The organism is uncultured Tateyamaria sp. (genome assembly GCF_947503705.1).
GTDB lineage: Bacteria > Pseudomonadota > Alphaproteobacteria > Rhodobacterales > Rhodobacteraceae > Tateyamaria.
In genome coordinates this window covers 925,238-982,908 of record NZ_CANNES010000001.1, presented here as the reverse complement: position 1 = coordinate 982,908, position 57,671 = coordinate 925,238, and the positions used below count along the sequence as shown (strand labels likewise).

At 59.3% G+C, this 57,671-nt stretch carries 47 protein-coding genes (1 of these 47 cut by a window edge); 20 read left to right on the top strand and 27 right to left on the bottom strand.

Annotation, left to right across the window (positions count from 1 at the left end; genetic code table 11):
* The 6 genes in view from Q1A44_RS04805 to Q1A44_RS04780 are tightly spaced (at most 36 nt apart) and all read right to left on the bottom strand, a layout consistent with a single transcriptional unit that may run on beyond the window.
* On the bottom strand, positions 1–36 hold the 5' end (the start) of the coding sequence (locus tag Q1A44_RS04805) for a hypothetical protein (RefSeq protein WP_299620474.1). It extends 1,995 nt beyond the left edge of the window; 36 of the gene's 2,031 nt are visible here — the first part of the coding sequence; its start codon is at positions 34–36; its stop codon lies off the left edge, out of view.
* 23 nt (positions 37–59) lie between these two features.
* Positions 60–1,757, bottom strand: coding sequence for a kelch repeat-containing protein (locus Q1A44_RS04800; protein WP_299620471.1), 1,698 nt, complete (start codon positions 1,755–1,757; stop codon positions 60–62).
* A gap of 3 nt (positions 1,758–1,760) precedes the next feature.
* On the bottom strand, positions 1,761–5,780 hold the full coding sequence (locus Q1A44_RS04795) for a hypothetical protein (RefSeq protein WP_299620468.1): 4,020 nt from the start codon (positions 5,778–5,780) through the stop codon (positions 1,761–1,763).
* Positions 5,777–6,985 carry a hypothetical protein gene (locus Q1A44_RS04790; RefSeq protein WP_299620465.1) on the bottom strand — a complete coding sequence of 403 codons (1,209 nt, stop codon included), beginning with the start codon at positions 6,983–6,985 and terminating at the stop codon, positions 5,777–5,779. Before Q1A44_RS04790 ends, Q1A44_RS04795 begins: the two co-directional genes overlap by 4 nt.
* Positions 6,986–7,021: 36 nt before the next feature.
* Positions 7,022–8,422 (bottom strand): hypothetical protein, encoded by a 1,401-nt coding sequence (locus tag Q1A44_RS04785; protein WP_299620462.1) that lies wholly within the window; start codon positions 8,420–8,422, stop codon positions 7,022–7,024.
* Positions 8,423–8,425: 3 nt separating this feature from the next.
* Positions 8,426–13,708, bottom strand: a complete 5,283-nt coding sequence (locus Q1A44_RS04780) for a DUF6603 domain-containing protein (RefSeq protein WP_299620459.1) — start codon at positions 13,706–13,708, stop codon at positions 8,426–8,428.
* A gap of 634 nt (positions 13,709–14,342) precedes the next feature.
* On the opposite strand from Q1A44_RS04780, the gene Q1A44_RS04775 reads away from it, so the two are divergent.
* Together Q1A44_RS04775 and Q1A44_RS04770 are read left to right on the top strand one after the other, a co-directional pair.
* Positions 14,343–14,882 carry a hypothetical protein gene (locus Q1A44_RS04775; RefSeq protein ID WP_299620456.1) on the top strand — a complete coding sequence of 180 codons (540 nt, stop codon included), beginning with the start codon at positions 14,343–14,345 and terminating at the stop codon, positions 14,880–14,882.
* A gap of 39 nt (positions 14,883–14,921) precedes the next feature.
* Positions 14,922–15,590 (top strand): hypothetical protein, encoded by a 669-nt coding sequence (locus Q1A44_RS04770; protein ID WP_299620453.1) that lies wholly within the window; start codon positions 14,922–14,924, stop codon positions 15,588–15,590.
* A 109-nt stretch (positions 15,591–15,699) separates the two neighbouring features.
* Here the strand turns inward: Q1A44_RS04770 and Q1A44_RS04765 are convergent, their stop codons facing one another.
* The 4 genes from Q1A44_RS04765 to Q1A44_RS04750 all read right to left on the bottom strand — a co-directional run bounded on the left by Q1A44_RS04765 (position 15,700) and on the right by Q1A44_RS04750 (position 20,026).
* Entirely contained in the window at positions 15,700–16,659 is a 960-nt protein-coding gene (locus tag Q1A44_RS04765) for a hypothetical protein (RefSeq protein WP_299620450.1), read from the bottom strand.
* Positions 16,660–16,804: 145 nt separating this feature from the next.
* Positions 16,805–18,070 carry an ABC transporter permease gene (locus Q1A44_RS04760; RefSeq protein WP_299620447.1) on the bottom strand — a complete coding sequence of 422 codons (1,266 nt, stop codon included), beginning with the start codon at positions 18,068–18,070 and terminating at the stop codon, positions 16,805–16,807.
* Positions 18,067–18,873 (bottom strand): taurine ABC transporter ATP-binding protein, encoded by an 807-nt coding sequence (locus tag Q1A44_RS04755; protein WP_299620444.1) that lies wholly within the window; start codon positions 18,871–18,873, stop codon positions 18,067–18,069. Before Q1A44_RS04755 ends, Q1A44_RS04760 begins: the two co-directional genes overlap by 4 nt.
* 148 nt (positions 18,874–19,021) lie before the next feature.
* The gene (locus tag Q1A44_RS04750) at positions 19,022–20,026 is read right to left on the bottom strand and encodes an ABC transporter substrate-binding protein (RefSeq protein ID WP_299620441.1); all 1,005 of its coding nucleotides are present in this window, start codon (positions 20,024–20,026) and stop codon (positions 19,022–19,024) included.
* 397 nt (positions 20,027–20,423) lie between these two features.
* Between Q1A44_RS04750 and Q1A44_RS04745 the strand changes: the two genes are divergently transcribed.
* The gene (locus Q1A44_RS04745) at positions 20,424–21,818 is read left to right on the top strand and encodes an aminotransferase class III-fold pyridoxal phosphate-dependent enzyme (RefSeq protein ID WP_299620438.1); all 1,395 of its coding nucleotides are present in this window, start codon (positions 20,424–20,426) and stop codon (positions 21,816–21,818) included.
* A 101-nt stretch (positions 21,819–21,919) separates the two neighbouring features.
* On the opposite strand, the gene Q1A44_RS04740 is transcribed toward Q1A44_RS04745, so the two are convergent.
* Both Q1A44_RS04740 and Q1A44_RS04735 read right to left on the bottom strand, forming a co-directional pair.
* A complete protein-coding gene (locus tag Q1A44_RS04740; protein WP_299620434.1) occupies positions 21,920–22,345 on the bottom strand; it encodes a hypothetical protein in 426 nt (141 codons plus the stop codon).
* 3 nt (positions 22,346–22,348) lie between these two features.
* Positions 22,349–24,757 (bottom strand): hypothetical protein, encoded by a 2,409-nt coding sequence (locus tag Q1A44_RS04735; RefSeq protein WP_299620431.1) that lies wholly within the window; start codon positions 24,755–24,757, stop codon positions 22,349–22,351.
* Positions 24,758–24,868: 111 nt separating this feature from the next.
* Between Q1A44_RS04735 and Q1A44_RS04730 the strand changes: the two genes are divergently transcribed.
* The 6 genes from Q1A44_RS04730 to Q1A44_RS04705 all read left to right on the top strand — a co-directional run bounded on the left by Q1A44_RS04730 (position 24,869) and on the right by Q1A44_RS04705 (position 33,938).
* A complete protein-coding gene (locus Q1A44_RS04730; RefSeq protein ID WP_299620428.1) occupies positions 24,869–26,326 on the top strand; it encodes a PLP-dependent aminotransferase family protein in 1,458 nt (485 codons plus the stop codon).
* Positions 26,327–26,441: 115 nt separating this feature from the next.
* Positions 26,442–28,220: a sulfoacetaldehyde acetyltransferase gene (gene xsc, locus Q1A44_RS04725; protein ID WP_299620425.1), complete on the top strand. Its 1,779-nt coding sequence runs from the start codon at positions 26,442–26,444 to the stop codon at positions 28,218–28,220.
* 43 nt (positions 28,221–28,263) lie between these two features.
* Positions 28,264–29,277 (top strand): phosphate acetyltransferase, encoded by a 1,014-nt coding sequence (gene pta, locus Q1A44_RS04720; protein WP_299620422.1) that lies wholly within the window; start codon positions 28,264–28,266, stop codon positions 29,275–29,277.
* Positions 29,274–32,084: a molybdopterin oxidoreductase family protein gene (locus Q1A44_RS04715; protein WP_299620419.1), complete on the top strand. Its 2,811-nt coding sequence runs from the start codon at positions 29,274–29,276 to the stop codon at positions 32,082–32,084. Before pta ends, Q1A44_RS04715 begins: the two co-directional genes overlap by 4 nt.
* 202 nt (positions 32,085–32,286) lie before the next feature.
* Positions 32,287–33,063, top strand: a complete 777-nt coding sequence (locus tag Q1A44_RS04710; RefSeq protein ID WP_299620416.1) for a 4Fe-4S dicluster domain-containing protein — start codon at positions 32,287–32,289, stop codon at positions 33,061–33,063.
* Positions 33,063–33,938, top strand: coding sequence for a DmsC/YnfH family molybdoenzyme membrane anchor subunit (locus tag Q1A44_RS04705; protein WP_299620413.1), 876 nt, complete (start codon positions 33,063–33,065; stop codon positions 33,936–33,938). The genes Q1A44_RS04710 and Q1A44_RS04705 overlap by 1 nt, the downstream gene beginning before the upstream one ends.
* 60 nt (positions 33,939–33,998) lie before the next feature.
* On the opposite strand, the gene dapA is transcribed toward Q1A44_RS04705, so the two are convergent.
* Positions 33,999–34,871: a 4-hydroxy-tetrahydrodipicolinate synthase gene (gene dapA / locus Q1A44_RS04700; protein ID WP_299620410.1), complete on the bottom strand. Its 873-nt coding sequence runs from the start codon at positions 34,869–34,871 to the stop codon at positions 33,999–34,001.
* Between the two features lie 137 nt (positions 34,872–35,008).
* Between dapA and Q1A44_RS04695 the strand changes: the two genes are divergently transcribed.
* Positions 35,009–36,979 (top strand): lytic transglycosylase domain-containing protein, encoded by a 1,971-nt coding sequence (locus Q1A44_RS04695; RefSeq protein ID WP_299620407.1) that lies wholly within the window; start codon positions 35,009–35,011, stop codon positions 36,977–36,979.
* Here Q1A44_RS04695 and Q1A44_RS04690 read toward each other — a convergent pair.
* Together Q1A44_RS04690 and mnmD are read right to left on the bottom strand one after the other, a co-directional pair.
* Complete coding sequence (locus Q1A44_RS04690) at positions 36,944–37,813, bottom strand: DMT family transporter (protein WP_299620404.1); 870 nt, start codon at positions 37,811–37,813, stop codon at positions 36,944–36,946. The genes Q1A44_RS04695 and Q1A44_RS04690 overlap by 36 nt on opposite strands.
* Entirely contained in the window at positions 37,810–38,478 is a 669-nt protein-coding gene (gene mnmD / locus Q1A44_RS04685; RefSeq protein WP_299620401.1) for a tRNA (5-methylaminomethyl-2-thiouridine)(34)-methyltransferase MnmD, read from the bottom strand. Before mnmD ends, Q1A44_RS04690 begins: the two co-directional genes overlap by 4 nt.
* 56 nt (positions 38,479–38,534) lie before the next feature.
* Here mnmD and Q1A44_RS04680 point away from each other — a divergent pair, with 56 nt between their 5' ends.
* Positions 38,535–39,569, top strand: coding sequence for an FAD-binding oxidoreductase (locus tag Q1A44_RS04680; protein ID WP_299620398.1), 1,035 nt, complete (start codon positions 38,535–38,537; stop codon positions 39,567–39,569).
* Here Q1A44_RS04680 and Q1A44_RS04675 read toward each other — a convergent pair.
* Positions 39,566–40,351, bottom strand: a complete 786-nt coding sequence (locus Q1A44_RS04675; protein WP_299620396.1) for an acyl dehydratase — start codon at positions 40,349–40,351, stop codon at positions 39,566–39,568. The two genes, Q1A44_RS04680 and Q1A44_RS04675, sit on opposite strands and share 4 nt — an antisense overlap.
* Positions 40,352–40,392: 41 nt before the next feature.
* Here Q1A44_RS04675 and Q1A44_RS04670 point away from each other — a divergent pair, with 41 nt between their 5' ends.
* Positions 40,393–40,794 carry a VOC family protein gene (locus tag Q1A44_RS04670; protein WP_299620393.1) on the top strand — a complete coding sequence of 134 codons (402 nt, stop codon included), beginning with the start codon at positions 40,393–40,395 and terminating at the stop codon, positions 40,792–40,794.
* Here Q1A44_RS04670 and Q1A44_RS04665 read toward each other — a convergent pair.
* The 4 genes from Q1A44_RS04665 to Q1A44_RS04650 all read right to left on the bottom strand — a co-directional run bounded on the left by Q1A44_RS04665 (position 40,791) and on the right by Q1A44_RS04650 (position 44,533).
* Complete coding sequence (locus Q1A44_RS04665) at positions 40,791–41,333, bottom strand: NAD(P)H-dependent oxidoreductase (RefSeq protein ID WP_299620390.1); 543 nt, start codon at positions 41,331–41,333, stop codon at positions 40,791–40,793. The genes Q1A44_RS04670 and Q1A44_RS04665 overlap by 4 nt on opposite strands.
* 109 nt (positions 41,334–41,442) lie before the next feature.
* The gene (locus Q1A44_RS04660) at positions 41,443–42,102 is read right to left on the bottom strand and encodes an OmpA family protein (protein WP_299620387.1); all 660 of its coding nucleotides are present in this window, start codon (positions 42,100–42,102) and stop codon (positions 41,443–41,445) included.
* Between the two features lie 157 nt (positions 42,103–42,259).
* On the bottom strand, positions 42,260–43,120 hold the full coding sequence (locus Q1A44_RS04655; RefSeq protein WP_299620382.1) for a bifunctional helix-turn-helix domain-containing protein/methylated-DNA--[protein]-cysteine S-methyltransferase: 861 nt from the start codon (positions 43,118–43,120) through the stop codon (positions 42,260–42,262).
* 255 nt (positions 43,121–43,375) lie between these two features.
* On the bottom strand, positions 43,376–44,533 hold the full coding sequence (locus tag Q1A44_RS04650) for a hypothetical protein (RefSeq protein ID WP_299620379.1): 1,158 nt from the start codon (positions 44,531–44,533) through the stop codon (positions 43,376–43,378).
* Positions 44,534–44,654: 121 nt separating this feature from the next.
* On the opposite strand from Q1A44_RS04650, the gene Q1A44_RS04645 reads away from it, so the two are divergent.
* The gene (locus Q1A44_RS04645; RefSeq protein ID WP_299620375.1) at positions 44,655–47,624 is read left to right on the top strand and encodes a glycosyltransferase; all 2,970 of its coding nucleotides are present in this window, start codon (positions 44,655–44,657) and stop codon (positions 47,622–47,624) included.
* A complete protein-coding gene (locus tag Q1A44_RS04640) occupies positions 47,614–47,994 on the top strand; it encodes a hypothetical protein (RefSeq protein ID WP_299620372.1) in 381 nt (126 codons plus the stop codon). Before Q1A44_RS04645 ends, Q1A44_RS04640 begins: the two co-directional genes overlap by 11 nt.
* A 6-nt stretch (positions 47,995–48,000) precedes the next feature.
* On the opposite strand, the gene Q1A44_RS04635 is transcribed toward Q1A44_RS04640, so the two are convergent.
* Entirely contained in the window at positions 48,001–48,798 is a 798-nt protein-coding gene (locus Q1A44_RS04635) for an LnmK family bifunctional acyltransferase/decarboxylase (protein ID WP_299620369.1), read from the bottom strand.
* On the bottom strand, positions 48,791–50,017 hold the full coding sequence (locus Q1A44_RS04630) for a hypothetical protein (RefSeq protein ID WP_299620366.1): 1,227 nt from the start codon (positions 50,015–50,017) through the stop codon (positions 48,791–48,793). Before Q1A44_RS04630 ends, Q1A44_RS04635 begins: the two co-directional genes overlap by 8 nt.
* A gap of 164 nt (positions 50,018–50,181) precedes the next feature.
* Between Q1A44_RS04630 and Q1A44_RS04625 the strand changes: the two genes are divergently transcribed.
* Entirely contained in the window at positions 50,182–50,424 is a 243-nt protein-coding gene (locus Q1A44_RS04625; RefSeq protein ID WP_299620363.1) for an acyl carrier protein, read from the top strand.
* A gap of 18 nt (positions 50,425–50,442) precedes the next feature.
* Here the strand turns inward: Q1A44_RS04625 and Q1A44_RS04620 are convergent, their stop codons facing one another.
* Positions 50,443–51,408, bottom strand: coding sequence for a hypothetical protein (locus tag Q1A44_RS04620; protein ID WP_299620360.1), 966 nt, complete (start codon positions 51,406–51,408; stop codon positions 50,443–50,445).
* A 362-nt stretch (positions 51,409–51,770) separates the two neighbouring features.
* Positions 51,771–52,328: a pyridoxamine 5'-phosphate oxidase family protein gene (locus Q1A44_RS04615; RefSeq protein WP_299620357.1), complete on the bottom strand. Its 558-nt coding sequence runs from the start codon at positions 52,326–52,328 to the stop codon at positions 51,771–51,773.
* A gap of 128 nt (positions 52,329–52,456) precedes the next feature.
* Between Q1A44_RS04615 and nth the strand changes: the two genes are divergently transcribed.
* From nth to Q1A44_RS04600, 3 genes are read left to right on the top strand one after another with little or no spacing between them, the layout of a single operon-like run.
* Complete coding sequence (nth, locus tag Q1A44_RS04610) at positions 52,457–53,101, top strand: endonuclease III (protein ID WP_299620354.1); 645 nt, start codon at positions 52,457–52,459, stop codon at positions 53,099–53,101.
* Entirely contained in the window at positions 53,098–54,087 is a 990-nt protein-coding gene (locus Q1A44_RS04605; protein ID WP_299620351.1) for an adenosine kinase, read from the top strand. The genes nth and Q1A44_RS04605 overlap by 4 nt, the downstream gene beginning before the upstream one ends.
* A gap of 39 nt (positions 54,088–54,126) precedes the next feature.
* On the top strand, positions 54,127–54,717 hold the full coding sequence (locus Q1A44_RS04600) for an N-acetyltransferase (RefSeq protein ID WP_299620348.1): 591 nt from the start codon (positions 54,127–54,129) through the stop codon (positions 54,715–54,717).
* On the opposite strand, the gene Q1A44_RS04595 is transcribed toward Q1A44_RS04600, so the two are convergent.
* Genes Q1A44_RS04595 through Q1A44_RS04585 form a run of 3 tightly spaced genes read right to left on the bottom strand, consistent with a single transcriptional unit; the run spans position 54,714 to position 56,130 of the window.
* Complete coding sequence (locus Q1A44_RS04595; RefSeq protein ID WP_299620345.1) at positions 54,714–55,211, bottom strand: hypothetical protein; 498 nt, start codon at positions 55,209–55,211, stop codon at positions 54,714–54,716. The two genes, Q1A44_RS04600 and Q1A44_RS04595, sit on opposite strands and share 4 nt — an antisense overlap.
* A complete protein-coding gene (locus Q1A44_RS04590) occupies positions 55,211–55,693 on the bottom strand; it encodes an RNA pyrophosphohydrolase (protein WP_299620341.1) in 483 nt (160 codons plus the stop codon). The genes Q1A44_RS04595 and Q1A44_RS04590 overlap by 1 nt, the downstream gene beginning before the upstream one ends.
* Positions 55,690–56,130 carry a GNAT family N-acetyltransferase gene (locus Q1A44_RS04585; protein WP_299620338.1) on the bottom strand — a complete coding sequence of 147 codons (441 nt, stop codon included), beginning with the start codon at positions 56,128–56,130 and terminating at the stop codon, positions 55,690–55,692. Before Q1A44_RS04585 ends, Q1A44_RS04590 begins: the two co-directional genes overlap by 4 nt.
* Before the next feature lie 344 nt (positions 56,131–56,474).
* On the opposite strand from Q1A44_RS04585, the gene Q1A44_RS04580 reads away from it, so the two are divergent.
* On the top strand, positions 56,475–57,185 hold the full coding sequence (locus tag Q1A44_RS04580; protein ID WP_299620335.1) for a hypothetical protein: 711 nt from the start codon (positions 56,475–56,477) through the stop codon (positions 57,183–57,185).
* Positions 57,186–57,415: 230 nt separating this feature from the next.
* Positions 57,416–57,592 carry a hypothetical protein gene (locus tag Q1A44_RS04575; protein WP_299620332.1) on the top strand — a complete coding sequence of 59 codons (177 nt, stop codon included), beginning with the start codon at positions 57,416–57,418 and terminating at the stop codon, positions 57,590–57,592.
* Positions 57,593–57,671: the final 79 nt, after the last annotated feature.

Here is a 57,671-nt window from a genome sequence, read left to right as displayed (position 1 = left end):
GAGACACAGGCAAAGGAAGCGCAGAAAAGAGGGCATGGAAAAGGTCTCCGGCTGAAAGGTCATGTCACGTGAAAGGTTAGAGTCTCGGTGGCGAGATCGCTTAGGATGGATTGCACGAAAATATAGTTGAATGTGTCGCTGTTGAACGTCGCGGCGCACAGTTGAAAGGGCAACGCCAAGCTGCTTGTACTCTTTTGGACCTTCCACATGCTGGACGAATTCAAGGCATCGCCGTTTTTGACCAGATTGGCCGGGCCGGTGCCTTGCAATGAATACATGCCCGAGGACAGATCGGCATTGCCCAGCTGATAGGTGGCTATGACGTGCAGCGATGTGCCGCCACTGTCATCCAACGTGGTCGCCAGCGCCGCGCCGAACGGCGCGCCAAAGCCGGGATCAGGCGAGGTCTTGTTGGTCGAGATGTAAAACTCCATCTCTGTCCACGTCTGGCCCGGCAGGGCGGACCACATGCTGGTATAGGGCTGGCCCAGAGGCGAGTTCAGCCCACCATAAAGCCACAACTTGGCTGTCGATTGACCGGACGCGGGGTCATTCACCGCGCAGCCCTGAAGGCTGTGAAAACACATCGGCTGCGGCAGGTCCGTCGCCTTTTGCCAGGTTTTGCCGTCTTGGGTGGAATAGACATCGCTCAGGGTGTTGCCATTTGCATCGACACCGCCCGACACCCAAAGCCGGCCATCATAAGCCGTGATCGCGTGGCCCATCCGCGCGCTCCACGGCACGTTCTCCGACAGGTCTTCCCACCGTTCCTCTTTGGGATCGTAGGCGTGGACCTGGTTCGAAAACACCGACGCATCAACCTGACTGCCCCCAATCAGTACAACCCTGCCCTTGAAAAAGGCCGCAGGGCTTTTGGCCATCACCTCTGGCACGTTTCCGTCCTTGCACATTTCGTTCTGCGTGCCCATCGAACCCGCAGCCGGTTCCAGCGGATAGATCGCAGAGCCCCAGAAGGAATTAAAAACGCCATAAAGCCGATTGCCCCCATCCGACAGGATATTCATCGGTGCGCCCTGATCACAGTCGATGCGGTTCCATCCCGCCTCTTGGATCCGGACAAAAATCGTACGGCTGATTGTTTTGCCCTTGGCCGTGACCTCCAGCCGGTATGGATAAAGACCTGGCACGTAATAGGTCTTGTCCTGATAATCCCGCTCGTGGGTTGGGGCCGACCGCTTTCCGTCGATGGGCAGCAACTGCTTGTCAAACCGAAAGAGGGACACAACCGAATCCGCGCTGGTCTCCCAGGACAGTTCAACAGGCGGCTTGCCGGAATAGTTGACGACGGAGTTCTTGGCCTCGAAGCTGACGATCCGGGGCACATCATCGGCCCCCAGAACGGTGACGGTGATGTCAGTGCTCTTTAGCTCTTGGCCACGTGTACCCCAGAGCAATTGCAAGGTCTGGGGCCCTTCGGTGCGGGCCGTGATATTCAATAAATCCAGGGTGATCGTCTGATCATGGTCAAACACCACACCCCGTGTCGCGCCCAATTGATACTTTGTCATGCCGTCGGGCGCATCCGCGACCGGCACGGGCGTAAGGGTCGCCGGGCCAAATTTGATGGCAGACACATGGTCGGCATCCACAAAGCTCTCAGGGATCAACAGATACAAAACCTGGGTCACCGCGCCGGCGGCGGTGTTTGTGATATCAATGGTCACCGCCGAAGTCGCGGCACTGCCCAATCGAACCTCTTCCGAGGCCAATTTGATTTTCAACGCATCTTCGGCCATGGCTCAATTCTCCTTGCGGGTGTAGAGGGCGAGGGATTTGACACTGCGGTTGCCCTGCTTGTCCGTCGCCGTCGCTGTAATCGTGACCGTCCGCTCAACCGTATAGCGATATTGGTCCGGCAGGTGATGATTTTCGTCTGCCGTGAAGGTGGCGATGGGCGCATCACTGCCTTGCGCTTGCAAGACCAGCGTGTCCGCTCCTTCCACCATCCAGCCCAACGTTATCGTGGTGCCGGGGGCGACCGTGACGGCCCCCTCCTTGACCCAGAAGGCCTGCATGCTGACCGGGTTCATCTTCAGCTTGAGCCACCCTTCCTGCAATTGCTGCGGCCGGGTGCCAAAGCCGCCCCTGTCGCCCGGATCGCGGATTTCGGGGAATTCCAGCCAGTTTGTGACCTGCGGCCGCGCGGCCCAGGACCAGGTGCCATAGTCATCCGACGGATTGGGCAAGCAAGGCGCGCCGGGCGGGCCCAGAATGGGGGCGCTCTGGAAAAACACATCCTGAATGGCGGTCAGGCCCGCTGCTACATCCTCGGGCAGTGTGATCGAATGGCGGGGCAGAATGCCGGAACGGGCATGGACCGCCGCATGCGGGTCCATCAACAAGGTCACATCTACAGGTGCGCGGGCATCCACGTCGATATCCTTGCCGTATTGAACCCCCGCATAATCCGTGCCGGTCAGGCCAAAGCGCGGATAGTAGGTATCGCTGTCTTGCAACATGAAACCGGCCAGCCCGCCCGCAGCGCCAGAGGTGCCGCCCAGACGCATCGGGAACCGCACCGCGGCAATCTCGCGAGTAGGGTCCTGCCCAGCCACTGTGCTCGGCTCCACAGGAGCCGCAGCATCGCGGTAGGGCGCGCCATCCAGTTCGATACCAAGACGGGCACGGACCAGCGCGAGCGGCCTGCCCACCAGGATCGACAGGCGCGGATCATGCTCGACCGTCTGGTCCAAGTCCGCTTGCGCCGCCTCGATCGAGGCTAGGAAATGGCGCGCGCCATCCCCATTAAAGGTCAGGACATTCGCGACAAAACGGGACAGTTCGGGATCATCAATGTCTACCTCTGTGGTGTTCTGCCCTGGCACCGGCACCCAGAAAAAGCCCCGGTTGCTGTCATGGCCACCGCCGCTGCCGCCTGCGCCGGGTGCGCGAATGACTCGCTGCAAGGCGCCCAACAGGTGACCCTTGGCGTTGCAGACCATCAGGCTCTGATCCAGATGGTTGGAAAAAATCCAGCCGCAAAGCGGCGTGCCGACTGTGGCGTCCTCGGCTGCAGGGCGCCATTTGAAATCGACGCGGGCGGCCTGCAAATAGCGGGGGGGCAGCACCACGGCAGGGTCATCCGCCTTCGGCGTGGGCAGCCCGAACGAGGGCACAATCGGCGCATCGGTACCGGTGGTATTGATCAACACGCGGGTCTGGCCAAAGGAATCCACAATCGACAAGCGGCGGATCGACAATTTGCCCGCGCGCATCGGCTGAAACGGGTGCAGCGGCACGCCATCGCGGCTCAGGGCCGGGGCATACATATGCTGCGGGTCCAGCGCCGGATATCCCGCAACGGGATCGGTGACAGGGTCCAACTTGGGCTGGGAGCTCGGGGGCGTGGCATTCAGGTATTTCGGGTTGATTGGTGGCAGTTGCAACCCTTCCACCAACTGGCCCAGCGCCTGCTGAAACCCGCCCAGCGATTGGGCCACCACTGGCATACTGTCGAGGTCGGAAATGATCTGGCTCAGCTTGTCGCTGCCCTTGGCGAGGTTCAGCTTTTGCAACCGGCGGCGCAAAACCCATGCCGCGTTCGGGGCCAGCATCGAATAGGATTTATAGGTGCACGGGGTCGATGCGACGGCCATATCCTGCGGCACGACAAAGTCATTGCCCTCCGCGTTCAAGGGCCAGCCTGACCAGTTGCCCGGGATCGCGGCGGTGCCGCCAAGGCCGTCCTGCGGTGACCAATCGACCTCCCAAACCAGATAGACGGGGCGCCACGGGTTACCCACCCACCGCTGAAATCCCAGCGCATTGGGGCGCACAGCAGGGGCCACATCGGTCAGCGCACCAAAAGCCAAATGCAGATCGGGATCAGGCAACGGATCGCCCCCGATCAACAACCGTTTGACCCCGGTGCTGAGGGCTGCAATCGCCGCATCAGACGGGTGCTGCATATCGCTCAACACAAACATCTCGCGCGCGATGGCTGTCACCAGTTCCGGTATCTCGTCCTTGCCTTGCGGATTCACCGCATCCAGCAACAGGGCCTCTCGAAAAAGGCCATCCAGCAGATCGGCGTAAGGGGCATGCGGCATCGCAGGTACCGGGACAAGGCCCTCAAGCGGAAAGGGAAAGCGGGCGCTGACCTCAACCGCATTGGATTTACCCGGCGGCACACCCGCCACACCCTGGATCACTTCGCCTGCATGACGGCAGGGCAAGACGTCCATCTCGACATACTGGTTATGGACGTTGCGCGCCTCAAAATTCTTGCCCGTGATCAACAAGGCGGGGTCCGCCGCATGGTAAAACGGGGCCCCGGTGCTGCGCGACAGTTCAAGATCAGGCAGGCTGTCGGCCAGGGCTCTGCGCAACCTGTCGGCACGCGCCTCCACGTCCTGCCCTGCGGCCTCCTCCGCGCCAGCGGCGATGCCAACAGCGGTGCGGGCGCGAGCCACATCGTCTGCCAGCGCAGGGTCAGAGGTGACGGCAGCATTGTACTTCGTGGCCCAACGGCTCCAGGCGGTGAACAGGGTCTGGCGGCTGCGCGCCAGTTCCCGCTGCAATCGGGCATGACCGGCGGCGGCATCATTCAGGGCCTGCAATTCCTCTGCCGTTTTTTGCGGCAACACCTGCACGGGGCGGGGCGGTTCGGCATTCATGGGGGCGGCCATGGTCGCCGCCTGATCCGAGATCGCACTGCGCTTGGCATCAATCGAAAACCTGTCTTCGCCCGCATGGCTGGTAAAGCGGCGGCGATGCAACTCGGCATCCACGTCCTGCAAGTTCTGGTCACTGCCCAGCATGTCATAGTGAAAGGCGGTCAAAATACGCTCAAGATCGGCAGCGGTCGCCCCTTCGACCTCCATCTTCTGGGCCAGCATCGTGGCCAGTGCCTCGGCCGAACTGTTGCCGACAAAAACGGTCGCCTCGGATGTGGGCACAGGCGACACAAACACGTCGCCCGCATTCCAATGCACGCGGGCCGCCACGCCGTGACATAAGACGCGGTTCATGAGGCCCAGAGCCTTGCCAGTATCACTGACCGCAAAAGCCAGTTCATCCAACCGGGCGGCCATGGTCTCTTCAGTCACACCGTGGAGCAAATCTTTGGTCGGTTCCGAACACCAGCCCATGACCTGATAGGTGACCTGCCAGTCGCCCGCGTCGCCCCCCGTGGGATCGGGATCGTGAAAGCCCAGAACGCTTTTGGAAAGCGGATAGCTCGACGGGAAATCGGCCGTGCCAGATCCAAGGGCTGTCAGTTTCAGGTTGTACGTTGCAGGCGTTGGCGTCCAATCCTGCAAGGGCGTCGCTTGGCCCACACTGGCAAACAGCGTCGTGCTGTCTTCGTTCAGGAAAGGGACAGCACCCGGGGCAACCTTGTCCTGGTTCACTTCATGCAGAAAATCGCTTTCGATGATCCAACTGGCGGTATCGACAACTTCGCTGTTTTCGGGGTGATCTGGCGTGCCTTGTTTATAGCGGACCCGGCGCACCAGCCAGCGGTTGGGCACATACGGATAATCCAGTCCGCCATCCGGCCCTGCCACACCGTGGCCAAAGGCCTGCGGCAGCAGCCAGTGCAGATGCACGCCGCCCTCGGGCGGGGGGGCGGTGTCGCCCTGGGGAAACATATCGACCAGATCGGGGCCAGAAGTGACAAGGTTCGACCACACATTCTGAAAGGCGGGCATCAGATCGGTCCAGACATGGCCCGCCGCACCGCCTGCATCCTTGCCTACGACCAGCGCAGAAAGCTCCATCGGGGCCAAGAGCCACGCCGATCCGGTTGTGTCGCTCATGTCAATTTCTCTGATTTGAAGGTCACGAAACCAGGACTTTCGACCATTTCCACCCCGAACTCGGCCGAGGTAAAGATGCTGACATCCTGATCATGGGCCTTGAGTTTTGCGCGAATATCCTCGGCCATCCTCGCCGCGCGCAGCACCCGGGTGGGCCGGGTGGCCCCGGCGGCAGGAGCGCGCATCGGGGCCTTGATGCCAGTGTTGAAACAGGTGGGAAAAAACTCGCCAGGCGGAATGCTGCGTTCCACACTGTGGTTGTCGGGATGGCCTGCCAACACGATCTTTGGCGCACCACCGGGCAAGGTTAGGGTGAATTTCAGAACCGATTGCGTGACGCTGGGCGGTTTCTTGGGGTTCATATCCGGCACCCTAACCGTCACTGCAAAGCTGAGGGTGACCGTACCACCAGCAACAAACGCCACTTGATCCTTGGCCACCGCATAGTCCCACGTCATGGTCGTGGCCGAGAACCCGCTGGTCAGTGCTGTGATCTGATCTGCGTTCAGGCTGCCGCCCGACCAGGTCGCATCTCCAGTATACCGCGTCTCGACGCCGGCATGGGCATTGGCGCTGTGGTTGTCCAGAACACCGTGGCTTTGGGTTACGGTCACGGTCCCATTCAGATTGCGCAGCTTGAGGCGGAAATACTCTCCCGGCACGCTGCCCGGCGACAGGCCGAAATGCATACCCTCGGGCGGTTGTTTCAGGGTCAGACTGTGCACTTTACCGTTGAAAATGCACAGCATGATGTCAGGGGCCAGACGGTCGATGCGCAGCGGCGCAATCTCGGCGCCCGTGTCGTCATAGGTGCGCATCTCAAGGCCCTGCCACCCCGCCACCACTTCGGAGCGCATCAGGAAACCGGTCAGGGGCCATTTGGCATCTGTCGCCTGTGGCTCATCCTCGCCACTTTCGCGGACCGACATCGCCTCCGAAAGGGCATCGCGCAGGGCCTGATCGCGCAAGAACGTATCCAGCGGCGTGTCACGCGGCGTGGGACGGCCCACACTTGTGGCCCCCTGCACCAGCGTCGAAATCCAACCCGGATCGACATAAAAAAAGCGGATGGATTCCGAGGGCAGCATCCGCGCGTCCGGCACCAGATAGCTGAACGGGATACCATACATCAGGACAGACCGGCCCAGAAAACGGGTCACGACCTCGGGCAAGGCGGGATACGCGGGGGCCGGATCAGTCGTCATGATGGACCTCTTGGTCAAGGATCAAGCAGCACATTGTCAGTCCCACTCCTTTGACGTCTCAAAGAGCTTGGCGACCGCGTCTTCCAACGTGTCATCCGCACTCATCAACGGCGCGACATAAAACCCGGCGGCCAGATCGGCGGCGGTCTTTTCGGCCTCCTGAGCGATCTTGACGGTATTGCGATAGCGGTACATCGCGCTGGCAAAACCACGGTTCTGCAAGGCCAGCATCCGCCCCAATTCGTAGGCCGAGGCATATTCGGCGGCAAACATCCCCGTCGCGTCATAGCGCAGGGCACGGTCAGCGGTGGGGATGAAGGCAAAAGGGCTCTGCATCGCCATCTCTTGGGTGATCATCGGGCCGCGATACCACGACACGGTTTTCTCGCCCAAACGGGTGGTGTGGTTCAGGGGCGCATAACCAAGGGCAAAGGCATCCTGAACCGCCTTGGTCGCCTCATCCGTGCCTTCGGGGCGGACCGCATCCAGAGACAACAGGGATTTGTCGTCCATCTCGGTCATGCGGACCTTAAAGTCATTGGTGCCGTAACAAGTGAAATCCCAACTGGCCAAGACCGCCATACGCGCCGTGTGAGCGCCCCCCGCACCGGGCAGGGAGGGCACGCCATTCGCGTCGACGACTGGCAGATGATCCTTGAAGCCCTCAAGTGACACCAGACAGACCCGGTTCTTGATCCCGGTCTTTTCCATCGTGGTTTCAGGCAGGCGATTGCCCAGCACAACGGTGAACCAGCCGTCCTGTTGCAGCGACAGGGTCTCTTTGCCCCCGGTTTTCACCTCGCGGACATGGGCCAGAAAGGGCAGGTCTTCGGCGCTTGGGACGACCTCTGTGAACACGGACACAGGCACATCAATGGTGTTGCACAGATCGCTTTCGGTCTGGCCATAGTCCAGATGAATGCCCTGCGGGTGTACGAACCCGTCTCCGGGGTTTAGCAGCGCACCCACCGTTCGGCTGGTCACATTTGGCATCTCGCCCGGCTTTCGGTCAGTGCCTTCGGGCACGGTGGTCTCATGCTCAAAATCACCGGGGCCAAGCAGGATGAGGGCCATCCATGGCACGGGGAAATCGGCATCCTGATTGGGGTCGGTGGGGTCAATCGTCCGCTCCCACGGCAAGGTGCGACGGGTAAAGACCACATGGGGCAGCGCATTGTCGAACGGGCCGAAATGGCCCTTGGGTGGATAAACCGAATAGACTTCGTTGGGCTTGAGGGTAAAGCGGGGGCCGACAATGGCAAAGGGGCTGTCCTTGGCAAAGCTGTCTGAGGCGGCGGGGTTCCCATCCTCCCCGCCACCTGACAGATCCTGGGCGACCTTGATGGTGTAATCACCAGGCGGCAGCGCAGGCGGGGACGCCTGATAAAACCGGATCTGGCCCGCGACCAAAGGCGGCAGAGGATGATCATCGGCCATGGTCTAACGCTCCTCTGGCAGTTGCTGGCCCAGCGCGGCATAGGTCGGCTCGGACTGGTAAATCGTATCGGCCTCGGCTGCCGTTCTGGTCAGGTCGGTGGGGTTCAGCGGATGAGGGGTGCAGGCGCGCAGCACATCCATGATGGGCGCGCGCTTGTCGCTGGTGATGATCTCGGCAAAGGTCTTGTCCCCCTTGGGGGTGATCGGCTTGGGCAGGGGCACATCGCCCCAGAAAATAGACTTGTCGATGGGCTCATATGCAAAGGCGGCCAATTCCATCGCGGGCAGGCCATGACGGACCTGACTTTGCTTGCCCTTCTCGCTCAGGGTCACGGCCACGCCGGCGGGCACCTGTTTCAAAAGGGTACTGGTTGGCGTGCCAAGTTCAGGCGCGCCCTGCCCCCACATCGCATCGGGAAAGCCTTTGCGCAAAACGGTGACGTCAAACAGGTCGGCATCCACATCGCCCCGGACATCGCTGCGCATGGTGACAGTCATGTCAGATGACAGGGTCTTGGAATACAGCGGCTTGATACCCAGCTTGCCCTTCCACTCATCGCCACCCTCGGGCGCGCGGCCCAGATAACTGAGGCTGGTGCAGGGCGCCATGGACTGGACATTCACCGCCAGGTCCTGCGCGTTGACCAGGGGGATTTTGACCTTGGTGTCTGCGTTCTCCCATTCCTGCAAAAGGCCACCGGCATAGACGACAGAGGCCACCGCGTCGCGATGGGGCAGGAAGGATTTGGTGAAATCCGGCCAGTCAATCGGCTTGGCGCCCGGCGCACCATCCGCGCCAAAGCGCACGGTAAAGGATACCACATAAAACTTGATGCGGGCCTCACCGGCAAAGTCAGGTCCCCAAAGGTGCAGGTCTGCGCCCAGTTCAAAGGTAAAGGTCTTGGACACCGTGAACAGGCCCAGATCAACGCTGACCGTGGCGCTGGCGCCTATGCTTACGCCGATACGGATGTCATAATGGAACGGCTTCCAACTGATAATGAAATCGGCATAAGCGACAAACCACGCCTTGGCCCAGCCAATGTCATAAACTGCCGACAGCTTGCCCCCTGCCATCAGGCACGACGGCGTCAGGGCAAAGTACAGATCACCCGTGATCCGAACATCGCCCTTTTTCCAATCCAGTTGCAGCCGTGGGACGACGGGGTAGTGCGAAGGCGGTTTGAAATCCGGGTGATACCCGCCCAGCGTAACAACGAAATCGCCCTCATGTTCGCCACTGAACCATGTGAAAAAGGCAAAGCCACCAGTCAGCTTGCAATCCTTGTCAAAGACATAGGAATTCGAGGTCAGCCGCGCCTCAACTGACAACACGCCCACCGCCGGATTGAACTCGGCCCGCAAGGCCAGTTCGGCATAGCAAATCGGGTTTTCCGACGGTTTGAGGTTCGCAGGCACCGACAGTTTCGACAGGCCCAGCACCGCCACGGTCAGATCGGTGCCAAAGGTCACAGCCAGCAAGGCCACTGTCTCTATCTGCTCAAACGAGCGGAAGCGCACACCAGCAGCCAGCCAATAAGAGGACGGATCAGGCGGGATCGCCTCGCTGATTTTCGTCAGAGCCTCTTCGGGATCATCGCCATTGGCAATATAGGTCGGGTCCGAGATGATCTTGACCAGCGGGAATTCCTGCACCTGGTCAATCGCGGGCAACAAGAGCTTGCGCTTGAACCCAAAACCCGCCGCAAGCGCCGTCACGTTAAAGAACACCGGCCCGCCCAGGTTCTTGTCCAGTACGGCAAAGACGAACATCGACGGCGCCCCGTCAATTGACGCATATGATCCGATGCCCGACAGCGAAAACGCCTCGGTCTTGATCAGAGCGGCACCGGTATACTGCACCACGTCTATCTCTTTGGGTGGCGGCCCGGGCAAGTCGACCTTGGTTTCCATCTCCAGGAAACTGCCACTGATCTCGACAGGCCCGCCTTTGAAAGTGAGGTCCAGACCGCCAAGATCGAGGGTATAATCCTTGATGTCCTGCGGATGAGTCAGCGGGATGCCCACCGAGAAATCCATCAGGTCAATGCCCAGCGGGCCCAGTTCGACCGACCCGTCAAAGCCCACCAGCAGATGCTTGTCACTGTCAAAACCAAGCCCCACCTTGCGGCAGAACATCGGGCCAAAGGACTTGTTGACGGGGATCCAGATTTTGCCACCCGCTTCCGGGTCATCGTTCAGAATTTCGGCATCAAAATCATAGGTATAGGCGATCTGTACCGCGAACTCGGGGTTCACCGGATCGCCCTTGGCGACCTCTTTGCTGTCTTTGCCGTCTTTGGATTTGGCGTCCTTGTCACCGGATGACAACAACCCGCTGGCCACAGGGTTCTTGGTGTCTTTGGCCGGTTCGCTGGGTGGCCCCAACGGCAAAGAGGCGCGTTCAACACGCACGCCGCCACCGACTTTGACAGGGCCATCCACGTTGCTGAAATAGGCACGGGCCTGCATGCCTTCGGCCTTGTAACCCTTAATGTCAAAAAGCGGGTTCTTTTCGTTGCCCTCGACATCCAGGCCCACGCTCACCAGCTTCAGCTTGAGGTCAAATTCGGGCTTGGTTTCATTGGGCGCAATCTTGACTAGGTCAAGATGGATGCCGCGTTTGGGCGGGCCGGGTTTGTGATCGCCCCAGGAGTTGGTCAGCCAGTTTTTAGTGTCGGTTTCGCCGTCCTCGTCACTTGCCTCCTCAACCTCGCCGTCCTCGGGCTTTTCCTCCGCCTTGGCCGTATCCGACATCCACTTGCCAAGTTGCAGGATGACTTCGGTCTTTTCCTTCTTCGGCGCATCCGGCTCTTCTGCGTCGCCCTTCTTCTTGCCCCCGGCCACAACGATGTCCTGCATCGCCAGACGCAAGCCATAGCGCTGCGGGCCCGCCTCTGCCTCATCATCGTCCTCGGCCTTGCCCTTGTCATGGGTCAGATACAGGCCGTCATCCTTGCCAATCCTATAGAGCAACTGTTCATCAATATCGGCCAGATATTGCGACAGGGCCGCCTTGAAAAATTCGACGGGGCGCAGGTCTTTGAGGGTATCGAAATTGATCGGTTGTTGCGCCAAAATGGGCAGGCGCAGGGCCTTGGCGGCATCCTCGGCGGCACTCTTGGCCTCCTCCGGTACTTCGACCAAAAATCCCCATTCCACCAGGATCGAAGCCCAGCTGCAATCCTTTGCCGCCTCTGTCACAGGGGCCAGGAACCACTCCTTGACCGGCGCATAATCCAGCACAACAGCCTGCATCACCGGCAACAACCGCTCGGCAGTGAAATTCTCAAACCCGGTCAGGGGGATCATCCCGAACCGGACGGGATCGTCCTCGAACCCCTTGATGGGAAGCGCACCCACCAAGGTAAATGCGCCCGCCTGATCCAGATCGGCCACCAGCTCCGGCAGCGGCACGTCGTCCACCGCGCCACCGCCCGCCGTCGCGGTAAAGGCAAAGACCGGCGGCGTCGGGTGCAGTACATCTGCCACCACGGCCCCGACCTTGAGGCCAAGGGAAAGGGGGGCCACGACCATACCCACATCCGCCGTCACAAAGACGTCGGCCTCCCCCTGTTTGCCGCCCTTCAGGGCAACCGTCACGGGGCGGCCTGCCAATTCGGTGTCAAAGGCATAATCGAAAACGCCTTTGTCATAACTCAGCCCACAGCCCTCGGGGATCAGCGCATCAAAGACCTCTTTCCACACCGCATCATCATGCAATTTCTCTACGAGGATCTTCAGCGGATCAAGCTGCGCCACACCGCGGGTCAGCATGTCGACAAAGGATAGGGTTTTATCGTCGCCCTCATGAAAATCGCCAAAGGGCACCGGATCAGACGCGCCCTGCTCCAGCTTGAGGCCGATTTTGAAGGCAGTGGGGCTGATGCTGTAGTCCGGATCGGCGTCCTTGTACTCAAACAACGCGGACCCGTCGGGCCGCTTTGCCGTGGCAAAGACTTCAAAGCCGGGTTCAACCTTGACCGGGTTCGCCCCGCCCAAGGCAATCTCGGCCAGGGTCGCGCTGCCCGAGATGTCAAAATCCAGGTTTTCGACATGCTTGGTCGGGGCCGTCATCCGCGCACCCAGGGTCAGCATGGTCGGGTCGGCGCCATCCACGGCAAGGGTGAAATCGAGGCTCGGGGCATCGTCGCCACCGTCAAAGAACGTCACCGAAAACGGGTCCTCAATCGTACCCGCCCCGTGCATATCCTTGTCGATATCGTCCTTGCGGGCATAGATATCGAGGCCATTGGCCATGCAGAAAATGCCATGCAACCACTGGCGCAGCAGCGGCGCATCATTGACGATGGACAAGAACCAATCGCGCCAGACCGTTCCAAAATCGTCACCAACCAGCTTCAGCCATTCAACCTGCGGAATGGGCGAGGGCTGACCCGACGGTGACGGCAGACCCAAAAGCCACAGAACGCCCTGTTCCATCGCCTTGATCATCGCCTTGTCGGCCTCGGACAGCGTGACATTCACATTGACATGACCCGCGGTATCCTTGGCCGCCTTCAGCGCCGCATCCGTGGCCGCCTTCAGGGCGTATTCCAGCAAGGCTTTGAACACATCGCCCAGCAGTCGCGTGGGATCCTTGAACAGGCCAACGGCGTCCTGATCCGCCACCTTGGCATCGCCCAGCACAAAATCCTTCAGCAGGAATTGCACGTCCGGGTCCTTGTTGGTAAAGAGGTCGCCCTTGATATCCAACCCCAACAGCGACACCGCCCCGTCGGCGGCCGAAAACGGCTTGCCATCCTTGGCACGCAGTTGGGTCAGCAGTTGCACAGGCTCATCATCGCGGCCCAACAGAAATTGGCGGGTCTCAAGATCCAGGATCGGCAGTTGCGCCAGAAGGTTGATGGCAAAAAGATCATCGTCATGTTTGGCATCCCCCGCAAAAGGGTCATAGGCCACACCAAGGGACATTCGGCTCGCATCCGGGTCGCTGCTGGCGACCAGGCTCATGCCGGTCGGGACTTGTTTGCCATCTTTCGGATATTCGATCGGATACCAGAATTCGTCGGCATCGCTGTCCATCGGACTTGGCTGCTGTTCGCCCAGAAAGGACAGGATCGTGGTCAGCAACAGGTGCGGGTTGTCTTCGACCATCGCAGTGATGGGCTGAACCGGGTCTTTGAACCAGTCGGGGTTGAGGGCGTAAAGATCGGTGTCGACTTCGCGCAGCAAACCCAAAAGCGTACCAAAGATCCCAAGTTGCGGATCAAGGCCGTGCAGCACCGGACCATCCAACCCCGTCTCGGGCGCGTCTAACGACATGTCACAAACCAATCTTTCATGCTGCGGGGTGCAAACAATGCGACCCGAAGCGTCAAAATCTGATCCTCTACATACGGCACCGAAGGGCCAGCATGCGTGACATCCACAGAATTCACCTGTGGTAGCCCGGGATCACAATCCCAGCGCAGGGCACTTCTCGAAACAATAGCGTTTCGACCCGTTTGGCATCAGCCATTTAGAGGCGGCAAAGAACAAATAAAACATCACAGTACGCAGGCCCATAACAACCCGCTCAGAGAGAACCGTACCCACGCGCAGCAATAATGCAAGTTAATTTACTTATTGATTTAAAAGCGCTTTTGGCGCAGCGTCGCGGCGTCCATACCGATTTTCCGCACCAACAGCGCCGTTGACGCCAACCGTGCAGCCATCTGATTTGATTTACGAAAGGCGAGGCGAGGCTTTTGACTGCGGCAAGAGGATCACAAGATGGGTGCTAGAATGCCAGCACGGTCGCGGCTCTTGCAATCGCACGCGGTCCTGTTCGCGCATGGGTATAGCGATCCTGTGGCGCAGCTGCGCAAGATCATACCGACCGCCTCACCGCTTTCATCACTTTTTACCTCAGAACATACGAAAGCGTATGCAAAAGTCTTAGATTAAGGAAACCCACGTGAAATTTTCCCTCAAAGCCATTGCAATGACCGCTGTGTTGTCGCTTTCCTCGCCTGCTGCAGCGCAGACAGCTCTTGATATTGACGCGGACGGCAACGTGACAATCCCCGGCACTTTGACGGCCGGCGCAATCACCTCGGATAGTTTGTCGTGGTATGTGTTCGCTGACAATCTGCCCGATGCCATGGCTACGGTTTTGAAGGATCCGATCACGTTCACGACGCAAAATGAGTTCATGATGCAACGCAACAGCGGCATGCGGGTGCTTTACTTTTCGGGTTGGAACAGTGGCCTGCGCGTCATGACCGAGCCCTACATGACCGGTGACAGTTTGACAGACGGGGCCATCTATCAGCTAGGCGGCTCCATGTGGGTGACCCAAAACGATTTGGATCCGATAGCTCAGAAGTGCCCCGAAAAAACAGTGTATCACCGATATTATTACTACACATCAGACGGCGTTCGACCCAGCCTGACAGACAGCAACGGATGTACAACCGAATCCGTTGTCTATGCGCGCAAACGGTCATTCAAGTGATCCGAGCACGCGATGCGAATTGAAAGGAACAGTATTATTATGAATTATTTCCAGACGTTGATTGCCGCCCTTCTTCTGGCCGTGCCAACCGCGACACTGGCCCAAAACGCGATCAACATCGACGAAAACGGCGACGTCACCATCCCCGGCAAGCTCAGCGCCGGGGCGGTTCAAGCCGTGAACCTCGACCAGACACTGGCCGATCTCAAATCTCAGGTCGAAGGGCTGAAATCCGATATCGCCACGTTGACCCAGACGCTCACTCAGCGGGCCGAGGCCGAAAAGTGGTTTGTCTATGCCCCGACCGTCGGGGCCGCGATGGACAAGGTGACCGATACAGAGGTTCTGAAATACGAGTTCGGCGTCGTGCGGAACAAAGGTTTTCGCATCGCGCATTTCTCGGACTGGAACCGGGGCCTCAGACTGACCACCGAACCCTACATGACAGGCGATAGCCCGGACGGGACAAGCATCACAGCATATCGTTTGGGCGGGTCCGTCTGGATCAACGGCGATGCGTGGACATATGATGGCATGACCATTTCCAGCAACGTGATCATCAATTATCAATCCGCCAAACAATTTTGCGGCACATCGAAAGTGTATCACATGTACTACAAATACACCGGCGGTAACGTTGTTCCCCAAGCGGGCAACGGATGCCGTGACGACGGCCCAGTTTACGCCCGCGCACGCGCCTTCAAATAGGAACCGCGCGCCAGACAAAGCAGTCAGAGCGCACCGGCACCCACATCTGGACCAAAGGCAAGGCTAACGCTTTGCTTGACCATATCGCTGACAGGTGCAGGCCGGGCCCCTAGTCAATAATGGTAATGGCACAGTCGCTGCCCGGATATTCCACCCAAACCAGCAGGCCAAAGCCACGCTGTACATCGGTTCCTTGACTGGCCGTATATTCCCCATCCGTGAAATAGCAGGACCAACCGGGTTGATAGAGGACATGATTTACAACGTTGTTTTGGTCCTTGCCCAATGCGCGCGCGCCCAGGCTCTCTCCGAGCAATTGCGTGGAGGTGCGCCAGTAATCGCATGTCGCATCACAATAGAGCCAAGTGACAAGCGCCGCAGGCGCTGATTTTACAGTGTCGTAGTTCAGCATCGCCATGCGGACTTCGCACCCGTCGCCATCGCCGCAAAAGGATGCCAGCGTTGCAGCATCAATCGGCGTTGTGTCACCCATGACCTTGCTGGTGTAGGATATTCGATTGCTCTCTCCCGCCACCCGAAAGTTGCCCGGAACGGCCACGTTTCCGTTCGCGTCCACGGTCACACCGGATATTGACGCTGTGGCTCCTGTTAGTGCGCCACCTGCTGTGACGTTGGTCCCTGTAACCGTTGTGGCCGTCACACTATTGGCGGCAACGTCTTCGGTCGCTCCTATGTTTTTGGCCGTCACCGTCTCGGCCGAAACCGTGCCTGACGCGGTCACCCTGTTGCTGGAAATGCTGTCAGTCGCCGTCAAGTCACTGCCTGATACAGCGCCAGAGGACACCAGACTTGCGACCGTCGCAGGCCCCCCAATGGTAACGGCCCCCAAGATGTGGACGTTCCCCTGTTCATCGATACGAAGCGCCTCGACACCCGCAGCCGTCAGCGCCCCAATACCCAAGCCCGAGGCGAGCAGCAGAACCCCAGCGGTGCGCAAGACACGGCCCAGGATCGAGCGTCGGCGGGGTTGTTGCAGTTGATCTACTTGTCGTTGCAGTTGGGCAAGGCGGGCTTCTACGGTTGGATCGTCCTTCAAAGACTTATTCATAATATTTCCCAATGCGGTAATATCCTCACCTTAGGGTAGCGTCGAAAATTCACCAAGAGGAAACGCGGCTGCACACTGTTGCCAGCAGCCCAAACGAAAAACGGCGCCCGAAGGCGCCGCTTTCCAAGGTTGTTTGCCAAAGGGCTCAGCCCTTGCCTTTCCAAGGCACCAGCAGCCGCTCGGCCCAGCGCATCAGCATGTCGATGCCAAAACCGATGATGCCGATCAGAATGATGCCCATGATCACAATATCAGTGTTCTGGAACTTCGAAGCGACCATGATCATCATGCCAGCCCCCTGTTCGGCGGCCACCAGTTCGGCGGCCACAACCGTGCCCCAACAGACCCCCATCGCGACGCGCGCGCCGGTAAAGATTTCCGGCAACGAGTTAGGGACAATGACATGGCGCATGATCTGCGTCTTGCTGGCCCCCAGCGAATAGGCGGCATGAACCTTGGAAATCTTGACGCCACTGACGCCCGACCGTGCCGCAATGGCCATGATCCACAGCGCGGCAAGGAACAGCAGGATGATCTTACCTGTCTCGCCAATGCCCGCCCAGATAATGACCAGCGGGATCAGGGCCAAGGGCGGCACCGGACGCATGAATTCCACGATGGGGTCAAACCAACCCCGGAACCAGTTGCTCAGACCCATGGCATAACCCAGCGGAATACCAACCAGCGCGCCAAAGAAAAAGCCGACGACAACGCGGAACAGCGAGTAGCCCAGATGCTCCCACAGGGTCGATCCCCGAAATCCTTCGCTCGCAATCTCTCCAATGCGGACCACGACGGCCTCCGGCGAGGGGAGCCAGATCGGCTCCATCTGCCAACCCTTGGCGGGCTGAATGTTCGGCGTGCCCTTGTCGGAAATGGTGACCGTGCCCCAACCGACATTGACGGTATCGCCGGGTTGGACCTTTTCGCCGTTGATCTCGATGACCTCGGCGCCCTCGCCCCGACCCAATTCGTCATTGCGGTCCACACGCAGCAGGCCAGAACGCCACATGCCAATAGCAACGCTGTCATTCTTGGCCCAGCCATCGCCGGGATCGACCTCTGGGGCGTCAGTGGGTGTGTCGATCGGATGCACAACCACGGTCACGGTGGCGCTGTCGCGCTCATTGCCTGCCTGTGCCGTGTATTCAAACGACGCCTCGCCCTGAAACGGGCCGGGAGCGTGCAGGAAACGGGGCAACAGGGTCGAGCCTGTGAACATTCCCCAGAGCAGGAATATGGTCAGGATCGAAATGACCGACGCGGCCCGATTGGGCGTGACGGCACTTTCGTCCCCGAAGGTCACGGTTTTCAACGATCCATAGTCAGAGATGGCCGAGCGTTGGGCGATCTTGGTGACCAGGAAAAAAGCGACCACAAAGATCGCGACGTATATCAGAAACGGGATCATGTCGCTGCCTCCGTGCGGCCCATAATTTCTTCTTCCATGGCCCAGATCATGCCAAGGATTTCTTCGCGTTTCGCACTGAAGTCAGGGTGCTTTTTGACGTCGCGCAAATCTGCGCCCACACCCATTTCGGCAAAGGGCAGACGGTATTCCTTGTGAATGCGACCGGGGCGCGGGGCCATCACGATCACGCGCTCGCCCAAGAGCAGCGCTTCATCCACCGAGTGGGTGATGAGGATGATGGTCTTGCCCGTCTCTTTCCAGAGCTTCAGAACCAGCGACTGCATCTTTTCGCGGGTCAGCGCATCCAGCGCACCCAGAGGTTCATCCATCAGGATGACATCGGGGTCATTGGCGAGACAGCGGGCCAGGGCCACACGCTGCTGCATCCCTCCCGACAACTCGTAAACCGCCTTTTCCTTGAAGTCCTGAAGGCCGACGACGTCCAACAAGTGATCGACGATCTCGGCCTTGTCGGTCTTGGGCATCCCTTTCATCGACGGGCCAAAGCCCACATTCTCGCGCACGCTCATCCACTCGAACAGCGCGCCTTGCTGGAACACCATGCCGCGTTCGGCATCGGGGCCCGTGATCTCATGGCCATTCAGGATCATCTTGCCATCGGTCGGGGCAAGGAAACCTGCAACGATATTCAACAGCGTTGTCTTGCCACAGCCCGAGGGGCCAAGCACGCTGAGCAATTCGCCTTCTTTAAGGTCGAGTGAAACGTCTTGCAGCGCCTGGACATGCCCACCGCCGGGCAGATCAAAGCGCATGGAAAGGTTTTGAATTGAAAGTCCGGACATCGGTTCCCACCTGTCGCTTGGCTGTTCAGAACGGCAGCGGGGTGAACCCCGCCCTACGGTCTAAATCGAGCGGTAGAGCGGGGTTGGCCCCGCCGCTATGTGTAAAAAAGGGCCCGCCCACGACATCGCGGGCGGGCCCCCTTTTGGATTATTGAATAGCCGCCAGAGGGGCGGTGTTCACAGTGCCGTCATAGCTGTCGAGCGCACCGTCGATGGAACCGGAGTCCACAAACACGTCCGCAACACCCTTCATGAAGGAGGCCGCTGTGCCACCCAGCCAAGCTTCGCTCAGCTGCTCTTCGACAGTGGGGAAGGTGAAACCGGCCAGCGTTTCGGCTGTCGCGTCTTCGTCCATACCCGCGTCCTTGGCGATCACTGGCAGCATTTTGGCTTGGTTGGCTTCATCCGCCCACATAGCGTTGGCTTCGGCTGTGACGGCGAGGAACTTGCTCAGCAGCTCACCTTCTTCTGCGATAAAGTTGGCAGGGGCCGTTGTGGCGTCAAACACCAGAATGCCCAGCGCTTCTTTTTCCGCACCGGTCAGCAGGATGTTGCCGGACTCTTTCATGCGGCGCAGCGCGCCACCCCAACCACAGGCCATGTCCACAGCACCTTGCGCCAGGGCTGCCGCACCTTCGGCAGGGGCCATGTCAACAACGTCCAGCGACGCGACGTCCACACCAAAGTGGTTCATCTGGCTCAGGAAGCCGTAATGGGCCGCTGTACCCAGGGGCACGGCAACTTTCTTGCCGGCCAGTTCGCCTGCGGACTCTTTGTCGATTTCCAGCGCCGCGTTCACAACGCAGTTGTCGTTCTCGGAATAGGACACAGCCACATCAACGATCTGAATGTCCTGACCAGCAGAGGCGGCAACCACGAATGGGGGTACACCCTGGCTGACGGAGATCTGAACGTCGCCGGACGCCATGGCCGCGGACATCGCCGTGCCGGTGTCAAAGCTGACCCAGTTGATCTTGGTGTCCATGGCTTCTTCGTACATGCCGGTTTCTTTGGCAAACTGGAAAGGCATCGGCCATTCCAGGAAGTACGCAACGGTGATCTCGCCGCCGTGGCCTGCTGCTGTGGCTGCATTGGCGCCGGCCAGCATGGCTGTGGCTGCAACAGCACCCATAAGCTTGGATTTGAATGTCATTTGTCGTTTCTCCCGTGTATTTCGCGCAGTCTTGTCGCTGCACGCTTTTGGATCGGTTTGGGCGTGTGTACGCCTCATCAGGCACGCGCAGGGCGCGGCGCTGGCGTGATCCGAGCCGATAATCCGCCCGGGATCAATCTTTAATCCGCGCAATCGTCACTATTCCACCCTGCTGAACTGAGACTGCAGGAATCTGAAATTCTCGGCAAGGCTATGAAAACAAGGGCTTTCACGCCATCCGACCGCATTCATCCGACAGATCAAATGCAAATCTGGCTTTACTTACGGGTATGATCTGGCCCTATTATGGAGATCAGAATCTCAGCAAATGTACCCGTCAGAAGGCCAATGGGCCCATATTTCATTGGCCCCTCCTCACACCTGAAAGGTTTACGACATGGACGGAACGTTCTCCGAAAACGATATTAGCCGCGTTGTCGAAGCAGACCGCGCAAATGTTTGGCACCACCTGGTCCAGCACCAGCCGTTTTTCACAGGCGCTGACCCAAAAATCATCATCGAGGGCAAGGGCCTGCGGGTGTGGGACCAAAAAGGGGTCGAGCATATCGATGCAGTCTCGGGCGGTGTCTGGACAGTGAATGTCGGCTATGGCCGCGAATCCATGGGCGACGCGGTGCGCGACGCCATCGTCAAAATGAACTTCTTCGGCGGCACTGTGGGCTCAGTGCCCGGCGCACTCTTTGCCGAAAAGCTGTTGACCAAGATGCCGGGCCTCGACCGCATCTACTATGCCAACTCGGGGTCAGAGGCGAACGAAAAGGCGTTCAAGATCGTCCGCCAGATCGCCCACAAGAAATACGGCGGCAAAAAGCACAAGATCCTTTACCGCGACCGTGACTACCACGGCACCACCATCGCCTGTCTCTCAGCCGGCGGCCAGGACGAGCGCAACGCGCAGTACGGCCCCTTCACGCCCGGCTTTGTGCGCGTCCCCCACTGCCTTGAATACCGCAAGCACGAACAGGAGGGCGCGCCAGACGCTAACTACGGCGAATGGGCCGCCAACCAGATAGAAGAGGTCATCCTGCGCGAAGGCCCTGACACCGTGGGCGCGCTCTGCCTCGAACCCGTGACCGCAGGCGGCGGCGTGATCGTCCCGCCCGAGGGCTATTGGGAGCGGGTGCAGGAGATCTGCAAGAAATACGACATCCTGCTGCACATCGACGAGGTCGTTTGCGGCGTCGGTCGCACCGGCACATGGTTCGGCTACCAGCACTACGGCATCATACCCGACATGGTGACGATGGCCAAGGGCGTCGCATCCGGCTACGCTGCGATTTCATGCCTGGCGACCACCAATGAAGTCTTTGACATGTTCAAGGACGATACGTCCGATCCGATGAACTACTTCCGCGACATCTCCACTTTTGGGGGCTGCACCGCGGGCCCTGCGGCGGCGCTGGAAAACATGCGGATCATCGAAGACGAGGACCTGCTGGGCAACACCACCGCAATGGGCGACTACATGCTCGACAAGCTGGCCGAGCTGAAGGACAAACACGCAGTGATCGGCGATGTGCGTGGCAAGGGCCTCTTCCTGGGCGCTGAACTGGTCGCCGACCGCGACAGCCGCGACCCGGCAGCCGAGGCGATGGTGCAAGCGGTGGTCAAGGACTGCATGGGCCAGGCGGTGATCATCGGGGCCACCAACAGGTCGCTGCCGGGCAAGAACAACACGCTATGTTTCTCGCCCGCCCTGATCGCAACCAAAGACGACATCGACCACATTGTTGACGCCGTTGACGGCGCCTTGGGCCGCGTCTTCGGCTAGCCGGAACGAAAAGGATGTCACAGAAGGCTCCGGGCAACCGGGGTCTTTTTTTATGCAAAGGTTTGCATCGGACCAGCGTCCGCGCCATCGTGGTCCGTCTGTTACCCGCGCGGACCGAACTCCGCTTCACCTCGCGCCATGATTGCAGCCATCACGTGGTTTATGAAAAACCCGTTCTGAAAACTGAATGCAAGCGTCTGAGCCGTCTCAAGCGATGTCTTGGACGCTTGAAATACGATGAAAAACACGATCGGCGAGATCAGGATCGAGAGCGTCGTGTGCTTGGAATTTCGCACCCCTTTTACGATGTGAACAAGCGACGGCGCCGTTTTTCTGGCATAGGTGTAGCGAAAAGCCTGGCCCAAGATGACGCCCACATAAAGTGGTATGGCAATCCAGATCAAAGCGTCTCCAAGCGAAATCCCGTCAAGTTGGAAAAACAACCCGGACGCAGGCAGAAGATCACTGATAAAGACGCAAATCCCAACCACAATGAGGCACAAGAACAGTTGAATGAGCCAAGACATATTTTAATCCAGAACAAGTGAGTTAAAGCGACGATACCCGTTGCACATGCCAATCATTGGATCGAAACCGCTGGGCGTCAATCCTATCCACGCTTCATAGGCGGCATCGACTGCTTTCCGGCTTTCTGCAAGCGCGGCCTTGTCACCAAGCAGGTAGTTGATTGAGTTTCGGTATCCTGCGGACATGGCGTGGCGTTGTTCGTCGCGTTCCGGATCCGAGTCAAAAAGCGCTTCGGCACGGCGCAGGGCGGCATCTGCTTCCGGACCGTTACAATCCATCAAATGCGCTTCCGCTATGGTTTCCAAAATCCCGATCCTGCCAGCGACGCGGTCTTCGGTCGCCAGTTCCTCCTCAAGGAGAGGAACAGCAGATGCCGCGTCTTCAAGAATAATATATGCTCTCGCCAGTCTGAAGTTCACCGTACCAAGCATCGCATTTGCGTGTTTGACAGACTTTGGGTCGTCGCTTTCCGTCAACGCGCGATAGATGCGTTCGGATCGTTTGAAGTGCTCGATCGCACAGCTTGCCATGTACACATCCAGACAATCCGCTCCCATTTCCAACCACGCCTGGCTCAATCCCTGTTCATTGGGGATAATCTTTGGCAAAACACGATTGAGGTGTTCGAAATGCGGCACGGCCATACTCGTCATGCCAATCTGGAACAGGATTTGCGGCATCGGAAACAGATAGTCATGATCCCCAGTCGCCAGGAGGTCCGGTGGCACGTTTGCGAGCAGGTCGAGCCAACCGGGCATGGGGACCCCGCGTGTGGGTTGGGTCAGTGCAAGCGCCGCAAGCGTCACAAAGCTGATCTGGTGTTCTGGGTTGTCCATTTTGAGCATCTGGGCAATGTTCATTAAGGCGACCGGCGAAAATGGATTGTTTGCCAGTTGCGCCTGAACCTCGCGCGCGAACGTTCCACAGTCATAGTATTCCTCAGGCCGGAACCCTTCACCGACCGTGCCACAATCAACGGTGTTGTTTTCACCTCTCAGGAACGAAAGGTAAGAATAAACGGGACTGAGACCCATGGGTTTGTGAGAATACCAAGCCACATAGAGCGGCTCGATCGCATAATTGGCAAAGTTCTGAACAAGCGCAGCGGCATCAGCTTCTGTATCAGGTCGCCGCATGATCATGGTTTGCAGACCAAAGACTCGATCGTCATCAGAGACATAGTTGAAGACCCCCATGGCGCTTTCTTCGTACACATCAAATACAGGTGCGCACTGCTCCGCTTGACCTTCCAGCACATAGGCCTGGCACAACATGGCCATCTCCTGATAGGAGCCTGCCTTGGCCAGCCCCCGTTCGGATCCAATTTCAATAATCGTTTTTGCGATCGCTTTTCGGTCGTCAAATGGACTGCGGAACCAATGATCGACAAGTTGAGTGGTGGTCATCGCATCCTGTGCAAAGGCACAGCTGCTTTGATCCGTGCAACTTGGCTCCGGCAGAACGATTTGAGCAGGCTCCAGTCCTCGATAGGCCTTTGCGTCAATAAAAACCTCGGTCGAGCGGACCACGTGCGAGCGTAACCTGGTGTCCCAGTCGTCGTGGGTTGAACCAACCTGAAAGAGTTGCAACAGCCAATCAGGCATCATCGAATCCGATTGCTCCGCCAGATCAGATCCCGGTGGGAAAAACTTCGCGTACAATCGTTCCCTTTGAAATCGCTCCGCAAACATCTGCGCGGTTGCAAGATCGGCCTCGCGCTCGATCACGCGCAGTTCGGCCCGTGTCGGCCGCTTTTCTTCGAACCGGTCTGTATGGCGCAGGATGTGGTGAATCAGTTCATGGCCCAGGATAAGACGGGCCAGCGCGAATGACGCGGGCCCCTCAGGCTCAAGGGCAAGATCAAATGCTTGGGTCGCTTGCAACAGGCTGGGCCCGTTGCAGAAAATATAGCGATATTCTCCTTCTTTCTGGGCGATACAGTTGTCGAGACCCTCCAAGCCAAGGGCCGCAAGATGATCGGGCCACAACAGGTAGAAATTAACGACATTGGCTTGCGGAAATCCGTTGGGCTTGATGTACATTTGATCATAGGCAACGTCAGCTTCAAAAGCGTCCGCAATTGAAAACGGTGGCGGCTGTATCCCGGACACTTCTGCGGCGGTTCCACCAACCAGAAACGCGCCTTCAGAATAAAGGCGCTTAAGGGTCTCTGTCGTGTCCGCCATGCTCCGTTCGGCGTTCAATCCGACACCAGCCAGCACCAAAGCAACCATAAATATGTGAACCAGTTTCATATCCAAAGCCTCCAAATCAAAGTCTTTAAATTCATCGTCGCGCCAATATGCACGCCTGAATTGTACAGCGGCCATTGCGAACGGATCAATCACGAAAGCAAAAGGCGTTGGGTTGTCTCGGACCTGGAGAGCAAAAAATGAGACGAAACGTTTCATTTTATATTGCATACTGCATACATCCTTGGTAGGTTGTCGTTTAAGGGCCTTCTGATTCGCATCTACTTAAGTCCAGATTGCATTTCTCTTATCGCCAGTTTACCGTGACTCATGGCGCTTCCTGTCGAAACCTTCTTCCTGACGCCCAATCATCAGGGCACCCTGCAAAGCCAGGTGCAGCAGATGATTGCGCATGGCATCCTGTCGGGTCGTTTCGGGACCGGGGAAAAACTTCCGTCGACCCGCAAACTGGCCCAGCACCTCGGCATCAGCCGGATCACGGTTACGCTGGCCTATACCGAACTTGTGGCCTCCGACTATCTGACAGCGCGCGGGCGGTCTGGCTATTTCGTGTCCACCAGCGCGCCCGTCCCTCCGATCTTTCAGCCCCAGCCCGTGTCCGAGGACGCCGTGGACTGGAGCCGGGCCATCGGACAACGGTTTGCAGGTGGGCAGACCCTGAACAAGCCGCTCGACTGGGCGCGCTTTCGCTATCCATTCATCTACGGACAGACCGATCCGCAGCTTTTTGATCATCCCAACTGGCGGCAATGTGCCCTGCAAGCCTTGGGGCAGCGGGATTTCACGGCGCTCACCTCGGATTACTTCGACCAGGACGACCCGCAACTGATCGAGTTCATCCAGCGCAATACCCTGCCGCGCCGCGGGATCACCGCAAACGCCGATCAGATCCTGATCACGCTGGGCGCGCAAAACGCGCTCTGGCTGGCCGCACAAGTCCTTTTGACCCAGCGCCGGACAGCCGCGTTTGAAGACCCGTGCTACCCCGCCTTGCGCGAAATTCTAACGCAATCCCGGTGTCATATGGCCCCTGTCCGGGTGGACCGTGACGGCATTCCGCCTGATGCGATCCCCCCCGACACTGACGTAATCTTTGCCACACCTAGCCATCAATGCCCCACTACCGCGACCATGCCAATGGGCCGCAGACAGCAATTGCTGGACCGGGCGCGGGACCTTGATGCGCTGATTGTCGAGGATGATTACGAGTTCGAGATGTCCTTCCTTGAGCCGCCCTCGCCAGCGCTGAAATCCATTGATACGGACGGGCGGGTGATCTATGTGGGCAGCTTCTCCAAGTCGCTGTTTCCAGGGGCACGGCTGGGCTATCTGGTAGGGTCTGAACCTTTCATCCGCGAGGCCCGCGCCCTGCGCGCCTCGGTGCTGCGCCACCCGCCCGGACATATTCAACGCACGGCCGCCTATTTCCTGTCGATGGGGCATTATGATGCTCAAATCCGCAAGATGGGCGCCGCGCTGCACGCCCGCCGCAAAGAGATGCAAAGCGCCATCGACGCCCACGGGCTTGAAGTCGCGGGCCAAGGTGCGTTCGGCGGCTCCAGCTATTGGATGCGGGCTCCCGAAGGGACTGACACAACAACACTTGCCGCCCGGTTGCGCAGTGTTGGCGTGCTCATCGAACCGGGCCATGCCTTCTTTACCAGCCCCGAACAAACCCGGCGCTATTACCGCTTGGGCTACTCCTCCATTCCATCAGAACGGATCGCCGCAGGCATTGGACTTATCGCAGAACAGCTGCACGCCTAGGCTGGACCTAAATCGACTTTTGAACTGGCCCTAACGCTGGGGCCGCCACCGCACTAACCTCTGCCACCAACGCGCACGGGCGATTCGACGCCCCCATTCCCGGAGAGCTGCCAAAATGAAAATGACGACCGAAGAAGCTTTTGTAAAAACACTCCAGATGCACGGCATCGACAATGCCTTTGGCATTATCGGTTCGGCCATGATGCCGATCTCTGACATCTTTCCGGATGCGGGCATCAAATTCTGGGACTGTGCCCACGAAACTTCGGGCGGCATGATGGCCGATGGCTTCACCCGCGCCACTGGCAAGATGTGCATGATGATTGCGCAAAACGGCCCCGGCATCACGAACTTCGTGACCGCCGTCAAAACAGCCTACTGGAACCACACTCCTGTCCTGCTGGTCACGCCGCAAGCCGCGAACAAGACCATCGGTCAGGGTGGTTTCCAGGAAATGGAACAGATGAACCTGTTCGCTGACTGTGTTGCGTATCAGGAAGAGGTTCGTGACCCGTCCCGCATCGCCGAGACCCTGAACCGTGTGATCATGCAGGCCAAGCGTGCCTCTGCCCCCGCCCAGATCAACATCCCGCGTGATTTCTGGACACAAGTCATCGACATCGAACTGCCCGTCATCGTCGACTTTGAATTGCCTCAGGGTGGTGATGCTGCCGTCGCCGACGCCGCCAAGATGCTGAGCGAAGCGAAATTCCCTGTCATCCTGAATGGTGCCGGTGCGGTCCTGTCCAAAGGCGGCATCGAAGCCTCCCGCATCCTGGCCGAACGTCTCGACGCGCCCGTCTGCGTTGGCTACCAGCACAACGACGCGTTCCCCGGCAACCACCCTCTCTTTGCAGGTCCGTTGGGCTACAACGGCTCCAAAGCCGGGATGCAGTTGATCAATCAGGCCGACGTGGTTCTGTGCCTCGGTACCCGCCTCAACCCATTCTCGACCCTGCCGGGCTATGGGATGGATTATTGGCCAACAGACGCCAAGATCATCCAGGTTGACCTGAACCCCGACCGCATCGGTCTGACCAAAAAAGTGACCGTGGGCATCGTGGGCGACGCGGCCAAAGTGGCGCGCGGCATCACCGCCCAACTGGCAGACGACGCGGGCGACACCAACCGGGCCGAGCGCAAGAACACCATCGCGACAACCAAATCCGCATGGGCGCAGGAACTGACCTCGATGACCGAGGAGCAGGACGATCCCGGCACCAACTGGAACGAACGTGCCCGCGCGGCCAAGCCTGACTGGATGGCCCCCCGCATGGCGTGGCGCGCAATCCAGGCAGCCCTGCCCGTCGAGGCGATCATTTCGTCGGACATCGGCAACAACTGCGCCATCGGCAACGCCTATCCGTCCTTCAACGAAAGCCGCAAGTACCTGGCCCCAGGCCTCTTTGGCCCCTGCGGTTACGGCCTGCCCTCTATCGTGGGTGCGAAGATCGGCAAACCCGACGTGCCGGTTGTGGGCTTTGCCGGTGATGGCGCATTTGGCATCTCGGTAAACGAACTGACGGCCATCGGTCGCGGCGACTGGCCTGCGATCACACAGATCGTCTTCCGCAACTACCAGTGGGGCGCGGAAAAGCGGAACTCCACCCTGTGGTTCGACGATAACTTTGTCGGCACTGAACTTGACGAACAGGTGTCCTATGCCGGGATCGCCAATGCCTGTGGCCTCAAAGGTGTAGTCGCCCGCACCCAGGAAGAGCTGACCGCCGCTCTGGCTCAGGCCATAAAGGACCAGATGGAAAACGGCATCACCACCCTGATCGAGGCGATGATCAACCAGGAACTGGGTGACCCCTTCCGCCGCGACGCGATGAAGAAACCCGTCGAAGTTGCTGGCATCAGCAAAGACGACATGCGTCCGCAGGCCGTGTGAGCGGATTGCCCAAAGGGAACCGCATAAAACAACGGGCCAGGCCATGACTGTTCTGGACGCGCTGCAACAGCGCGCGAAGATCCGGCCTGCCCATATTGTCCTAAGCGAAGGTCACGATCCCCGGATCGTGGCCGCCGCCATTCAGGCCACCCGTTCGGGCCTCGCCCAGATTACACTGGTTGGCGACACCCAGGCCGTGACCAATACGCTGAGCGCAGCAGGCGGCGTGCCCTCCGCCCAGTTGTTGATTGCCGATCCGGGCACGCATCCGCTGACCAACGACATCGCCACCGCCTTTTACGAATTACGCAAGCACAAGGGCGTCACACCCGAGGCTGCCGCCAAGGTGATCCGGGACCCGCTCGTCTTTGCCGCCATGCTGGTCCGTATGGGGCACGCCGACGGTACGGTCGGCGGCGCTGTGGCCACCACATCCGACACTGTGCGCGCGGCCCTGCAAGTCATTGGCAAAGCCAAGGATGCCGCTCTCGTCTCCAGCTTTTTCCTGATGGTCTTGCCCGAAGGTCACCCCTCGGGCCGGGCGGCCATGATCTTTTCCGACAGCGGCCTCGTGATCGAACCCAATGCCGAGGAACTGGCCGCCATCGCCGTTCAATCTGCGGCCAGCTACCGTGCATTGATTCAGGACACGCCGAAAATTGCGCTCTTGTCTTTTTCCACCAAAGGCAGCGCGCGGCATCCCAATGTCAGCAAAGTCAGCCAGGCCGCCGCCCTGCTCGCCGAAAATCATCCTGACCTTGACGCCGACGGCGAATTGCAATTCGACGCGGCCTTTGTGCCCTCGGTGGGCAATACCAAGGCCCCCGGTTCTCCGACCGCGGGCCAGGCCAATGTGATGATCTTTCCCAACCTCGATGCGGGCAATATCGGCTATAAGATCGCCCAACGCATCGGTGGCTGTACCGCCATTGGCCCCATCCTTCAGGGCCTCGCCAAACCCGCCAATGACCTCAGCCGGGGTTGCACCGCCGACGACGTGTTGAACATGATCGCCGTGACGGCCCTGCAATCCGCCGCCCTGAAAGGGACCACATGAACCAGCCCAAGCTTGATCTGTCGCCTGCCGTCTCGGATGAGGTACGCAAAACGACCTGTTACATGTGTGCCTGCCGCTGCGGGATCAACGTGCACCTCAAGGACGGTAAAGTGTCCTACATTGAGGGCAATCGCGACCACCCGGTGAACCAGGGCGTACTCTGCGCCAAGGGCTCGGCCGGCATCATGCAGGTCAACGCACCTTCGCGGCTCCGCAAGCCGCTCAAACGTGTGGGCGAACGGGGCTCGGGCGAGTTTCAAGAGATCGAATGGGACGAGGCCCTGCAAATCGCCACCGATTGGCTGGCCCCGATCCGAGCGGAGAACCCTGAAAAGCTGGCCTTTTTTACGGGCCGGGACCAATCCCAAAGTTTCACCAGCTTCTTTGCCCAGAATTTCGGCACACCGAACTATGCCGCCCATGGCGGGTTTTGTTCGGTCAACATGGCCGCCGCCGGCATCTACACCATGGGTGGCGCGTTCTGGGAATTTGGCCAACCGGATTGGGACCACACCAAGCTGTTCATGCTGTTCGGCGTGGCCGAAGACCACGACAGCAACCCGATCAAGATGGGTATCGGCAAGATCAAGGCACGCGGCGCGCGCGTCATCGGCGTGAACCCGATCCGCACCGGCTACAACGCCGTGGCGGACGACTGGGTCGGCATCACGCCCGGCACAGACGGCCTCTTTATCCTGTCGATGGTTCACTGCCTGATGAAGGCGGGCAAGATCGACGTGAACTATCTGGCCCAATACACCAACGCGCCCTGCCTGGTGAACGGCGACGAAAAGTCGCCCGAGTTTGGCCTGCTGCTGCGCGACGACAACGGCAAAGAGCTGGTGATGGACCGCGCCACAGGCAAGCTGACCGCCTTTGACAAAAAAGGGGTCAAACCTGACCTGACCGCCACGCACCGCCACGCGGGCATCAGCCACAAGACGGTCATGCAACACATGGCCGAACGTTACCTCAGCGACGAATACGCCCCCGAGGCCGTGGCCGACCGCGTCGGCATCAGCGCCAAGCGCATCCGCAGGCTGGCCGCCGAGATCGCCCGCGTGGCCTTTGACGAGGCGTTCGAGCTGGATCAGGAATGGACGGATTTTCGCGGCGAAACGCACAAGACGATGCAGGGCCGCCCGGTCTCTTTCCACTCCATGCGGGGCATTTCGGCACACGCCAACGGGTTCCAGACCTGCCGCGCGCTACATGTGCTGCAAATCCTGCTGGGCAGCGTCGAGGTCCCCGGAGGCTTCCGGTTCAAACCGCCCTATCCCAAGCCTGCAACGGCGCACCCAAAACCCCATTGCAAGGTCACACCCGGCGCACCGCTCGACGGCCCGCATCTTGGCTTCACCCACGGCCCAGATGATCTGGCACTGAAAGACGATGGCAGCCCCGCGCGCATCGACAAGGCGTTTACCTGGGAAAACCCGATGTCCAGCCACGGGCTGATGCATATGGTGATCTCGAACGCTCATGCGGGCGACCCTTACAAGATCGACACGCTGTTCATGTATATGGCCAACATGTCGTGGAATTCGTCGATGAACACACGCGGCGTGATCGACATGCTGACGGACAAGGACGAGAACGGCGACTACGTGATCCCACGCATCATCTATTCGGATGCGTATAGCTCTGAAATGGTTGCCTATGCCGACCTGATCCTGCCCGACACGACATATCTCGAACGGCACGACTGCATCTCGCTGCTCGACCGGCCCATTTGTGAGGCGGACGCCGCCGCTGACGCGATCCGCTGGCCCGTGATCGAACCCGATCGCGATGTGCGGGGCTTCCAATCGGTGCTCTGCGAGTTGGGGGCCAAACTGCAATTGCCCGGCTTCACCAATGAGGACGGCAGCCAGAAATACGCCGATTACGCCGACTATATCGTCAACCACCAGCGCAAACCGGGCATCGGCCCGCTTGCAGGGTTCCGGGGTGATGGTGATCAGGCCGGGCGGGGCGACGTGAACCCGGACCAGCTCGACAAATACATCGAAAACGGCGGCTTTTTCGTTGAACACATCCCCGAGGGCGCAAATTACTACAAACCTTGGAACGCGGCCTATCAGGACTGGGCCGTCAACCTCGGCCTCTATGACAGCCCGCAACCCTACCTGTTCTCGCTTTATGTCGAACCCATGCGGCGCTTCCAATTGGCGGCTGAGGGCCATGGCGACCGCCAGCCCCCCGACCACCTGCGCGCACAGATCAAGGCGACGATGGACCCACTGCCGATCTGGTATGATCCCGCGCCCGCCAACAAGGTCGACGACTTCCCCATCACCGCGCTGACACAGCGGCCGATGGCGATGTACCACTCCTGGGGCAGCCAGAACGCATGGTTGCGGCAGCTGCACGGGCACAACCCGCTCTACCTGCCGACCAAACTGATGCGCGAGAACGACCTGAGCGATGGCGACTGGGCCAAAGTCACCTCGCCCCACGGCGAAATCACCGTGCCGGTCCTCGAAATGGCTGCACTCAATGAAAACACGGTGTGGACCTGGAACGCCATCGGCAAGCGCAAAGGGGCCTGGGCGCTCGACGAAACAGCACCCGAGGCAACACGCGGCTTCCTGCTCAACCACCTGATCCACGAGCTGCTGCCGCCCAAGGGCGACGGGCTCCGCTGGGCCAATTCCGACCCGATCACGGGGCAAGCGGCGTGGTTCGACCTCAAGGTGCGGATCGCCAAGGCAGACGCGCCAGCAGAATCCCAGCCGGCCATGAAACCGATCAAATCGCCGGTCGGCCAAGGGCCCAAGGATCTTTCGTGGAAGGTCGGCAAATGACGCCCATCCAACGCACGCTCCTGGCTATCGCGGCCTTCGTGGCGCTTGCAGTGGGCAGCTTTGTCTACTTCATCGCCAACTGGGACGCGACCAAGGCCGAGCCAATTGGGGCAGCCCAGGAGACACCGCACTTCTCTGTTCCCAAAAAATCCCGGAGTCTGGGGCAACGCCCCGGTCCCGCCCTCTCAATGAGGACAGCCGCATGACCACTTTGCCCACCTCCACCACTAAGAAACTTGGCCTGGTCATCGACCTGGACACCTGCGTCGGCTGTCATGCTTGCGTGATTTCCTGCAAAGGCTGGAACACCGAAAACTACGGCGCGCCACTGTCAGATACGGATGCGTATGGCGGCGATCCCTCGGGCACCTTCCTCAACCGGGTGCACAGCTTCGAGGTCCAACCGCCCGTGCTCAAGGACCAGCCCGCGCCAGAGGCGCAACTGATCCACTTCCCCAAATCCTGCTTGCATTGCGAGGACGCGCCCTGCGTCACCGTCTGTCCCACCGGGGCCAGCTACAAGCGGGTCGAGGACGGGATCGTGCTGGTCAACGAAAGCGATTGCATCGGCTGTGGCCTCTGCGCCTGGGCGTGCCCCTACGGCGCACGCGAAATGGATGCCGTGGAAAAGGTGATGAAGAAATGCACCCTCTGCGTTGACCGGATCTACAACGAAAACCTGCCCGAAGAAGATCGCGAACCCGCCTGTGTGCGGACCTGCCCCGCTGGGGCGCGGCACTTTGGTGACTTTGCCGATCCCGACAGCAATGTCTCGAAACTCACCGCCGAACGCGGCGGTATGGACCTGATGCCGGAACAGGGCACAAAACCGGTGAACAAATATCTGCCGCCCCGGCCCAAGGACACGCTGTCCGAAGGTGCAGGCGACATCGACATTCTGGCCCCCTACCTCGAACCCGTGGCCCAAGAGGCCAAGGGCTTCCTCGGCTGGCTCGACAAAACGCTGGAGAAACTCTGATGCATCCCGCTCCTTCCGTCATCTTCTTCACCGTTTTTTCTGGTATCGGCTTTGGCTTGCTTGTATTCTTGGGCCTGGACACGTTTTACGTCACAGGGTGGACGGCGTTTGTCTTTTTCGCCATCGCCTATCTCTGTGCCGTCGGCGGGCTGATTGCCTCGACCTTCCACCTTGGGCACCCGGAACGTGCGATGAAAGCATTCACGCAATGGCGGTCGTCTTGGCTCAGCCGCGAAGGCGTCTGCGCAGTGGTCGCACTGGTGCTCATGGGCATTTATGGCGCGGGCGTCGTGTTCTTACAGGTCCATTGGGCCATTCTTGGGCATTTAGGCGCGCTATTCTCGCTGCTCACGGTGTTCACAACCTCGATGATCTACACCCAGCTCACGACGATCCCCCGCTGGAATTCCTGGCTTACACCACTGATGTTCATGAGCTTTTCGCTCGCAGGCGGCGCTTTGCTCAGCGGGAATGTAGGTTCAGCCACCGTCTTGATCCTGGTGGCGGCGTTGATCCAGATCGTGCTTTGGCTGCGGGGCGATGGCGCGCTGGCACGCTCTGGCACCACCCTTGCCACGGCGACAGGTCTGGGTCACATCGGCGACGTGCGCGCGTTTGAACCGCCGCATACCGGCACCAACTACCTGCTCAAGGAATTCGCCTATGTCGTGGGGCGCAAACACAGCACGAAACTGCGGATCATCTCGATCGTGCTCTTCGCCGTGATCCCGGTTGCTCTGCTGGTATTTGCCCCATTCTCGCATTTACTGGCGGCACTGGCCGTGGTCAGCCACGTGGCGGGGGCCTTCGCTACACGCTGGCTCTTTTTTGCAGAGGCCGAGCACGTGGTCGGCCTCTACTACGGCAAACGTTAGGATAAACGGCAACGCATCCCCGTAGCGCGGAGGTGTCCCCCCGCGCGCCACGACAAAACGCTAGATCAGGCCCGCATGCGCCAGTCCTGCATCGACCGCGGCCTTGGTATCGTCGGCCAAACCGGTCAGGGGCAAACGCACCTCTTCGGAACACAGGTCCAGGCGCGACATTGCGTATTTCGCGCCAACCAGGCCCGGCTCCATAAAGATGGCCTTGTGCAAGGGCATCAGCCGGTCCTGCAACTCCAGCGCTTTGGCGTAATCACCAGCCGCACAGGCGGCCTGCATCTGGGCCAACAGCTTGGGCGCCACATTGGCCGTGACCGAAATTGCGCCGACACCGCCACAGGCGTTGAAGGCATGGGCCGTCGCATCCTCACCAGTCAACTGGATGAAATCCGTGCCGCAGGTGATGCGGGTGTCACCCACACGCGATAGATCGCCGGTCGCATCCTTCACGCCGACGATACGGGGCAGTTTGGCCAGCTCGCCCATGGTCTCGGGCGTCATGTCGATCACGGATCGGCCGGGGATATTGTAGATGATGATCGGAATATCGGCGCAATCGTGCAACGCCGTGAAATGGGCAATCAACCCGCGTTGGGTCGGCTTGTTATAATAGGGCGTCACCACCAACGCGCCATCCGCGCCCACCTTCTCGGCAAACTGGACAAAGCGCATGGCCTCAACGGTGTTGTTCGACCCCGCACCGGCAATCACGGGCACACGACCGGCGGCGGCCTTCACCACCGTCTCGATCACTGTCTCATGCTCGTCATGGGTCAGGGTCGGGCTTTCGCCAGTGGTGCCCACGGGCACAAAGCCGCTGGTGCCTTCGCCGATATGCCACTCAACCAGCTTCTTGAGGGTTTCCAGATCCAAAGCGCCGTTACGAAACGGCGTGACGAGGGCAGGCATAGAACCTTTGAACATTCTCACGCTCCTTTTTTACGTGTGGCAGGCGATCGGCCTGGGATGAAATGCGCACATGCCTTCATCGTGAGTTGAAACCCAACCGTTCAGGCATATGCTCAGAGCCTCTAGCCTTGCCACGACAGGAAATGCAAGAGATGAGCCGCGCAGCCCTCGCCATCATGCTGTTTTTTGCATGCACTGTTGCCGCCCTCGCGGAACGGCCCCGGCCCCTTGGCTGGGCGCTCGACGCGATGCGTGCAGGCAATTGGGACACGGCCGCACAGCTTGCCGCCCGCGACGGCGACGTGGCCGCAGACGTGATCGAATGGCACCGGCTGCGCGCCGGGCGGGGCAGCTTTGCCGAGGTCATGACTTTCCTCGACCGCCGCCCCGACTGGCCGGGCGAGGCGTATCTGCGCCGCCAGTCCGAGCCCGCGATCCTCGACCAAAACGACAACGCAATCCTCGCCTTTTTTGCCGACACTGGCCCCCAAACACCCCAGGGCGTCCTGGCCCACGCAGCGGCCCTTACCCGAGCCGGATCCACTGGCGATGCTCAGGCCAATGTCGTGCTGGCCTGGCGCACCATGCCCATGAACGCCGTCTCGCACGCGCTCTTTGTCGGCACCCATGCGGACCTGTTAGAGAGCCATCACATCGCCCGCCTCGACACGATGCTATGGACAGGCAACACCGACAGCGCCCGGCGCATGCTTGATCTGGTGCCCGAAGGGCATCAGGCGCTGGCGCGCGCGCGCCTCGCGCTTCAATCGCGCGCCGATGGGGTGAACGCGCTGATCGATGCCGTGCCTGACGCGCTGGCCGATGATCCGGGCCTTGCCCGCGACCGATTTGAATGGCGTGTGCGTGCGGGCCGCTGGGCCGACGCCAAATCGCTTCTGCGTGACCGCTCTGCCTCCGCCGACAGCCTCGGCCGCCCCGACATCTGGGCCCAACGCCGCCGCGCGCTGGCCCGCGATGAAATGCGCGACGGCGAACCCGCCCTTGCCTACCAACTCGCGGCCCAACACTTTCTGACCGAAGGGGCTTCTTACGCCGATCTGGAATGGCTCGCGGGCTACATCGCGCTGCGCCAATTGGACGACCCGCAAACTGCCTTGGCACATTTCCAAAACCACCGCGCCGCCATCGCCTCGCCCATCTCGCGGGGCCGCGCGGGCTATTGGATGGGCCGCGCTCACGAAGCGCTCGGCGAAGACGCAGCGGCCCAGGCCGCCTACGCCGATGGCGCGCAATTCCAAACCTCGTTCTACGGGCTCTTGGCCGCCGAACGGGGCGGTTTGCCCATTGACCCTGACCTCGACGGGTCGGAAACCTTTCCCGACTGGCGCAACGCCGACTTCATCCGCCGCGACCTCTTCGAGGCGGGGCTGCTCCTGCAAGCCTCGGGCGCGCGCAGCATTGCCGAACGCTTCTGGACGCACCTGGCAGAAGATCTCGACCGGCTAGAGGCCGGGCAACTGGGCCAGGCCGCCATCGACGTGGGCGCACCACATCTGGCGGTGATGATCGGCAAGCGGGTGGCGCAACGCGGCATAACCCTGCACGCGCCCTATTACGCGCTGCACCCACTGGCGCAGGCCGACCTGCCCATGGCCCCGGAAATGAACCTCGCCATCGCCCGGCGCGAAAGCGAATTTGACCCCGTGGTGCAAAGCGGCGTGGGCGCGCGGGGCCTGATGCAGGTCATGCCCGCCACCGCCGCCGAAGTGGCGCAAAGCCTTGGGCGCAGCGATGAACACTCGACCGCACGTCTAACCGCCGACCCGGTTTACAACGCCGAGCTGGGGGCCGAATTCCTGTCGCAACTCGCAGGCCGCTTTGGCGGCAATGTCATCCTGATGTCAGCGGCGTATAACGCGGGCCCCAGCCGCCCGATCCGCTGGATGGAACTTTATGGCGATCCGCGTCAGGGCACCGAGGATTTCGACGTCATCGACTGGATCGAACACATCCCGTTCCGCGAAACCCGCAACTACGTGATGCGCGTCACCGAAAGCCTGCCGGTCTACCGCGCCCGTCTGGGCCGCGACCCGTTGCCGATCCCGTTCAGCGAGGAACTGACAGGCTCAACCCTGCTGCCGTTCGCGCCAAAGGGTGAATAGGCCCGCCGCCACCACAATGGCCGCGCCAATCATCACGTTGATCTGCAAGGCCTCTCCAAAGACCGCGATGCCCACGCTGGCGGCAAAGACCATCTGGAAATAGGCGAACGGCTGCACCGCGCTGGCCTCGGCGACCTCATAGCAGCGGATCAGCAGCCAATGCCCCGTCGCCCCGGTCAGGCACAGGGCCCCCATCCACAGCCAATCCGGCCCCGTCATCGGCTCCCAAAACCAGATGCCCACGATGGTGATGGCTACGGCCCCGACCGTGCCCGTCCAGAAAAAGCTGGTCTCCGTCCGGTCATAGCGCGCCACATAGCGGGTCAGCAGGCCGTAGATGGCAAACATCACCGCCGCGATGAACGGGATCACCGCCGCCGGATTGAACACGCCAAGGCCAGGCTTCAGGATGAACAGCACACCGATAAAGCCCACCCCGATCGCGGCCCAGCGCCGCCAGCCCACACGCTCACCCAAAATAGGCCCGGACAGGGCGGCAACAAGCAAAGGATACGCGGCAAAGACGGCATGGCTCTCCACCAGCCCCAGAATGGTAAACCCGGTGACCATCACGCAAATCTCGGCCGCCAGCAACACGCCCCGCACGGTCTGGATTACGGGCCGCGACGAACGCGCCGCCGCCAGTACGCCCCCGGCCTTGCGCGCCGCAATCGTGATGACAAAAGCGGCAAAGAACCAATAGCGGATCATCACGACCATATAGACGTTGTATTCCCCCGCCAGATGGCGCGAGATTCCGTCCTGCCCGGCAAAGACCACCGAGGTCGCGATCATCAGTGCAATGCCCAGCCGCGTGTTGTTGCCCGCACTCATCCCAAAACGCCTGTGGTCATGTGGCGCTTGCGGCCAAAGCCCGGCACACGGGTTACGGTAAACCCGGCATCCGCCAGCCCGCGGCGTACGAACCCTGCGGCGGTGTATGTGGCAACAGTCCCCTGCGGCTCCGTATGCGCGGCCACCTGACCCATCAGGTCCGCGCCCCAAAGCTCGGGGTTCTTGGCGGGGGAAAACCCGTCCAGAAACCACGCATCCGCCTTGCCCGCCCACGCAGGCAGGGCTGCGCGCGCATCGCCCGGCACCACGTGCAGAACTGCAACTTCCAACACCACATCAATACCAAGCTCAAAGGCCGCAAGCATCTGCGCCGCCAGTGGCTCCAATGTCGGAAAGGCCGCCAAAGCCGCAGCCATATCCTCTACCGCCATCGGAAACGCCTCAAAACTGGTAAAGCGCAGCGATCCGGGCAACCCTGTGGCCCGCCACGCCGCCCAGGTTGCCAAAAAGTTCAACCCCGTGCCAAAGCCAAGTTCCGCCACATGAAACCCGTCCCGAAACCGGTCGGGAAGCCCATTGCCGGCCAGAAACACGTGCCCGGTCTCGGCCAACCCGTCCTCAAGGCTGAAATAGGGATCATCAAAGCGGGTCGAGACGGGCACCTGACCCTCCCGCCATTCCAATTCTGCCCGCTGGTCCTGCATCCCGCGCCCCTGTAAGACGTGCCCAATTGGCGCGACACTGTAGCAAGGGGCAGACATTGGCAACGGACAAGATCACGGTACGGGGCGCGGGCATTTTCGGCCTCTCCATCGCCTGGGAACTGACCCGGCGCGGCGCGTCCGTGCAAGTGATCGACCCCCATGGCCCGGCGGCGGGCGCCAGTGGTGGGATCGTTGGCGCGCTGGCCCCGCATGTGCCCGAAAACTGGAATCCGAAAAAGCAGTTTCAGCTGGAAAGCCTGCTCATGGCCCACGGGTTCTGGGACGCTGTGCAGGCGGCGGGGGGAAAAGACCCCGGCTATGCCCGCTCTGGCCGGATACAGCCTCTTGCGGATGCCGCAGGCGTCGGCTTGGCCCGCGCGCGCGCCCTCTCGGCCCAGACGCTCTGGGGCGACGCAGCCCAGTGGGAGGTCCGCCCAGCCGGCACTGATTGGGGCCTCGCCAGCGCCACAGGTCTGGAAATCCATGACACGCTCAGCGCGCGCATCCACCCGCGCCAGGCCTGCGAGGCGCTGGTCGCCGCGCTGCACGCCAATGGCGTGGCAATTCAACCGGACGGCCCCGCCACCCCCACCACGATCCACGCAACCGGCGTCGCGGGGCTCGGGGCGTTGAACGACGGCCATCACCGCCTCGTCGGCGCAGGGATCAAGGGGCAGGCGATCCTGCTGGATCACGCCGCCCCAGACAATCCGCAGCTCTTTGTCGACACACTTCACATCATCCCGCACGGCGACGGCACCACCGCCATCGGCTCCACAACCGAGCGGGAGTACGAAAACGCCACAGGCACCGACGCCCAACTTGACGCGATCCTCAAAAAAGCCCGCGCCGCCGTCCCTGCCCTGCAAAATGCCAATGTCATCGCCCGATGGGCAGGCCTGCGCCCGCGCAGCCGCAGCCGCGCACCGATGCTGGGGGCTTGGCCCGACCGGCCCGGGCATTTCATTGCCAATGGCGGGTTCAAGATCGGCTTTGGCATGGCTCCAAAAGTGGCCCAAACGATGGCGGACCTGATCCTGGAAAACCACGATACGATCCCGCAAGGGTTCGAGGTTGCAGCCTCGCTTTAGGCTCGGGCGGTCATACACAGCCGCCCATCCGGCCCACGCACCCAAAACGCACGCTCCTTGCGGCAAAACATACCCGTCTCGGAATGCATTAACGGGGCGGTCGCCCGAAACTCAAAACGGTCCAAAGGACCCAGCGCTGCCTCGGCCATCAGCATCAAGTGCTGCGCCAGGAGCGGCCCATGCACAACCAACCCGCCATAGCCCTCGATCTCGCGCGCATAGGGCTGATCGTAGTGAATGCGGTGGCCGTTGAAGGTCAGCGCCGAATAGCGAAACAGCAACGTGGCATCAAAATCGCGCACCTCCACCGCCTCTTCATCCGTCCGCGCGACCGGCGGCACGGGGCGCAAGGCCGCCGGATCAGGATCCTCGCGGTAAACCAGATCCTGCCATTCGGTCACGCAGGTGACACCCTCCTGCACAATCTCATGGCGCAGGGTGACAAAAGCCAACGGCCCGGTACGGCCCACTTTGCGGGTTGCGGCCTCGCAAAACGACACACGGGTTGCGGGCACCCCAAGGCGCAATGGCGCATCAAAGGCCAACCGCCCCCCGGCCCACATGCGGCGCGGCAGGCCCATATCTGGGATCAAGCCACCCACACGCGGATGGCCATCGCGGCCCAAGCCCCCGGGTGGCGCAGGCGTCCAGAAATAGAGCTGATGGAAAAACGGGGGCAACACATCGTCCGGTCCCAGATCGGGGTCTTGGCCCAAAGCGACCTGCATCGCTTGCGCGCGGGCAGGATCAAGGACATCACTTTGACGAACAGGCTCTGACATCGCATCTTGCATGGAACAATCATGACCTGCGGACGCCCCAATTGGAACAGCCCAAACTCAGCCACCTCGATCATCTTGTTCTGACTGTCGCAAATATCGACACCACGATCCGGTTCTATTGCGACGTGCTGGGGATGAACCACGCGCCGTTTCAGGTGGCCGATGGCACAACCCGTCACGCGCTCAGCTACGGCAGTCAAAAGATCAATCTGCATCAGGCCGGGGCGGAGTTTGACCCCAAGGCAAAATCGCCCACCGCAGGCAGCGCGGACCTGTGCTTTTTGTCGGAAACACCGCTGGTCCACTGGCAGGCGCATTTCCTCGCGACTGGCACACAGGTCGAAGAAGGGCCCGTGCAGCGCTCTGGCGCCACCGGGCCCATCCTGTCGCTCTATTTGCGCGACCCCGACGGCAATTTGATCGAGGTCAGCACAGCCACCTAACGGCGGATTTCGGCGCGCAGGGTCTGCATCAGCTTGGACAGCTCGTTGATATAGATTTCGCCCGTCAACGCGCCATTTTCGTCGAACTGGTCCGCGCTGGCGGCCAGATGAATTTCGGGGCCCTGCAAAATACGGGGGCGAAAGGGCACCATGAACGCACGCAGCACCATCTGCGCCCGCTCGCCGCCCGCGCGACCTGCGGCGGCGGACATCACGGCCAATGGCTTGTCGGCCCACGGGTTTCCCTCGATCCGGCTGACCCAATCCAACGCGTTCTTGAGCGCCCCGGACGGGCCCTTGTTATACTCGGGGGTGGAGATCATGACCGCGTCGGCTTCGGCAATCTGGCCTGCCAGAATGGCGGCAGCGTCGGGTGGGCCGTCCACCTCTTCCAGATCGCCATCATATAAAGGCATTTGCAAATCCGCCTCGACATAGGTGCACTCGCCAAACAGATCAGCGGCGGCGCGCAGCAGTTTGCGGTTCGTCGATCCGGCCCGCAACGATCCCGAAAGGCCCAACAAAACAGGTGAAGTCATGATCCGTCCTCTATTCAACAGCACAGAGTGTGGGGCGGATCGCAGACAAGGCAAGGGCCCCGGCATGATACCGAGGCCCTTTCATCCCATGGGTCTTGATTTTTAGGCGTTACGCGTTGGGCAGGATCACGATATCGACCCGGCGGTTCTGCGCCTTGCCCTCGGCGGTCAGGTTGCTGGCCACCGGCTGGCTTTCGCCCCGGCCAAAGGCCTGGATGCGGTTGAACGAGACACCATTGCTGGCCAGCACGTTGGCCACCGCGTTGGCGCGGCCTTCGCTGAGGGTCTGGTTGTAACCGGCATCGCCATCGCTGTCGGCATGGCCGACAATCTGGATGGTCGAGTTGGGGTAATCCTGCATGCTGCCCGCCAACACGGCCAGATCGCTGCGCAGGTCAGAGCGCACCGTGGTGCTGTTGACGGCAAAGAGGATGTCATTGGGCAAGGTCACGATCAACCGGTCGCCCGTATTGACGATGCGTACGCCATTGCTGTCCAGATCACGGCGCAACTCGGCCTCCTGACGGTCGAGGTTATAGCCGATGCCTGCACCCGCAGCACCACCCACGACGGCACCGATCACGGCCCCCTCACGATCACCGCCAATCAGTGCACCCAGAACCGCGCCACTGGTCGCACCGATCAGCGCGCCCTGGTTCGCATTCCGGTTCGGGTTGTCCGGGTTGCCCAGCTGGCTTGGGTCCGTACAGGCGCCCAAAACCACAACGGCGCCCAGCGCCACGAATAGAGGAGATTTTTTCATAACCATATCCTACTGCCTTCAAACTTGGCCCCGTTCGGGCAGGGCACGTTCTATGATGGCCTTAGATATGCATCCAAATGGGCGATATAACAGGGGGAATAGCGGGGGAAAAAGCACATAAGCGGCATCCCGCCCATCTGTTTTTCCTCTGTTTCGGGGCGGTTCAGGCCTCTACGCGGGCGGATTCGTAGGCCAAAAGGGCTCGCTTGACGGGCAATCCCCAGTGATAGCCGCCCAAGCCCCCCGACTTGCGCAAGGCCCTGTGACACGGGATCAGCCAGCTCACCGGATTGCGGCCCACGGCCGTGCCCACCGCACGCACCGCGCGGGGGTTGCCGATGCTGTCCGCGATCTCGGAATAGGTGGTGACGTGACCGCTCGGGATCTGCAACAGGGCCTCCCAGACCTTGATCTGAAACGGCGCACCGATGAGGTACAGGGGGGCGGCGCTCAACTCCACCTCCTCCGCGCCAAAGGCGACCAGCACCCAGGGGCGCAGGCGCATCGGGTCCTCGACAAAGTCAGCTTTGGGCCAGCGGCGGACCAGATCCTGCATCGCCCAATCCTCGCCCATCTCGGCGGCAAAGCCCAAGCCGCAAATCCCTTTGTCCGTGCCCATGACCAGGGCCAGACCAAAGGGGCTGTCAAACCACCCCCAATAGATGGTCAGACCCGCGCCGCCCTTGGCAAATTCGCCCGGGCTCATGCTCTCCCAACGCAGAAACAGGTCATGCAACCGCCCTGACCCGCTCAGACCGGACGCATGGGCCGCCTCCAACGTGGTGAACCGCTCTGCCAGCAGCGCCTTGGCATGACCCAGGGTCAGGTACTGCTGATAGCGCTTGGGCGAGACACCGACCCAACGGGAAAAAACGCGCTGAAAATGGGCCGGGCTCATGCCCATTTCGGCGGCCAAGGCCTCAAGGCTCAACGGGTCCTCGGCCCCATCAATCAGGTCAATGGCGCGGCGCATGACGTTATAATGATAGCCGCTGTCGGCTTGGGTAAGCGATGTCTGTTCCATGCAGCAAAGATAGGCGAGGAAAGCCCTTCAAGCGACCCGTTTCCTGCGCAGAATGCGGACCGGGGCTGTGGGTCTTGTCAGCGGGGCTTAGCCGACATTCACGTTTCGCGCGTCACTGACACAGCACCAATTCGCAAATGTGTCGCCATCTTTGCCGCTGCGCATCAAGCGCCACCGGAGCAATCACTCAAACCGACCATTCGCCCGACTTGGTTCTCGCAAGGGAACGCGTGCAGTACTGCCGTTCCTTTGCTGTCATCCTCCCGACAATACGTACGTGCGGATCAACGCTCGGATATACTCCGCTTGGTCCTCTGAATAAATCCAGCGGCGTGCGGCGTATGGAACAGTTTTCGTCGCTTCTTCATCGAACTGGCGCAAACGGCCGGTTTCCATCTTGTTTGGGATAAGGTCCGCATAAAGATTGCAGATCAAGACCTCTTCCTTCACGAAAATTTCGTCGTTCATACCAAGCGTGAAAGCTTGCCAATGTGTTTTGAACTTTTCAAAGAATACCTGAAATTTCGGATCCGTAACGATTTCACTTTGGTGCTTGTTGAAGGCGGAGGTGACCAGGGGCGGCGCCAGTTCGGGGAATTCCTCTCGGCAAACAAGGTTCATACATCTGATCAGCTCGGTGAACCGCGGCGGAAGCGAAGCATTGGTGCTTGTTTCGAGCTTCTCCAGCTCAACAGCGCCAACAGAAGCAGGCAGGTAGTTGCGGACAAAATAGTCAAAAAGATCTTCACCCGATGCCATGACATTTTCAAAAATCGGGAGTGACAGGTTCGTACGGCCAAAAACCGACGCCATACGCAACAGCTGACTGGTGTTGGAATACACATCCAATTCGTAGTGAGCGGCGCGGCCGGCTGCCGTTTCCATAAAGTCGTGAAATGTCAGATCTGCACCATGCTTTATCATCTCTTGCCAGAGCGACGGGAACATGTGCATCGGATGCCGAAGGAAATAAACGACTTTGACGGTGCAATCTGCGAAAAGATCGCGCAGGGTTTCCAGCTCTGGCATGCTCAGCTTTGCAAACTCTTCTGACGAGATGACATTGGTGTCATGTGTCAGGAATGCATCGCGAAACTCCGCGGCAACCGGCCCGTTCAAATCGAAATTCTCACTGCGCAACGCTTCTGGTAGATGGTGATGGCCAAACAGGTAGATATGTCGGTCAGAATACCCAACGCCACCGGTTTCGAGGCGTGTCCGATTCCGGACGAAAGCCGCTTGAAGATGTGTCGTGCCGGTTTTGTGTGGCCCCACGTGAAGGATCACAGTCTTGGGCCGCTCCATCATCTTTCCTCCGGTAAACAAACCAAGCCAGGTGCGGCATCGACCGATAACCAGATAAACAATTGCGCCCGAGAACCGCAAGGATGCGCTGTCGCCGACGTCGCACACACTGATATTGCAGGACGCCGTCGCGCCGCCGTTTCGCGCAGCGGTGGAAATCGGAATAAGGGGGTGCAGTCATAGAGAAAACGTAATATTTTCAACTACACTCTGCTTGGGGGGCAGCCACATGAACCAGATTCGGATTCATCTGCAAGATTCAGAAGGCTTGCCGGTGGAGCTAAAATTTGACCCCCTTTGGTATCGCCAGACCTACAAGTTTCTCGACAAAGACAGCGACGAAGCCTTGCGCGATCACTACCTGCGTATCGGACAGGACATCGGGCATCAACCGTCACCCTTTTTCATGCCAGGTTTCGTCCGCAAACAGCTCCAAAGGCTGAGGCTGCCAACGGACGGCGACCTGCGCAAAAGATACATGGAGAATTGCAGGTTCGTTGACCCGCACATTTATCTGCCGCGTACCGATGTAGGGTTCCGATCAATCAAAGCCTCTTCAGGCCACCTGGATGGATCTTGGTACAATTTTTCCGCTTACGTCCTGCGCAATCTGGACCATGCCGGAACCCGGCACAGTTTGTATTTTGACCCTTCGTTTTTGGCTGCGGAAACGGGCCGGATCACCGACGCCCCGCTTCGGGACCATCTGTGGGCTTCTGAAAATATTCATCTTCAGACGTCGGCCTTGTTTGACCCGGTCTTCTATGCCGCGCAGTCCGATGAGGTGGCGTCAGAATGCCAGGAACCGCACCTCTATCTCAATGCCTTGGATCACTTTCGCCAAGAGGGAATGTACCGCGACCTTGCGCCTTTTGCCGATTTTGATCTGGACTACTACAAGCGCTCCAATCCTGACATCGAAACGGTTCTCGAAACCGACCCAAGCATCAACTCATGGGTGCAACACTTCATGCAGATTGGCCTTCTCGAAGGGCGGAATCCCAACAAGTATTTCGATGCGAGCTACTATGTCGAAGCGCAACCAGACGTGCTGGGTGAGATCAACCGCCTTGGCCTGACGTGTCCTTTTGAGCACTTTCTCAAGATCGGGTACCAGAAGGGATTGAAGGCCAATAGACCTCTTCACACTGTCGAAATCCCGGAAATTTTCGGCAAGTCCCTTTACGAGAAACGATGCCAGGTGACGACATCCAACTTGCTTGGCAATCAAGACACGATCCGCTTTCCCGAACTGTCCGGCAAGCCGGTCTTGTCCTGTATCATTCCCGTCATCGACCAATTTCACATGACGATCCACCTTCTGGACCAGCTGTCGTCCATTTGCTGGCGACGCGACATGCCACAGATCGAGGTGATCCTAGTCGACAACGGATCGCAGGATCTGACCCGGCAGATCAGCCGCTATGTGTCGAACGTCGTGATTGAACAGCACCAAGAAAAGTTGGGCTATCCAAAAGCATGCAACATCGGTGCCAGGGTGGCACGCGGCGAAATTCTCCTGTTCATGAACAACGACATCGAAGTCACAGCTTCTTCTATTTTGAAAGGGATCCAATCGCTCTCAAGCAACCCCGACACAGGAGCAGTCGGCGCCCGGTTGATCCGCATGAACGGCACGCTCCAGGAGGCTGGAAATATCATATTCAGAAACGGGTCATGTTTTGGCTTCGGGCGTGATGATGACCCGACAGAGGCACGCTTTAACGTGCCCAGAGAGGTCGACTATTGCTCCGGCTGTTTCTTGTTTGTGGACGCGAACGCATTCAATGATCTTGGCGGTTTTGATGAAGTCTACTCACCCGGCTACTACGAAGAAGCAGACCTGTGCGCACGCCTCAAGGCGGCCGGTCTCAAGACGATCTACGATCCTTCCGTATTCGCGTACCACTACGAATACGCCAGCTACTCCAAAGGGCGCTCACCCAGCACGTCGACTGCACTTATGCGGCGAAACCAAAAGCAATTCGTCAAACGACATCGCGAGCACCTACAGGATGCTGCAACGCAATCTGGTGCAATCCTCAACGCCAGGATAGCAGCAAGCCGCGCCAAACCCACTGTGGCGATCGTAGAGGATTTCATGCCTGATCCCAGCCTCGGTTCTGGTTTTGGTCGTACGTTAGACGTTGCAATAGGGCTGCTTGGCGAGGGCTTCAAGGTCAGCGTTTTTGTGCTTCACTACAAAGAGTCCCGATTGGAAGACCAACTCAGGAATCTTGGCGTCGAAGTCATTCGCGTTTTCGACTATGCACAGGTCAGTTCGATTTTTCAGGGTCGCGAGTGGGACTTCGACATCGTCTGGGTATGCCGCACTCACAACTTCAAGCGTCTCGCAAAGGACATTGAACAACTTCGCGGCGTAAATGCCTCACCCAAGGTTGTGTTCGACACCGAAGCGATCGCAGCTCTGCGCAACAAGGCATTCAACGCGCTCAATCACGTGACGGACACCCGAGCACTCGAACCGCTCGTCCAAGAGGAGTTGATTGGCTCCTTTTACCCTGACGTGATTGTGACGGTGAATGCCTTGGACAGACAGATGGCGGCTCAGGCAATTCGACTGCCAATTCGAGAGTTGGGCCACAAAATGCCAGCCCGTTCCGCGGTGCCACCGATCAAGGGACGCGAGGGCATCTTCTTTTGCGGCTCCTTCCATGATCGCAACAGCCCCAACTACGATTCCATACAATGGTTCTTGACCGAAGTTTGGCCAAGCATCAGAGAAAAAATGCCGGACGTGGAGTTTAGAATTGCTGGCTACTGTGCGCCACATGTCGAACTGGAAAAGCTTCTCGACGCTCACCCCGGCGTTCGCTATTTGGGCAAGGTCGACAACCTCGCCGTCGAGTTCGATGCCGCTCGGTGCTTTGTTGCGCCGACGCGATACGCTGGTGGCGTCCCACACAAGGTTCACGAAGCCATGGCAATGGGTTGTCCGGTCGTTTGTACCGACTTGCTTCGTCGGCAGTTGTCGACGAACGCGGTCGCATTTGAAAAAGTACCTGTCCTCTCCGCCAAGCCAGACAACCCAGCCGCATTCGCTGCAGCGTGCCTGCAGGCATTGGGCGACGAAACCAGTGCCAGCATGCTCAAATCAAAGGCACTTGAATACATCAAGACGAACGCATCTGACGTTTCTTTTTCGAGACAACTAAGGGGGGTCTTGGGTGCTCTTTAAACCGGATCTACTTCCAGACGGTGTCACCGTTGCGCTTGGGCATGTCTATGAAGACTGCTGGATCAGCCCCAACCTTCAACTCAGAGCGATCCCAGTCGCGACGCCACGCACGCTGGAACTGAATTTTTGGAACCCTGATTGCTTCATAGATATGGCCAGCAACAGCATCCTTGTGCGTTTGAAGGACCAGACCAGCAGAATTGAAAATATCAAACTGAACCAGTTTGTGACCATCTCAATCTCTATCCACGAGCCGCTTTTGCCCGACGAACTGATCGACATTCATGTGTCCAATTACCTGCACTTCTCAGCCCATGATCATCGTGAAAGGGCGCTCAAACTGGTTCGATGCGAGTGGACGGACGTGTAAGACCATTCAGTCCGGTGCTTCGTTCGCCAGATCCTGGGCGGTCCAGCTTGATAGGAAAATCCTTTTGCCGTCCGCTGTGTGGTGGCTTGTCTGCCCACCGGCTTTTTCCCGCGCGACCCGCGTCTTTATCATTTCTCCATCATCGGCATTTCCGTAGTAATAGCACTCTCGGGAAACGTTGAGCTGCGGTGCGCTGCCACGATTCTGCCGCCACTCCATCGCCTTGCCGATCCGAACGAAGTTCTTGAAGTAAAATAAATCTGCGGCGTTGAAGTCCATCGCACGGTTGATCTCGGTTGTTCCGTAAGTCTTGCCGAGATCAGGCATGGATTTTGCCTGGTGGTGGTTTTCCAGAATCTCGTCAATCCTCGAACCACCAAAGTCTTCTTCCAGCCAGATATCCCGCGTCACCGACAGTTTCTTGTTCGATCCAGCCCGATTTCGTTTCACAAAACTGGTCAATATTCGGACTTCAGCCCGGCATGTGTCGTTCACCAGAAAACGTGTCGTCGATAACGCATGAGGTTTGCGAACCGCCAGCATCTCGGAATTGACACGGCATTCATCATCCTCGCCAACCGGGTGCTCGAGGTCAAACCAGGTAGACAGATAGATTGCCGCCGCATACATGCGGTCGCCCTTTCTGTCGAACCAGTTTGACGCCTTGAGCCCCAGGCTATTGGCAAGCATCTTCCAGTGACAATCCATACTGTGCCCAAGGGCGAAATCCTCTGACAGAGTGTGAAAATCCAAATGCGGCAGGCCGACGGTAAAGTCGCCTGCCATGGTGAGAGAGTCAGACACTGATTTGTGCGCCTCCGGCATAGATTTCTTCCCAGAAAAGGCCACGTGCCACCATATCCTCTGGCGCGCCACGGATGACCCGGATCAGGCAGTCGGCGTAAAACTTGTGGAAGGCGGCATCAAATGCCTCACGTCTGTCAAACGTGGCTGCATCAGGTCCTTTCACAAGATCAATCTGAACTTTCCGCCCGTGCCATCGCGTCCCGATATAGTGACACGCAGAAGAAGTCTTCCAAGCGATTAACGCGGCACCAAGTCCTAGAGAAACCTCTTTCCCAAGAACATCGACGACCGCTTTGCCCTGACCGTTGCTGCCGTCGGGAAAGATTCTGATCATGGTCTGCCGTTTCTGGACCTTCTTGATGAATGAAACGAACTCCATATTGAAGTTTTTGGATGCCGTGCCGACGTGCATATGATCGGGCGATGTCAAATTGCTGCTCGTCATTTGGTTGACGTCTGCCCGTGGCAAGGATGTGTTGAAATGTCTGGGTTCCGCGAGCAGATACATACCAGTATGAGCTCCGAGCAGTGTGATTGTCTTACCTGCTGTGATGTCAGCCGCGATTTTGGTGTCGTCCGGCGGTATCACAAGGTCACTCATCTGTCGGTTAAGCTGTAAGATAGCCCTGTCGTCGTCGGAAAAATCCTTCGGTGTCACGGCATTCGAGTGCAGCATCATGGTATATCGCCGAAGGAACGTGAAAAAATCGGCGGCGGCATGTCCCCAGAGCAGTCGTTTTGTAAAAGCATCCCGATCTTCTTTTGCGCCTGGTCGCAAAGACAGAAGGGTATCGATCATGCGCGCGTCATACAAATCCGCGGCATTTTCGGGATTCAAAGCCTCCAGTGCTTCGTCAAGCGAGGCCGGAACCTTGTCCCAAAACAGCTTGTAATCATCAATTCTCAAACGAAGGCGATTGCGGAATTTGAGGGCAACCAACGCTCTTGCATCAATTTTCCCATCTTCAAAATCCTTCTGAAGACTCGCAGACGTGACACCCGCACGATCACCCTGCAAAAGCCTCTCTGCCTCGGACCGGACGTGGTCCAACGCGGGCAACGACAGCCCTGATGCGTCAACCAAAGCGGCCACTTCCGGATAACGGCCTGCCTGAAAGAGTTGGTGCGTCGCTGCCGTAACGACGAGCCCAATGACACCAGCCTTGGTCAGGGATTGTTGGTGCGCATCGCAAAGCGCTTGCTCAAGCGCTGTCATGTCGATTTCAGAGCCCTGACTTGCTGCGTCAAGCTTGGCCGATGAGAGTCCCAAGGCCCTGCCTAACTCACCCATTGGCCGCCCATCCCGGCTTGAGCATTCATCATCATTCGCTTATCCAAATTTAACCTCGCGATGAATATCATGTCACTGGAAACAACTCCATGCAGAACGCCTTAGAAAAGACCAACTTCCTGAAAACGCTGGCAAAATACGCCAGGGTTGAAAGCGTTCAATCAGAGGATGTTTTGTTCGGAAGCGGTCTGAACATGACGTCCATTGCCTTTGTAGAGTTCATCCTCGAACTTGAAGAGAATGACGACGTCGACATTGATACCGATCAATTGGATCACACCGTGCGAACGGCCGGTCAACTCTACACAAGAATTATCGAACTACTGGATTGAGTTTGCTCTTTGCGGCAATCAGACCCGGCCTTTGTTTCTCTCTACAATCATGCCGAACGCCTTGGAAACTGCTGCTATCTGTTGTTTCGAAAAGGTAAGAGCCTCGGCATCGTCCGCCGCTGGATACTTGGCAATTGCCTCCGCAAGAGTGGGCAGGTTGTAGTGCTGGCCTGATGGCAAAAGGTCGTTTGTTTGCGCGCAAACCTTTGTCATGCGGTCCAGAAATCCTGCCAAAACCGGTTCTGAAATGTGCATCGGGTCGGGCGACACATCGGGCACGAGATTGCACAGCATGGTCCCGATGAGAAGAACATCCTTTTGATCAAGATGCCCGGACAGCGTTGTTTGCATGAAAACCTCCGAGGCCGTGAGCGATCGATTGATACTATGATCGGGTGCGTCCTCAAGACGATCGCTCGGAATGCCCAACCACCCGGCCACCAGCGCATGCAGATTCTGTGCATTATTCGAGTAGTTAAAGACTGTATGCGTATAACCCTGGGCGTTCAGGTTCCCGAGCACTCTTTCGATCATGGCGGGCGCGTTATAGCTCGCGGCAAAGCTTTCCAAGGCACCAGAGAACCGGCCCGTTTTCTTGCGTTGTTTGAAAATCGACACCATATGATCCAGTGGGTCTCGGACAAACAATAATATATTGAAATCAAATTCATCCCGAAGCGCCTCCAACCCGTTTGGGCCGAACCGAGCATCAAATAGCTGCAGTAAATGCTCCCCTGAAAACAGAAGCTTTGACGCGTCAGGCGCTTCTGCGGCAGCCCTTTGAATCAAGTCTGCAATATCTGCAATCGAATCCACATTTCCCCAACTCACATGGCCTTTTTCAGCCATCAGAATACCCTTGGAAAACGCAGGATACTCAATTCCACTGGCGCCAAGCTCCTGCCGAGACAGGGCAAACATGGATTGAATATAGCTTGAGCCGGTCTTGGATTGCCCAATATGCAGATAGACTGTCTTTTTCATGCCGTTCCGGCTTCTCCATAATCAAACTCATTGCCGATTGCAGTCTACACACTTGGTTTGCGCGGCAAAAATGGTGATGCCAACGGCGCAGCGTGCGCCGTTCAAAGGTAAAAATACCTGGCCGCGCGGGCGCAAAAACATGAACCAGACAATTTGATGCCCGTAAGGATACGAGCCACTACAGTCGCGAGCATACCCTGAACCGCTCGAAACGAACAGCAAGTGTACCGACAGGCGGTGAACTTATGGCTCAAGTGTTTCCGCACAGGTGTAGCGAAGCTGGTGCTGCGTGTGCTGCTCGCATGCAATCACTATCGCCGCATTGGGCTCGAACCCGACATGTGCAATATCCCACGCTCCGCTCACCCCTCCCCCACCTTCAACCCCGTCGGCAAGCCGTCCATGCTGCTCAGGTTTTCAGCCTCCCAATAGGCTGCGATCCCTTCGGGGCCCTTGTTGTCGTGCCAGTTCTCAATGGCCGCCCGCTCACCCTGATAGTCGAACAAGGGCACGCCGTAGCCGCACGAGGTCTGCACCAGATCAAAGTCCAGGCGCATGATCTGGCGCGTGCCCAAGGGGGCCTCGCCATACTGCGTTGCGGTCAGTTCGGCGAATTCAGGCGTTTCCCACCCAATCGACCGACCACGTCCATAAAGGCGCATGATCTGGGGCGGGCCCTCGACCGCGCAGAACATGATCGTCATGCGACCATCCGCCAGCATATGGGCCGCCGTTTCGTTGCCGCTGCCGGTGCGGTCGAGATAGACAACCGTATTGTCGTCCAGAATGCGCAGGGCGCCGATCTCGCGGGGGGACACGTTGATCCGACTGCCCGGGGCGGCAGAGGCAGTGAAAAAGATGTGCTGGCGCAGGATAAAGGCGCGGTGGGCCGCGCTCAGGGCCTCGAATTGCTTGGCCATCAAAATACCCTTGTGTGTGATGAAAACCCGGGCGCAGCGTACGCGTCTGCGACCCGCATTCAAGGGCCAGGGCGATCTATTGGCACACCCACTTGCTCGCCAGCGCAATTTTCCGCATACCCCCCGCCATGGCAAAGCAACTCGACTATCACACGATCCGCGAGATTTTCACCCGGTTTCAGGCCGCTGACCCCGAACCCAAGGGTGAGTTGGAGCATGTGAATGTCTACACGCTGGTCGTGGCGGTTGCACTGTCGGCGCAAGCCACCGATGCGGGCGTGAACAAGGCGACACGGGCGCTTTTTCAAATCGCGGACACGCCGCAAAAAATGCTCGATCTCGGGATCGACGGGCTGACCGAACATATCAAGACGATCGGGCTGTTTCGACAAAAGGCCAAGAACGTCATGAAACTCTCCCAAATCCTTGTGGATGACTATGACGGCATAGTGCCCAATTCACGGGCTGCCCTGCAATCGCTGCCCGGCGTCGGGCGCAAGACGGCCAATGTGGTTCTGAACATGTGGTGGCACTACCCTGCGCAGGCCGTGGACACACATATCTTTCGGCTCGGGAACCGGACCGGGATCGCGCCGGGCAAAACCGTGGACGCGGTCGAACGCGCCATCGAAGACAATATACCGGCTGATTTTCAGCTGCACGCACACCACTGGATGATCCTGCACGGGCGCTATCACTGCAAGGCGCGCAAGCCGCAATGCCCCACCTGCATCATCCGCGATCTCTGCCCCTTTGAGGATAAAACCGAATGACAAAATACAAACTGTCGGGCATCGGCAATGCCGTTGTCGACGTGATCTCGCATGCCGACGATTCCTTTCTGGACCTGATGGGGATCGAAAAGGGGATCATGCAATTGATCGAACAAGAGCGGGGCGAGGTGCTTTATGCCGCCATGACCGATCGGTTGCAGACGCCGGGTGGGGCCGTGGCCAACACGATTGCGGGCGTGGGTGCGCTGGGTCTGCCGACCGCCTTTATTGGCCGGGTTCATGACGACGCCTTGGGCAAGTTCTATGCCAGTTCCATGCAGGACAGCGGCACCGATTTCGTGAACGACCCCGTGCCGGGCGGGGAATTGCCCACCTCGCGCTGCATGATCTTTGTCACACCCGATGGCGAGCGGTCGCTGAACACCTATCTGGGCATCTCCACCGAACTGGGCCCCGATGACGTGCCCGAAGCGGTGGCATCGGCCTCCGAAATGATCTTTCTCGAAGGCTATCTCTTTGACAAGGACAAGGGCAAGGAAGCGTTTCGGCAAGCCTCGCGGCTGACCCGCGCGGGCGGCGGCAAGGCCGGCATCGCCATTTCCGATCCGTTCTGCGTGGATCGGCACCGCGCCGATTTCCTCGACATGATCGAGAACGAGCTGGACTTTGTCATCGGCAACGAACACGAAATCAGATCGCTCTTTGAAACAGACGACCTTGAGGACGCCATGGCCAAAACGTCAGCCATGATCCCCCTGATGATCTGCACCCGCTCGGGCGACGGTGTGACCATCATCGCGGGCGAAGAGCGCCACGACATCCCTGTCGAAAAAGTCGTGCCCGTGGATGCCACCGGGGCAGGCGACCAGTTCGCTGCGGGCTTCATCTATGGCATGTTGACGGGCCGCGATCTGGAAACCTGCGGGCGTATGGGCAATCTTTGTGCCGCCGAAGTGATCAGCCATGTGGGCCCCCGGCCCCAGGTTGATATGCGCCAGCATTTCGCGGCCGCCGGGTTGGAGTGATCCCCTGTCGAATTTGAGTATTTTGGGAACAATGAAGCCATGCTGAGCGACGGATTTCATGACATCCCAAAGGGCAAGGTGGCAATGGTTGTTACCGACCTTGAAATGCGCGCACCCCAATTGCGGGGCGTGCCGATGCCAGACGGGGTCAGCTTTGCCCCACTGGCCCGCGACGTCACACTTTACCGCGACCTCTTTGCCCGGGTTGGCCGGGATTGGCTGTGGTACGGGCGCAGCCTGCTGGATGACAGGGCCCTGGGGGCGATCCTGCATGACGCGGACGTGCATCTGTTTACCCTGCTCAAGGACGGTCGCCCCGAGGCGCTGCTGGAGCTGGATTTCCGGCACGACGGGGCCTGCGAGCTGGCCTATTTCGGGCTGACATCTGCGCTGATCGGCACCGGCAGCGGGGCTTACCTGATGGACCGGGCGATTGAACTGGCCTTTGAGCGCGGGATCGACCGGTTTCACCTGCACACCTGCACCATCGACAGCCCCCAGGCTTTGGGCTTTTACCGGCGCGCAGGGTTCACACCCACGCGGCAAAGGATCGAAGTGGCGGACGATCCGCGTATTTCGCTGGGCTACGACCCGGCGCTGGCACCGCATGTGCCGCTTTTTCGCCCCTAGCGATCCCGTTGCAGTTGCGCATCCAGCGGGATGCAATCGCGCCCGGCCAGACAATCGCGGACTTGCGCGATTTGCGCCGCATTGGGCGGGCTAAAAAGGTCCCCACCACAGGCGTTGGTCTCAAGCACATAGCTCACCGAGGTCTTGCGCAAAAAGGCCAGCACCGGGCCCGGTTGCGGCGACGGGCACCAGGGGCCCGCGCAATTGACCTCCAACACCACATCGGTCGCAAAGGGCAGGTCAACGCCCCGCACCGTCAGCGCATCCCCCTCAAACCTGGCGGGCAGCAGGGTCGTGGCGGGCACGTCGCCCTGGCGCTGCCAGTCCACCTGCGGAAGCAGGTCAGGATCAAACTCTAGGGTGCCCAGCACCGGCACATAAGCCGCCTCGGCCTTGGCCGCATCCAGAAAGGCATCCGTCACGCCGTAGACCATGCAAGACAGGGCAAATCCCGGCACAGGCAGACACGCGAATACCAGCGCCCAAAACCGCATCACATCTGCCCCGCAAAGGCATCCAACACCCGTTTGTAAACGGTGCGCTTGAAGGGAACGATCGCATCCGGCAACTCGGCGGGGGGCATCCAGCGCCACGCGGCGAATTCAGGATCATCCGTGTCGATGTTGACCTGCGCATCGACGCCCTGAAAACGCATCAGAAACCATTTCTGCTCCTGCCCGCGATAGCGGCCCTTCCACAGCTTTGGGATCAGGTCATGGGGCAACTCATAGGGCAGCCAGCCTTCGGTTTCGGCCACAACTTCCACCAGATCAGGGGTGATCCCGGTCTCTTCCTCCAACTCGCGCAGGGCGGCGGCGCGGGCATCTTCACCCTTGTCAATCCCGCCCTGAGGCATCTGCCAGGCGTCTTTGTAGCGGTCATTGCGTTGCCCGACCCAGACGTGGCCCTCCGCGTTCACGACCATCACGCCCACATTGCGGCGATAGGGCAGTTTGGCAATCTCTTCAGGGGTCATGTCAGGCGCTTCTCCATCTCGGCGCGGTCCAGGGTCTGGCCGTTCCGCTCAACTGTTTCATGGGCGATAACATGAAATCCCTGCGCCAAAAAGGCGGGCTGCGCCATGAGCGAGGCATGGACCCAAAGGCGGCTCTGACCCATGGTCCGCGCCTCCGCCTCGACCACGGGATAAAGGGCCGAAAACACGCCCCGCCCCTGCCAGTCTGGCAGGACATAGGCCAGATCAACATAAGCGCCCGCGCGGGTGACAAAGCCGACGGGGGCACCCTGCGCTTCGGCCACATACACCACCTGCCCCGCCAGCTTTGCGGCCCAGGCATCCCCGGACGGCGGCGCGGGCAGCCAGGCAGTCCGCTGAGCTTGGGAATAGGCACTGGCCCCTTCATGAATGGCCCGCCACATCACATGGCCCAAAACATCAGGGGCGCATCTCATTTCCCCGACGATCAGATTTTCCGGCATATCGGCATCACCCCGCTCGGGCCCATGAACCAAGTATCTCGACTGCAGTGGTGAAACAGACCAAGGCACAGATCAAGGGCAGCAGCGCAGGACAAGGCGGTCGCGCGTCCACAAACCGCCAGTGGGTGCTTTCAAAAACCCGCACATCAATGGCGTTTTGATCGACGCAATCCCCAAACCCGATCATCGGTGGCGCACCTCGCAACGGTGCCCATTTCTGACAAACCTGGCTTGGGAGGCCGGCAAGACTCTTGAAATGAAAAGCAAATCCTTTCAACCTTAGCCTGTTTTGAAGCCACTTGAGAAAAATCGCTACAATGACCCTAGGCACTGCAATTATCCCACAAAAGATCAACCCGTCCGACTACCCACAATTCCCAGACACGACACCTACGCTCTACAAAAGCGTCGCGGCGAACTACGACGGGCTGCGCCTGCTTGTCCCGCACGGAGACCAACCAACCTTGACCTGGGCAAAGGCATATTCCTTTCCAACGCCCAGCAGCCCGTTTCAGTCCATCCCCTCTGACCTGCGGGCCGTCACCTACAGCTACTGGTCGTGCCTGATGGCCGAAGAAGCCAACATCACAAAGTTCAATTTCACGAATACCGTGACCCAAACGGTCACCGACGCGACAACTAAGACGATAAGCGGAACCCTTGGCGTCAAGGGCGAGGGCGTGGAAGCGAGCGTGACGGCAACCTACAGCGTGGCAAACACGGTCACATCGACAACCACCGAAACCATCGATCAGGGCTGGGCCTTCTCCGATGCTGCATCGCGCATCTTTGTTGTCTGGCAGCTGCGGATGCGTATGGGGATCGCAGCCTCGGACGAGAAAACCTTGTTCAGCTATGATGGCATCATCAAGGAAAACTCGCCCGGTTATGCCAACGAATGGCACGGCAATTCCCAAAGGGCGATCACCTTCAATGCCGCTGGCAACTGGATCGACCTGCCTGTCGGCCGCCCGTCCCCCATGGCCTATGACATTTCCGGCAATGCCCTGGGTGGCCCGACGGCCTGAACCACCGGTTGAGGGGTTCAAAACCTCGTTTTGCTGGATCCGTTTCTTGGCAATGAATTTGGGGCGGCGGTTTTACGTATCTTGCGATACCTGGAAGCCGCCCCAAGTCAGACCGCCGTTCTTGCCTCAAGTATCATTTCGTAAGGTGACAACGATTTTGGGGGTCACTGCCTGTTTGCAGGATGACGGTCACAACCTTGCATACAAGTCGTCCTTCCGTGGCGACAAGCGTGACACAGAACCAAGCTGCATTCGGCCCGCGCCAACATCCAAGCTATGATGCGAGCATTCATGCGCCGCGCGGCACGGGTAATTTTGGGCGCAAACCATCCCTTCTCGGCCCCTTTGACACGCGCGGACTTGCCCGGATCAAGGCATTTGGCCTGACGGGCCCGATGGGCGATTGAGCCATTGCAAACATGACTTCACCCCCACAGACGATCACCCCCGCACAGGCGCACATCTGTTGCCCCACCCGCGTTCCGC

Excerpts from the sequence above, each read along its gene's own strand:
- Q1A44_RS04800 (WP_299620471.1), bottom strand. The coding sequence starts at position 1,757 with ATGGCCGAAGATGCGTTGAAAATCAAATTGGCCTCGGAAGAGGTTCGA.
- Q1A44_RS04795 (WP_299620468.1), bottom strand. The coding sequence starts at position 5,780 with ATGAGCGACACAACCGGATCGGCGTGGCTCTTGGCCCCGATGGAGCTT.
- Q1A44_RS04790 (WP_299620465.1), bottom strand. The coding sequence starts at position 6,985 with ATGACGACTGATCCGGCCCCCGCGTATCCCGCCTTGCCCGAGGTCGTG.
- Q1A44_RS04785 (WP_299620462.1), bottom strand. The coding sequence starts at position 8,422 with ATGGCCGATGATCATCCTCTGCCGCCTTTGGTCGCGGGCCAGATCCGG.
- Q1A44_RS04780 (WP_299620459.1), bottom strand. The coding sequence starts at position 13,708 with ATGTCGTTAGACGCGCCCGAGACGGGGTTGGATGGTCCGGTGCTGCAC.
- Q1A44_RS04770 (WP_299620453.1), top strand. The coding sequence starts at position 14,922 with ATGAATTATTTCCAGACGTTGATTGCCGCCCTTCTTCTGGCCGTGCCA.
- Q1A44_RS04765 (WP_299620450.1), bottom strand. The coding sequence starts at position 16,659 with ATGAATAAGTCTTTGAAGGACGATCCAACCGTAGAAGCCCGCCTTGCC.
- Q1A44_RS04760 (WP_299620447.1), bottom strand. The coding sequence starts at position 18,070 with ATGATCCCGTTTCTGATATACGTCGCGATCTTTGTGGTCGCTTTTTTC.
- Q1A44_RS04755 (WP_299620444.1), bottom strand. The coding sequence starts at position 18,873 with ATGTCCGGACTTTCAATTCAAAACCTTTCCATGCGCTTTGATCTGCCC.
- Q1A44_RS04750 (WP_299620441.1), bottom strand. The coding sequence starts at position 20,026 with ATGACATTCAAATCCAAGCTTATGGGTGCTGTTGCAGCCACAGCCATG.
- Q1A44_RS04745 (WP_299620438.1), top strand. The coding sequence starts at position 20,424 with ATGGACGGAACGTTCTCCGAAAACGATATTAGCCGCGTTGTCGAAGCA.
- Q1A44_RS04740 (WP_299620434.1), bottom strand. The coding sequence starts at position 22,345 with ATGTCTTGGCTCATTCAACTGTTCTTGTGCCTCATTGTGGTTGGGATT.
- Q1A44_RS04735 (WP_299620431.1), bottom strand. The coding sequence starts at position 24,757 with ATGAAACGTTTCGTCTCATTTTTTGCTCTCCAGGTCCGAGACAACCCA.
- Q1A44_RS04730 (WP_299620428.1), top strand. The coding sequence starts at position 24,869 with ATGGCGCTTCCTGTCGAAACCTTCTTCCTGACGCCCAATCATCAGGGC.
- xsc (WP_299620425.1), top strand. The coding sequence starts at position 26,442 with ATGAAAATGACGACCGAAGAAGCTTTTGTAAAAACACTCCAGATGCAC.
- pta (WP_299620422.1), top strand. The coding sequence starts at position 28,264 with ATGACTGTTCTGGACGCGCTGCAACAGCGCGCGAAGATCCGGCCTGCC.
- Q1A44_RS04715 (WP_299620419.1), top strand. The coding sequence starts at position 29,274 with ATGAACCAGCCCAAGCTTGATCTGTCGCCTGCCGTCTCGGATGAGGTA.
- Q1A44_RS04710 (WP_299620416.1), top strand. The coding sequence starts at position 32,287 with ATGACCACTTTGCCCACCTCCACCACTAAGAAACTTGGCCTGGTCATC.
- Q1A44_RS04705 (WP_299620413.1), top strand. The coding sequence starts at position 33,063 with ATGCATCCCGCTCCTTCCGTCATCTTCTTCACCGTTTTTTCTGGTATC.
- dapA (WP_299620410.1), bottom strand. The coding sequence starts at position 34,871 with ATGTTCAAAGGTTCTATGCCTGCCCTCGTCACGCCGTTTCGTAACGGC.
- Q1A44_RS04695 (WP_299620407.1), top strand. The coding sequence starts at position 35,009 with ATGAGCCGCGCAGCCCTCGCCATCATGCTGTTTTTTGCATGCACTGTT.
- Q1A44_RS04690 (WP_299620404.1), bottom strand. The coding sequence starts at position 37,813 with ATGAGTGCGGGCAACAACACGCGGCTGGGCATTGCACTGATGATCGCG.
- mnmD (WP_299620401.1), bottom strand. The coding sequence starts at position 38,478 with ATGCAGGACCAGCGGGCAGAATTGGAATGGCGGGAGGGTCAGGTGCCC.
- Q1A44_RS04675 (WP_299620396.1), bottom strand. The coding sequence starts at position 40,351 with ATGTCAGAGCCTGTTCGTCAAAGTGATGTCCTTGATCCTGCCCGCGCG.
- Q1A44_RS04665 (WP_299620390.1), bottom strand. The coding sequence starts at position 41,333 with ATGACTTCACCTGTTTTGTTGGGCCTTTCGGGATCGTTGCGGGCCGGA.
- Q1A44_RS04660 (WP_299620387.1), bottom strand. The coding sequence starts at position 42,102 with ATGGTTATGAAAAAATCTCCTCTATTCGTGGCGCTGGGCGCCGTTGTG.
- Q1A44_RS04655 (WP_299620382.1), bottom strand. The coding sequence starts at position 43,120 with ATGGAACAGACATCGCTTACCCAAGCCGACAGCGGCTATCATTATAAC.
- Q1A44_RS04645 (WP_299620375.1), top strand. The coding sequence starts at position 44,655 with ATGAACCAGATTCGGATTCATCTGCAAGATTCAGAAGGCTTGCCGGTG.
- Q1A44_RS04630 (WP_299620366.1), bottom strand. The coding sequence starts at position 50,017 with ATGACAGCGCTTGAGCAAGCGCTTTGCGATGCGCACCAACAATCCCTG.
- Q1A44_RS04625 (WP_299620363.1), top strand. The coding sequence starts at position 50,182 with ATGCAGAACGCCTTAGAAAAGACCAACTTCCTGAAAACGCTGGCAAAA.
- Q1A44_RS04620 (WP_299620360.1), bottom strand. The coding sequence starts at position 51,408 with ATGAAAAAGACAGTCTATCTGCATATTGGGCAATCCAAGACCGGCTCA.
- Q1A44_RS04615 (WP_299620357.1), bottom strand. The coding sequence starts at position 52,328 with ATGGCCAAGCAATTCGAGGCCCTGAGCGCGGCCCACCGCGCCTTTATC.
- nth (WP_299620354.1), top strand. The coding sequence starts at position 52,457 with ATGGCAAAGCAACTCGACTATCACACGATCCGCGAGATTTTCACCCGG.
- Q1A44_RS04605 (WP_299620351.1), top strand. The coding sequence starts at position 53,098 with ATGACAAAATACAAACTGTCGGGCATCGGCAATGCCGTTGTCGACGTG.
- Q1A44_RS04600 (WP_299620348.1), top strand. The coding sequence starts at position 54,127 with ATGCTGAGCGACGGATTTCATGACATCCCAAAGGGCAAGGTGGCAATG.
- Q1A44_RS04595 (WP_299620345.1), bottom strand. The coding sequence starts at position 55,211 with ATGCGGTTTTGGGCGCTGGTATTCGCGTGTCTGCCTGTGCCGGGATTT.
- Q1A44_RS04590 (WP_299620341.1), bottom strand. The coding sequence starts at position 55,693 with ATGACCCCTGAAGAGATTGCCAAACTGCCCTATCGCCGCAATGTGGGC.
- Q1A44_RS04585 (WP_299620338.1), bottom strand. The coding sequence starts at position 56,130 with ATGAGATGCGCCCCTGATGTTTTGGGCCATGTGATGTGGCGGGCCATT.
- Q1A44_RS04580 (WP_299620335.1), top strand. The coding sequence starts at position 56,475 with ATGACCCTAGGCACTGCAATTATCCCACAAAAGATCAACCCGTCCGAC.